Here is a 57,671-nt window from a genome sequence, read left to right as displayed (position 1 = left end):
TACTTCATACTCGAATCCCAGTAATTCAAACCTCTGCTGTGCATCATTATCCTGGGAAGGCAGAGCGAGGTTATCCTTGTACCGGAAAAAGAGTTTGTTTAAGCGGTGACTCTCCGCCTCCTGGAAAAATGCTTTCGATTTAGACGCGATGCTATCTGCATTGTTCCGGGTCACTTCTATGTAATTCTCATCAGACGGCTCTCGGGATGAATCGATTCCTCTATAAATGGACATAGGCACCTCTTCAATATCTATGCCGAAGTGTTTCTTGACCAGTTGCGGGTAATACTTCATCTGTGCTGTTTCCTTATAATCCTCATTGAGCTGTCTCCGTAGGGGAAGGCCGCCATCGATAGTGCCGTTTGAACGGCTCACCGTAAACACGAGATTATGGTCATTGGCGGGTGCCGCTTTTAACACCTGGAAGCCGTCCTCATTGGTGCCTTCCTCCGATACGATGATAAATTTGGACTGGTAGGATGATTCTAAGGCTCTAAGGATACCTTTTTGATAGAGGGTTCCGCTCCTGGAGAAGAATACTCCCCAGATCAGTACGGCGATTGCGGCAATGAGGACCAGTCCCAAGACTGTAAAAATAATTGGTTTGCGGGTACGCCGCTTTAGAACAGGCTGCAATGGTTGATGCTTCCCCTTTCTGGAATTCTGATGTGTTAATTTCCCAGTTTAGGTATATTACCCAAATCGTTATGCAATGAAAATGATGAGTCTGTGTAATTAAAAATAGTCTTGATATACAAATTCTATTGATTGTCCTCACAAAAAATAATATATTTAGAGAAAAAACCAAGGAAGAATTTGTAATGGCAGACAAGAATATAATGGCTAGACGAAAGTTTCTTCATATGGCATTGAAGGCGAACTATAAAGTTCGTGTTCATTTATCAGAACATCTACTTAATACTCCGAGAACAAATCATCTAATACCGATCAATATATCTGATTTGGGCCTGAGCACATTTGGTGAATGTTTCGCAACGATGACTCATATAGTTACTATTGAAAGTTACACATTATCAAATGCCGATATCCGTCCACCTTATTACCAAATAAAAACCGTTTTTCACGAATTTTATCATGCTAGAATGCATAATTTAGTATATGATGGGCATTCTAATTACAACAGATGGTTAGCTATGGAAGAAACAGCAGCCGAAACAGCAGCTCACGCAATGTATCGACTAATTGGATTAAAACAGGAACTCAATCCTGCATATGGACATTACTTGGTTCAGCTTTTACCTCGTTTGAAGAGGTTGGAGAAAAGCGAATTTAAAAACTGCTTACATATTCATCAATTCGGATTAAAATTCTTAAAGTATAGATTTTCCGAAAATACAGCTTCATGGATGAGCTTAATGGAAAGTTGTGTTAAAATAAAACTAGATATTATTGATTATGCATTTGTGAATTATCGGGATTACGTTTATGCGAATACTCAGGAAATAGCATCAATTATTTGGGAATCGGAAAATGATCCTGACAAATTTGCGGATAAAAATGCTTATATTCAATATATTGCTGATGATATTATTTATGGATGGGAAAATAAAGAAATAACCTACCCAGGTATGTACAATAGTTTATGCATTGCAATGAACCGAATAGGGGTGAAGTAAATGTACAGATACTTGAGAATGATACAAAACCCTGAAAATCGAATTATAGTTGCTAAATTGCTAAACGATATCGTAGGTACAGACTCCTTGGTGTCTAAGGAAATTATTGAGCATCGTATTAGGAACCTGGAGAAGTTGAGGGAATTAGGGGAAATTCAGTTATATCAAGTTATAAAACAGGAATTAATGCAAAGAGCAATTTATAAGGATTTTTTTAACATGTTGGAAGTCGAGTTAGAATCAAAAATGTATTTTCATTAATCCCAGTACGCAAGCAGATGTCCAAGAGTGCGTACATCCGATGTAATTAAATTAAAAGTATATTAGGCCTTACTCAGACGAGTAGGCCTTTTTAATTGTTCAAAAGTTGTTTAATGGATAATAAAGGAGAATGTGTTATATTACCAGACGATGTATATTCTAGTGGGGATGGATTGAGCTAATCAAAAAGGGGCGCGATATGCACCTCCACTTTAACTTCAAAAGATTTGCTCCACCCGATGTTATTCAACTCATATTTGCTTCTTCCCAGTGAGCTGCTGAAGTTTTCGATATCGCCATCTTTAAAGGTAGGAAAAGTGATTGCAATATCATACTCTTTTGCCATCTATACTAGATTCATCTACCCTTTTAACTCTATAATTTTGGGACAGGTGGAACAAGGGAGATGTATATCCGAATAAACGGTGAACACGTGGGTATAGATAAAAAACTATGGTAAAGTGGATATTATATACAGAAGGGGGGTTTCCTCTTGAACCTTGAAGATGCATTAGGTTTGATTCTTATTGCGTCCGTTTTAGTTATTTCACTGATTATAAAATATGTGAAGTATAGAAAGAAAATGGACTATTTCAGGAGTGAGCTTAGACGAAATCAGTTTCTGGTCTCTGATACATTTATCTATAAAAATTCATTAGTAGCGGTAGACGAAAAGAAAGAGAAAGTTATATACATGAAGGAACTGGGAAGAACCATTCAATATGATATTGGAGTGGATTTATTAATTAAAACCCCCTCTAATAAAGAAATCATTATAATAGATGAGGTTGCATCGCGTATCATTTTATTTTTTCAACAAGAGTGGACAAGCAAAGTGTTTTTATTAAATGAGATCAGGAAAATCGTTGACTATGAGGAGATGAATTATGAATCAGGTAATAAAAATAAAGTTAAGGCTCTTGGATTAAAGTTCTACTTTTCTGATGTTGAGCAACCAATAGTACATATTAACTTCATAAGTTATCCAATAGATCCTAACAGCGAGAGATACTTAACGATGTGTAAAGAAATTGAGGACATAACGGAGACAATAAAAGTCATATTAGAAAAAAAGATAAAGGAACAAAAAATAAAGGGGGGAAATAAAATGACAGAAAGTATTTCATATAATTTTGGTAATGTGTATGGCTCTATGATAGGTCAACAAGTGAATCCATCCATTAATAATATAAGCGACATTCAGGAGTTAGATCATCTGATTAGCACAAGAGGCGGAGACGATGCAGAAACATTAAGAATAATGATCAGTGAGATTCGTGAAATGCTTGAAAGTAACAGAGATATTAATAAAAGTTCTTTTCTAAAGTATTCCCACATATTCGAAAAGCATAGCTGGATTACAGGAGCCATTGCACAGCTTGTACTAAACTGGTTAGTTAAGTCTTAGAGGAAAGTAAATAAAATATAGATTACCTCAAAGCCATCAACCGGCAAGCCGGCAGGTGGCTTTTGTTTATGTTTTAACTAAGAATTAACAAAGGTCAACCCCGATTCGAAAGATTACACAAATTGTTTACGATGGTTGATATCTCTGCCATATAATCATTAGCTCAGAATACGGCAGTTTTCCTGGAAATATGAGTAAATGATTGTTTCGGAACTATACAGGCACTGCTAATCTGAGGGTGCCTCAATTGAAAATTTTGGGTTTTTGCAAAAATACTGGGGGGATCGCGGGGAGCTCTATTCTTATTATGACAGCAACATTCGGACAAACCCAGCTGTGTAAGGCCGTGCAGCAGAATCCGGAAGGAGGGGGAGGGGTGCTTTAGTTTTTTAAAACTTTGCAAGCGGTTTCACATAAGTTAGAAATTATAATGGGGAGGATATGAAATGAGCAAAAGAACAACCAATTTATCCAAAATTACCGGCATCGTCCTGCTGTTGTCACTGACATTATCTTTAATCGCCGGCGGATGGGCCAATTCAACAGTACATGCTGCAGGGCTGGCGATTACCGGAAGCGGGGGCTGGAATGAAACAGCTTATGTCAAATGGTCGCCTGAAAGCAATGCCACAGGGTATAACGTATATGTGAAGCCGGCAAGCAGCGCTGACTCCCAGTACCAGCAGATTGACAGCCAGTTAATCCGCAAATATCCGTCTTATTGGAGAGCGGATGCGGTGGGACTTGCCGCCGGAAGCTATGTCATGAAGGTGGAAGCCGTACTGTCCGGAGGCTCCAAGGTAAGTGCCGTGACGGGTGCGCTGAGCGTAGCGGCTCATGACCGGTCCGGGTTTGCTTTTTCACCGAATTCCCAATATGGTACCGGCTCCGGGGCTTACAATAATAACGGCACGCTTAAGAGCGGGGCACAGGTAGTGTACATTACCTCCCAGAATGCGCAGACGGTAACGCTTCCTGTCAAAATCAACAGCTCCGGCTCGACGCAAACTGCTGTAGGTCTGGGTGAAATCCTGAATCTTAGACAAAAGGGGTATGATACTACTCCGCTGGCTATCCGTTTCATCGGCAAAATTACGGCCTCCGATCTGAGCGGGCAGCTGAACAGCAGCGGATACCTGCAGGTTAAAGGCAAAAGCAACTATGCCGAAATGAACATTACCCTGGAAGGAATCGGGGATGATGCCTACGCTTATGGCTGGGGTATGCTGCTGCGTTATGTCGGCAATGTGGAGGTGCGCAACCTCGGACTGATGCTGTTCCCCGACGATGGTGTGTCCATGGACTCGGGCAATGTGAATGTGTGGGTGCATAATAATGATATTTTCTACGGATCGGCCGGCAGTGATGCGGACCAGGTGAAGGGTGACGGCTCCACTGACCTGAAGAACGGTTCTTCCTATATTACAATCTCTTACAACCACTATTGGGATTCCGGAAAAGCCTCTCTGGTAGGCTTAACCGAATCGTCCGAGTTCTTCGCCACCTTCCATCATAACTGGTTTGACCATTCGGACTCCCGCCATCCGCGCATCCGTGTGGCCTCGGTCCACATCTATAATAACTTCTATGACGGCGTCTCCAAATATGGCGTCGGCATGACGAGCGGGGGTTCGGCGTTTGTCGAGTCCAATGTGTTCAGACATACGAAGTACCCGATGATGATCTCGCTGCAAGGTACGGACGCTTTGGGTGAAGGCACATTCTCCGGTGAAAATGGCGGGGTGATCAAGGCCTTCAACAATATCGTTACCGAAGCCGACAGTCTGATTTATGCCAACTCCGGCACGGGTACGGCTGCGGCGAATGCCACCTCTTTTGACGCGTACCTGGCCTCTTCGCGAACGGAAACCGTACCAAGCACATATAAGGCGCTGGTTGGCGGCACGGCGTATAATAACTTCGATACGAAGGTAAATACTGGTGTAAGCGCGGCAGCCGTGGACAATGTAACTGCGGTGGAGCAGAATGTTACGGCCAAAGCGGGACGACTCAGCGGCGGGGATTTCGCCTGGACGTTCAATGATTCCGTGGATGACGCTTCCTATGCCGTGAACACAGCGCTGATGTCCGCTATCCGGGCCTACACTACACAGCTGGTATCGGTAGGCGGCAACTCCAGCCCGGCGACACCGACGCCGACTCCGTCCGCAACGGCTACACCTGCGCCGACGGCGACACCAGTGCCGACGGCAACTCCGGTGCCAACCACGACCCCGGTACCTACGGTAGCGCCAACCTCGACACCTGCAGCGGGAGAAAAGGTGCATAACTTCACTACGGACGGTACCACCAGCAGCTTCTTCACCATCTCGGGGAACCTGTCCACCAGCAAAGGAACTGTGGTGTATAACGGTCTGACACTTACCCAGTGCCTGAAGATCGAGAGCGCAACCAGTATCAAGTTCACCACCACGCAAGCCTCGACATTAACGCTGGTGTTCAATTCAGAAGGTACGAAGATCAAGGTCGACGGCACAAGCTATCCGATCACGAATGGTATTGCTACGGTGTCCCTTGGTGCCGGTGCACATACGATTACGAAGGATACAACGACGAACCTGTATTATATGAAGGTGAATTAGAGGTATGAGTATGACAAAAGCGGCCCACTGGGCCGCTTTTCTATATCTCGCCCGAATATTACCCTCTAACCAGCTTCGCCCGGATCTTATTCGAGAAGAACTCGATCATGAGGATCAGCACGACCAGTCCGATGAGGATGGACCCGACCTGATCCCATTTATAGCTCCGCATGGCGAAGATCAGCGGGGCCCCGATGCCGCCGGCGCCGACCAGGCCCAGAATCGAGGCCTCGCGCATGTTCATGTCAAAGCGGTAGATCATGACCGACAGGAAGGTCGACATGAGCTGCGGGATGATGCCGAAGCGGATCTTCTCAAAGGTAGTGCAGCCTACCGAGGTCATTGACTCCAGAACACGGGTATCCAGCTCCTCGATGGCATCCACGTACAGCTTGGCCAGCATCCCGATCGAGGTTATTCCCACCGTCAATACTCCGGCAAAAGCCCCCGGCCCGGTTACCCGGATCAGCATCAGACCGTATACCAGCGCCGGCACTGTACGGATGATGATCAGCAATAGCCGCGTAAGCCAGGACAACGGCTTCGGCACGATGTTCGATGCCGCCAGAAAGGCGAGGGGTACGGCCAATACGGCGCCGACAACCGTTCCCAGGAAGGCGATGGCCACGGTCTCCAGAAGCAGATACAATACGCTCTGCTTCGATACGTTGAACAGCAGCTCCGTATCCGGATGGGTCAGGCCGTGTACGATATTTTTGGCGATTTTCAGGCTGTTCTGATCGATCTGATTAAAGCTGACCGCCGTCATGGACCACACGAATAACGCGGCGAGAATGATCGCAATAGTCCCCAGGTACAGCTGATTGCGTGGGGCGGCCGCCAGTTGTTTGTCAATGCTATTCATGAATGCAACGTCTCCCTTAAATAAGCTTCTTGCGGAAATGCTCGCTGACCCTTTCGATCGCATAGACCGTGACAATCAGAACCAGAATGATCATTCCCACAGCAGGGTAATCCCGCCAGCCGAGCCCTTCGTTAATGAGCAGACCGATGCCTCCGGCACCGACCAAGCCCAGAATCGCCGCGTACCGCACATTTCCCTCGAAACAGTAAAGGGAGGTGGAGATATAACCCGGAAGCACCTGCGGCAGGACCGCGAAGCGGAAGGCCTCAAGCCGGGTCATGCCCAGCGATTCCATCGCTTCAAAAGCCCCCATATCCACATTCTCAATCTGCTCGTACAGCAGTTTACCGACGTAAGAGATCGTGAAGAGCATAATCGCCACCGTTCCTGCCATCGATCCCAGACCGAACACGAAGGTGGCAATAAGAGCAGAGACGAGTGTCGGCAGCGTGCGGAGCAGGCTGAGCAACGCTTTGCTGATGATTATCACAATTCTAGACTGCACAATATTGGAGGAGGCCGCCACGGCGACCGGAAGAGCAATCCATGCACCGATGATGGAGCCCAGGAGCGACATCTTGATGGTATCCAGCAGCGGGGACCAGATGCCCGATAGGCTTCCCCAGTCCGGCGGAATCATTTTATTAATAATGGTAAAGAATTCATGTATCCGGTCAAAAAGCACCGGGAAGCTGAAGTTTGTAAACTGTGCCGACAGCACCGTGCAAACCGCCAGGATAAGGACGACGAGCGGCGTGCGGGAGCGTTTCTGCAGCACGATTTTTCCGCCAGGCAGCATCATTTTTTTAGGGGGAAAAAGCTTATCAAACATAGGCCGCCTGCTCCTCCATCTCCGCTTTCTCCGCTTCCCACTTCCCGCCGTAAATCTCCTGCAGAATCTCCTGCGTCACCTGGGAGGCTTCGCCGTCGAACACAACTTCACCCTTGCGGATGCCGATTACGCGGTCTGCATATTCGAGCGCGATCTCCACATGGTGGATATTCATGATGACGGAGATATCCATCTCCTTATTGATTCTCTGGAAGTCATCCATGACGATGCGGGCGGTAACCGGGTCGAGTGAGGCAATCGGCTCATCCGCCAGAATGATATCCGGGTTCTGGGCGAGTGTGCGGGCCAGCGCAACGCGCTGCTGCTGCCCGCCGGACAACTGGTCGACGCGGACGAAGGCTTTGTCCAGAATGCCGACTTTATCGAGGGCCTCCAGCGCTTTGATCTTATGCTCCTTGTGGAAGATGCCCGTCAGCTTCCGCCACAGGGGAAGACCCGGCACGAAGGATACCAGCACATTGTTAATCACCGTCGTACGGGTCACCAGGTTAAAAGACTGAAAAATCATGCCGATTCTGCGGCGGAATTTGCGGATATGCCGTCCTTTAAGTTTGGCGACATCGACCTCGTCAACCAGGAGGGTGCCGCTGGAAATATCATGTATACGGTTAATGCAACGGATTAACGTTGACTTCCCGGCTCCGGAGAGGCCGATGACGGCAACGAATTCACCTTGCTTGATTGTCAAATTAATATTGCTCAGGGCCTTGGTGCCGTTTGTATACGTCTTGGTTACATTCATAAACTGAATCATGGGGCATTCAATCCTTTAGTAGATTTGGAAGTAGCAAAATGAGAACATCATGATCTCATGATGCTCTCATTCAAGTTTCATGCGAACTGTGCAGTTGGCCGGCTTATTTCATGCTGCGGATCAATTCCTGCGCATCCCGTTCACCGTCGTAGTCGGCAGATTGCGCTAATTTATAGCCCTCGTGAGAGTAGATAGAGATAACTTCCTTGCCTTCATCCGTGCCCGCAATCGCGATGAATGCATCCTGCAGGGCTTTCTTCAGCTCATCGTTCATGATCGGGGAGTTCTTGCTTACACTGACCGTGTCATTGTAGATCGGCTGCGTTACACCGATCACATTGGTTTGATCCCAGATCGAGCCGGTACCGCCGTATTCGCTGGTCCATTTCTCTTCGTTGTCGCGGCGTGCGTCGGCAAAGGCCACAACGATGTCAGCTTGTCCCACGGCGAGACGGGCAAAGGAGCTGCCATAGGAATCGGATTGCGTTACTTTGGACAGGTCGGTCAGGCTCTTGCCATATTTCTCTTGCAGCCACAGGGTCGGGTAGATGTAACCTGCGGAAGAAGAAGTCGACATTACAGCCCAGTTGGCGCTGTCGAGGTCTTCCCAGGTCAGCTCTTCGCCGTTGTTGACCTTAGCGGCAAGCTCTTGTCCCTTGGCGGAAGGTCCGGTGATGAGCAGGGAGCGGTAATAGGAAGCCTGCTGATCGTCAAGACCTGTAGTCGGCTTGTTGTCGTTCCAGTCTTTAGGATTATCGGAATCATTGGAAAGCGCCTTGCGTGTAGCTGTCAGAATAACCTCGGCTCCGTCATCATACAGCGTGTACGTACCGCCCGGAATCAGGCCGACATCTGTAGTTCCCGCGCTGAGCGCTTCACCGACTGCTTCATATGTTGTGCCCACATCGATTTGCACATCGCCCACCGTGTAGCCTTGAGTACCCAGTTGTTGTTTCAGCAGCTCCTTCAGCGGCTCGGTTGCCGTAATGATCTGATCCGGGTCCTTGGAAGGAACAAAGCTTACCTTCAGCACGTCAATTTCTGTATTTGCAGGTTGCGTTGCTTCCGCTGCCGCTGCCGCTCCATTGTTTGTTGCTGCTGCATTATTAGCAGCTTCTCCGTTGTTACCCGCATTATTGTTTGCGCTGCAACCCGCCAACAAACCGATCGCCAGTACACCTGCAAATAAGTGCTTGATTCTTTTCTTCACTTGGAGACCTCCACTTTTTTGTCTTGTACAAGACTATTTTTTTGTGTGCTTAACCACTATATAATTCATTTGTTAAATTTCAGGCCGTTTATTGTCATCGTGATGATAAACCTCACCTAGAGCCTGTAAGCCCGGGAAATTGTGTGATAGAATAAGCCGATCTTTTTAGAATATGCTATCGCCAAAGGAGTGCAACGATGTCATTCGAGCAATGTGAAGTGGTTCTGCTGGAAACCAGTGATCTGCACGGATTTATACTGCCGCGAAGCTATGCCACCCGGAAAGAGGTGCAGCACGGCTTGGCCTGCATTGCCAGCAGGATCAAGGCCGAGCGGCAACAGCATCCCCATACGCTGCTGCTGGATAACGGGGACTGCCTGCAAGGTACCCCGCTGACGTATTATCATGCCAGGGTAAACAGCGGGCTGCCGAATCCCGTAATCGCCTGCTTAAATGAGCTGGGTTATGATGCCGCTGTACCGGGCAATCATGAATTCAATTACGGACTGCCGTACCTGCGGAGTGCCGTGGAGGCTTCAAGTTTTCCGTGGTTATCGGCTAACATTGAGGATGCTTCCACCGGTCAGCCTGCCTTCGGTGCACCTTATCTGATACGAGAACTGGACAACGGTGTGCGGATCGGGATTCTCGGCCTGACCACTTCCTACATCCCTGTCTGGGAGCAGCCGCAGCATATCGCGGGCCTGCGGTTCGCCGACCCGGTGGAAGCGGCCCGGAAGTGGATTCCGGTCATGCGTGCGGAGGAGCGGGCCGATGTCATCGTCGTGTCCTATCACGGCGGCTTCGAGCGCGATCTTGAAACGGGCCAGCCGACGGAGCCATTAACCGGGGAGAATGCCGGTTACGCACTCTGCGAAGAGGTGGAAGGAATCGACGTGCTGCTGACAGGCCATCAGCACCGGGCGATTGCAGACTGCAGCATCAATGGCGTCTGTGTAGTGCAGCCCGCCAATGAAGGCCGGTTCCTGGGCAAAGTAACGCTGCAGATGGAGAAGCATCCGGAAGGATGGAGGATCACTGACCGGAGATCAGAGCTGGTCTCCGCAGAGGAAGCTGAGCCGGACCCAAGCATTGAAGAGCTTATCCATGAGATCGAAGCGTTAACGCAGGAGTGGCTGGATCAGCCGTCCGGCTATGTGGATGGGAATATGACGGTGCACTCGCACTTTGAGGCCCGGGTTCGCGAGCATCCGCTGATGGAGTTCATTAACCGCGTGCAAATGGATGCCTCGGGAGCAAGCATCTCGTGTGCAGCCTTATTCGATAACGTCTCTCCCGGGTTCGGTGAGCGGATTACGATGCGTGAGATCGTGTCCAATTATATTTACCCGAATACGCTGAAGGTTCTGCGTGTGACCGGAAACGACATTAGGGCGGCACTGGAGAAATCGGCCGAATACTTTGAAGTGAACGCCGAGGGAGACTTGGCCGTCAGCCCGTCTTACCTGGCACCGAAGCCGCAGCATTATAACTATGACATGTGGGAAGGGATCGACTATACTTTGGACATCTCGCAGCCTATAGGCCAGCGGGTGACCCGGCTGGAGCGAAACGGAGAGCCTCTTATAGCAGAAGCGCAGTACGACGTGGTGATGAACAATTACCGGGCCAGCGGCGGCGGGGATTTCGCGATGTTCCAGGACAAGCCGGTCGTGAGAGATATCTCGACCGACATGGTTGAGCTGCTGGCCGATTATATCCGCGGGCGGGGCCGCCTCACGGTCTCAGTCAATCATAACTGGAGCGTAGTGAACGGGGCGGCAGAGAGCTGAGGGGGAACGGCGGGTACGAATAAAGAGGGAGAGTTGCGGGCGACTGAAGCAGGCCCGGGCACTTGAGACAAATCTTCGTTTCGATCGTTCCTCTGTTCTGCAATTTATAAAGGAGCATGAAGAAGAGCTTGGGAGGATAGCCAAAGTGCTTAACTTGCAACTCTGCATGACATTAAGCGGTATGTAGCTTTGATTCTACAAGGAGAGAGCACCACAGAGCTGCGGCTTGACATGATGACCAGGCACAAGCAGGCGGTGCTGGACGAGATTGCGTCGATGACGGATGCCCTGAAGGGTATCGATGTGAAGATTAACCGCTACACAGAGCGTTTACAGAAATACAAACAGAAAAGAGGAGCACATATGAAACTCTCAGGAAACACGATACTGATTACCGGCGGAGGTGCCGGGATCGGGCTGGCTTTTGCCGAACGGTTTATGAAAGCGGGAAATCAGGTGATCGTCTGCGGACGGCGTGAAGAGGTGCTCAAGCAGGCGCAGGACAAGCTTCCCGGCTTGATCACCCGTGTCTGTGATTTGAATGCCGAGCCCGATAGACTGGCTTTGTTCGAGTGGGTCACCGCAAACTATCCGGAAACTAATGTGCTGGTGAACAATGCCGGGATCCAGCAGCGGTTCAATTTGCTTAAGGCGGATGCCAGGCAGAACTGGAGTTACTACAATCAGGAGATTACCACGAATATCGAAGCGGCGTTCCATCTCGCGATGCTGTTCACCCCGTTTTTTGCCGAAAAAGAAGATGCCGCGATCATCAACGTAACCTCCGGACTCGCCTTTACGCCGTTTGCGGTTGCTCCGATCTATTCCGCAACCAAGGCGGCGCTGCATTCGTTCACGGTGAGCCTGAGACACCAGCTGTCCGAGACCCCGGTCGAGGTCATTGAGGTTGCACCTCCGGCGGTGAATACGGATTTGGGCGGTGCGGGACTGCATACGCATGGCGAGCCGCTGGATGCTTTTGCCGACGGGATATTTAAAGGTCTGGCTGAGGGAAAGCAGGAGATTGGCTACGGCACCTCCGAAGCCCGCCTGCGGATGTCCCGGGATGAAGTGGATGCGTACACGGCCAGTATGTATCAGGCCTCGAAAGGCATGATCGAGTAATGTGATGGGCAGACGGCGAATCCCCCAGCATGTGGAGGATTGCTGTTCTGCTCTTTTTTGGTCCTATGAACGTTGGAAGCCGCGGAAGCCCTGGAGGTCCCGGATTCTTCGGTTTCCGCAGGCTGCTTTACCGGTTATATGCAGCTACGTAATCGTCATTCCACAGCTGAACTTCGATGTATTTGTTCTGCTGATTGAGTTCCTCAAGGAAAGCGTTGATATCAGCGGAGGTTTCGGTAATGAAGTGCAGCAGCGATTCCAGGTTAAAGAGCTCCATACGGTCAGGGGAATCCAGCTTTGACATGCTGTCGCCATAGGTGAAGCTGATATGAGCAGGGTCAATATCGCTTAGGGGGATCCGTGTGGTTAAGCCATTTTCAAACCAGGCCTTCAGATAGGTACTCTCCCCCAGGACAAAATAGAGCGGGTGCGCATGCCGGGGTTGCCCGCCTAATTGAATAAAAGAGCTGTAAAGCCACTCCTCGGTGCGCAGTCTTTTCTGATAGTAACCGTCAAAGTCTCCGCTGCTAAACCGGCTGAATGAGGTGAAGGAAGGGCCGGCAAATTGCGAGAGCCTCTTAGCCAGGGAGTAAGCCTCTTCCGTGGAAAGACGGGTGAGGCTATCCAAAGGGGAGCATCGTCTATCGCGGTAATTGGTAATGTATAACGGGTTCATTCCGGCAGTCTCCTTACCTATGGTTATATCCGAAGTATACCTGCTGCTTCAATACATTGGACATCCGCCTGTATGACAACTGGATTTGAGTTCACATTTATATGAATCCGGATAGAGTTTCGTACGGCGCTCATTGCAAACCGGGAATACCTTTGCTACCGTTACAGTTATATAGCGGAGAAGGAAGGTTTACATATGGCGGAGACGATGCAAGTGTTCAAGGCAACAGGGCAATATGTCAAAATGATCGGACGCACTCATTACTATAACGGCGCGTTATGGCTGGCTTTGTCCGGCAGCGGGGTGGAGTTCTCTTTTACCGGGAAAAAGGCGGTTATTACTATTAAAGGCGATCAGATCGCCGAAGGAGCTACGAACCAGGCCCGCATCGGCATCGAAGTGAATGGGGTGCGGGTGGTCGAGGAGCAGATCATGCAACCGGTGAAGGCCTATACCGTGTTCGAGAGCGGCACTGAGCAGCAGGTTACAGTAAGAGTGCTGAAGCTGTCCGAGGCAGCGATGTCCACGGCGGCGATTCAGGAGATTGCCGTCGATGCGGAGGAGGGAATTCAGCCCACGCCGGGTAACGTACACCGGATAGAGTTCATCGGCGATTCGATCACCTGCGGCTACGGGGTGGACGACGAGCATGAGCTGCATCCCTTCGCCACTGCTACGGAAGATGTCACAAAAGCCTATGCCTACCTGACTGCGCAGGCTCTGGAGGCCGACTACAGCATGGTATCGTACAGCGGATACGGCATTATCTCCGGGTATACGGACAACGATCAGAAGCTGACTACGCATCTTTTGACGGATTACTATGAGAAGCTGGCCAAGTCGGAGGGGAGATTGGACGGTACGCTGGACCCGCTTAAGGTAAGCTGGGATTTCAGCAGGTTCGTGCCTGAGCTCATTGTGATCAACCTGGGTACCAACGATGATTCGTACACCAAGGATGATGCCGCCAGACAAGCGGAGTATGCGGAGCAATATGCCGAATTTCTGAAAAAGGTTAGACGAAACAATGAGGGGGCTACCATACTTTGCACACTCGGCATCATGGGAGACCGGCTGTTCCCTTGGCTGGAGCAAGCGGTGGACAGCTATACCGAGACAACGGGCGATACGAATATCGCCACGATGAAGTTCGATGTGCAGCTCGCCGCCGACGGTTACGCCGCAGACTTTCATCCATCCCAGGCGACGCACCGCAAAGCCGCGCAGAGGCTGGCTGCCCATATCAAAGGACTGATGAACTGGGATTAATATCAATTGGAACCGCCGCAGTTCAAAAACAAGGCCCTGGAGATGCTTCAGGGCCTCTTTTTTCACCTCTTTTTTTACCGTACCGCTGCTTTAAAAATATCACATTTCCTCATACTCCGCCGGGTTCTGATCCCATAAGCGGCCGTCTTTCCGGTTAAAGCGTGCGAACACCTGCATTTCCGCTTCCGACAGCTCGAAATCGAAGATACCGAGGTTCTCCTTCTGGTGCTCAAGCGAGCTGGCCCGCGGAATCGGAACCGCACCAAGCTGGATATGCCAGCGCAGAATAACCTGGGTCGGTGTCTTGCCATGGGCGGCGGCGATGCCGGCGATTGTCTCGTCCCTCAGCATATCGTGGCCGCGGCCCAGCGGACTCCAGGACTCCGTAACAATCCCGTGTTCGGCATCCTTGGCACGCTGCTCCTCCTGATGGAAATAAGGATGAAGCTCGATCTGATTGACGCTTGGCGCGACGCCGGTTTCTTGAATAATACGGTCGAGATGCTCCGGCAGGAAGTTGCTGACGCCGATGGAGCGGACATAACCGCGTTTCTTCGCCTCAATCATCGCCTGCCAGGCTTCGAGGTAGCGGTCCGTTTTTGGATTCGGCCAGTGGATCAGATACAGGTCGTAGTAATCGAGCCCGGCTCTGAATAAGGACTCCTCAATCGTTTCCAGCGCTTCCTTATAGGCATGGTGACGGCCGGGAAGCTTCGAAGAAATCCGCAGTTCTTCTCTCGGTACCGAGCTCTGACGGACAGCTTGTCCGACGACCCCCTCATTCTCATAGTTGAACGCCGAATCAATCAGACGGTATCCGGCATCAATTGCGTTATTAAGCACCTGTACGCCTGCGGCCCCTTTTATAAAGGCAGTCCCGAACCCGATGGCAGGGATCTTCGTGCCGTCATTCAACACTTTTTCCGGAATCATGTTGCTCATCCTGAGAGCCTCCTCTTCGAAGTTAATGTTCACGATAACACTTCTTACCCGCACAAGCAAAAAAGGGAACAGGCTGATGCCCGTTGGTAACAGATTTAACTGTTTTTTGTTCTGGAATTCATGAATCTTTTTAATATCAACAAATTGTTAAACCTTTTTAAATTATTTAATTGTTGACGACAAAATAAGCCTTACTTCGACACGACATTAAGACTACTATTAGCTTTAGAAAAAGGGAGAAATTACTATACTGCTAATAGAAATGGGAATCTAAACGGGAGGGGTGAATAGGAGAGGAATAAATAATCAGGCAGCAGAGTGACGGTACTCTACCTGCCGGCTTGAAATAACCATTAAGTTGTAAGCGGTTAATTTTAGGAAAGAGACGAAAGGGGACAATGGGTCCGATATGAAGATCATCCATAAAATGAGGAGCAGCAAGCTGGCAATTTTAGCTTTTGTATGCGCTTTAATACTGGGGGTTGTCGGTAGCGGCAGCGTCTACGGGGCGGCCAGTTCATCAACTACCTCGAACACCACGAGAGTGTCTGTGCATGACCCTTCCATCACGTACGATGCTTCTACGGGCAAGTATTATATTTTTGGCTCGCATCTGGCCCAAGCCTCCAGCACGGATCTGCGCAACTGGTCGAATCTGGGGACCCAGGGCTACACGAATTCCAGTCTGTACGCGCCATCTACTTATGAGGGCTACTATTATATCAAGAACAAGAACAGCGGGTTATATCTGGATGTCGTAAATGGTTCGGCGGCCGATGGGACCAACATTCAGCAATGGACCTACAACGGCTCGGATGCACAGAAATTCCGGATTATGTACTCCGGGAACGGAGACTACTATCTTCTGACCGGAAGCTCGGCTTACAAAAGCGGCATTGATGTCTTTGAAGGCTCTTCCGCGAACGGGGCTAACATCGATCAGTGGAACTACTGGGGCGGCAATATGCAGCTGTTTAAAATCCAGCAGAATGCAGACGGCACCGTCGCGTTCCTGTCGAAAGCGTCGAATTACACAGCCGCCATTGATGTGGCTGACGGAAGTACGGCTGCCGGTGCCAACATCCAGCAATGGAATTACTGGGGCGGCGACATGCAGAAGTGGGAGTTGGTGAAAGCCGGCCCTACAGGCAATTCAGCGAGAAGTGCAGGTGCAGCGCTAAGCTCGGCGTTGGCGGTGCCTTTTGCCTGGGCCGGATATAACGATCAGGACAGCTCGGGCGGGCAGTCCGTATGGGCGCCGGGTCCGGTGTACAATCCGTCTTATGTATGGGCTGACGGATCGACAGGGGCGTATATGCTGTACTATTGCACTTCCTCGACCTATATCCGTTCGGCGATCGCCTACAGTGTCTCGAAGTCGGTGTCCGGGCCGTACGAATATGTCGATACCATCGTCTATTCCGGGTTCACCAGCGGCAGCAATCCGATTACAACCACCTCGGCGCTCGGTACCAAGACCGTAGATACCTGGTACAAGTACACCAATATTCCGGAGCTGATCGACAGCGGCACTTTATCGGGAACACGCAGCGGCTGGTTCAACAGCGGCGGCGGATTCAACAACACCTCTTTCCCGAACGCGATCGACCCGGCACTCGTATATGACGGCAGCGGCAAGCTATGGATGAGCTACGGTTCCTGGTCGGGTGGCATTTATCTTTTGCAGATTAATCCGGCTACCGGCAAGCCCTACTACCCTGGATCCGATAACGGGAATACCGACCGCTATTTCGGCAAGCGGATTGCCGGAGGGTACGGGAAGACAGGTGAAGCTCCTTATATCGTATATGATTCCGCTTCTGGCTATTATTATCTCTATGTGACTTATGGCGGCTTGGCCAACGCGGGCGGATATCATATCCGGCTGTACCGCTCGGCCACCATCGACGGAACCTACACCGATGCCGCCGGCAATTCGGCTGTGTATGCCTCCGCTTCTGTGGACCAGTCGGGGTACGGGATCAAGCTATTCGGAAATTATAATCTGTCCGGTATTAATCTCGGCTATAAATCGGGCGGCCATAATTCTGCACTGATCGATACGGACGGCAGAAGATATCTGGTGTACCACACCCGGTTCAACAACAACACTGAAGGACATGAAGTTCGCGTGCATCAGCAGTTCATGAATCAGGACAAGTGGCCTGTAACAGCGGTATATGAATTTCTGGGCAGCAGCATCACCTCGTCAGGGTACAGCGCAAGCGATATGGCGGGGACTTATCAGTTCATTGACATGGGGCTGGATGCTGCGACGTCCAACGTGGGCATGCTGACCACGCAGAGCGTAACCTTGAACAGCAACGGAACCATCAGCGGAGCGGTGACCGGCACCTGGTCCAATACCTCCGGAACGTACTACTGCACGATGGTTATCGGCGGCGTTACGTATAAGGGCGTGTTCTTCAAGCAGCGCAACGAGCTGTCCAGTCACAATGAAGTGATGACCTTCTCCTTAATCGGCTCGAACAACCGATCGATTTGGGGTTCGAAGTAAACCGTACGTAGCAGTACAAGCAAAAGACACCCCGCGGGGTGTCTTTTGCTGTTAACAGGAGCTCTGTTTCAAAGGAAGATCAAAAGTCACTGTGATGTATATCACCGAAAATAATATTTAAATTTTTAATAATAACAATAACAGACAAAATGCTTGAAGAGTAATTAGCGGCAGGAGGTCAAAAGCGTGGCTAACATTCATAAATCAGTAAGGGAAGATGTAATTATCGAGCGGGTACAGGAGCTGTTTCAGTGCAGAACGCTATGGTCGGAAGGGCGTCCATGTCTGGAATATGACACTGAGGAAGAGCTGAGCCGGATTGCTGAATATGTAAAAGCGATTTTTGAGTTGGATCTGCTGGACGTGTTCTTTACCGTCATTGAAAGTCTTCCGGCGGAGTAGCCGCCGGAATTCAGTCCTCTCCGCCCTCCAGCTTCGCTACCGCTTTCCCCGGAGTTAGTCTGCCGGTCTTCGCACTGGTTCCTTCCTTCATCTCCGGCAGGTGCTTCCAGTATTTCTTCGGCATCAGCGAGGAGCGCAGGCGGTCGTTGCGGCGCTGCTTGATGCCGATGGCATCGTAGAAGCTGCTCCACAGGCGGCGGTAGTGCTCTTCGTCCTCGTCCGGCTCGGGCGGGGTCCATTCCTCCAGGGTAACGATGGCTTCCCGGCCGGGCTCGTGAATTAGGGCCGCCCGGTGAGTCTTGTCATAAATCATAAAGCTCTCGCCATGAAACCGGTCGCAGAAATGGTCCTGAATGACCGGCAGGATGTAGTGCTGCGGTTCAATCACCGCGGCCATTACCGGGCCGTACACGGAGAACCGCAGGAAGCCGAGATAATGATGGCCTTCGCGCCGGACCAGCTGGACAGCCTTATTCAAGGCATTGACGGTATCGTCGGCCAGCATGTTCATCACCTTCCTGCCGTGCGCAAAGCCTAGTTGCAGGAACTGGAGCAGGAGCAGCTCCTTGTCCGGCGTATTGCTATAGAAGCCAAGGCGGACCAACTCCTCCGCCTGCGGGCTGATGCGCTTCGGAATGGAACTCAGGACGCGCTCCGCCTTGGCCGGGTCGGTCTCAATCCATTTGGATTCCAAGAGCAGGCCCACCTCCGCCGTATCCGAGTGAATGGCCAGAGGGGTCTCCTTCCAGGTATAGCTCTCGAATACGCAGCACAGCATTCCTTCGAAGCTGCCGTCATAGGTGTAGGCCAGGTCGGCTGTCTTAAACATCGAAGGCCGCTCCTTCCGCTGTGATGGCCGTCTCCAGGGCAGCCGCAGGCAGTGCTGCGGCTGCCGGCAAGGGGCTGAGCTCGGCATCATCGAACAAGCTGAGCTGTTCGACCTGCGGGCCCTGGAACTGGGCCAGCTCTGGACCGGACATGAGCGAGCGCAGCAGCGTATGCTCGCCGACCTTCAGCCCTTCCAGCATCCGGCCTCTGCAGGTGATGAAGAATTGGGCGCGTTTCAGTACGACGCCAAGCTTCTTAAGCGCCTGGAAGTCGAGGCTTCCGGCCCGGCGGGCCTTCACGATCCGCTGCGCGCTTCTTACACCGATACCCGGTACCCGCAGCAGCATTTCGTACGGCGCGCGGTTAATCTCCACCGGGAACTGCTCCCGGTGATTAACGGCCCAGCTGCATTTCGGGTCGAGCAGCGGATTGAAATTCGGCGCTTTCTCATCCAGCAGCTCGCTGGCCTGAAAGCCGTAGAAGCGCAGCAGCCAGTCCGCCTGGTAGAGCCGGTGCTCGCGCAGCAGCGGCGGCTTCGTATCCAGGGCCGGCAGCAGGGAGTGTTCCACCACCGGTGTATAGGCGGAGAAGAAGACGCGCTTCAGTCCGTATTTCTTGTAGAGGCCCTCGGTGAGGGTAATGATCCGCTGATCGGTATCGGGCGTCGCCCCGACAATCATCTGGGTGCTCTGCCCGGCGGGGGCGAAGCGGGGCGCGTGATTGTATTTCACGACATCGTAGCGGTTCTCGTTAATTCTCTCCTTGATCAGGCCCATCGGCTGAAGGATGGACTGCTTGCTCTTATCCGGGGCAAGCTTCTCCAGACTGCCCTGGGAGGGCAGCTCAATGTTGACGCTCATGCGGTCGGCCAGCAGGCCGAGCCGGGAGAGCAGCGCATCATCTGCTCCGGGAATCGCCTTGACATGGATGTAGCCGCCGAACTTATAATCATTGCGCAGCAGCTCCAGGGCGGCTATCAGCTGCTCGGTGGTGTAATCGGGATTGCGCATAATGCCGGAGCTGAGAAACAGGCCTTCTATATAATTGCGGCGGTAGAACTGCATCGTAATATCGGCAATTTCCTGCGGGGTAAAGGCCGCCCGCCGGGTAGGATTCGACTTGCGATTGACGCAGTAAGCGCAGTCATATACACAGCCGTTGGTCATAAGCACCTTCAACAGGGAGATGCAGCGGCCGTCTGAAGCGAAGCTGTGGCAGATGCCCATGCTGACTGTATTGCCCATGCCTCCTGGCTGCCCCGACCGGCTTGAACCGCTAGAAGTGCAGGCTACATCGTACTTGGCCGATTCCGTCAAAATCTCAAGTTTCTCCATCAAGTTCACGTTCGTATCCCCCTCATATCCAAAGTATATTACGAACGTTTGTTCTTGTCAAAGCGCGGATTCTTGTGCTGTGAGGTGCTTAGCGAGTGGTTAATTAGCATCGCGGCAGGGTGATGTTGTAGTGTGATTTTGGGGATTAATGTGCGGTTATCATCGGGGAGACAAGGGGGAGAGTAAATGGATGAAAAGGGCCATTGCGATTCTGCTCTCTTCTACCCGGTATCTCTTTGGACATACTATTCTTACATTTACCCGGGTCCCTCAGGTTATGCATTGGAGAATCGTTGGTGGTGCGAAGCGCTTGCGGACTCAGCAGGCGTTATTTCCCGTTTTTGCTTTGGGCAAATAAGTCGCTAAGGTCCGTTAGCATTGGGGCTAACAATAGCAATACACAACTTGCAGACCCGCCTGCAGCTGCGGCCGGTGAATAATGTATGCGCATTCTTATTGTGCTATAATAACATTTAATAGTTTGCAAGAATATTTTCTAGAGCTATCAATATATCAATCAGGAGTGTTGCGGAAGAATGAGGTATAATATCTGGCGTCCGGTGATGCTGATTGCAGTTGTGTTCCTGACAAGGTCTCTGGTGATGAATTTGTCCCTGATCCTGGGGGCTACGGAGGGTACGGCCGACAGTCTGGCGATGCTGGCTGCGGTGATTGCGGCGTTTGTGATGTATTACCGGTTTACGAACGGCAGACGGCGTAAGAAGTAACGGTTACAGCAGGTGTACGCTAGTCGGGTAACTTCATAGGCACAAGTAAAAAGACACCTGACCGGGTGTTTTTTTGTGTCTTCTGTTTTATTTCTTTTATGAAACCCCGACCGGAGATGAGTTAAAACATTCATCCAACCACCAATTGAAGTATAATGTTATGGACACCAAGAAGAGAGGAACTGAGATGTAATGAGTAAGTTCATATCGGGAGTATTGCTTTTCATCGCTATTTTTTTCAGCTTGCCCGGCCAGGCATTTATGGAGCCGTCCTTGGAAGTGAGCTTTCAGGATGAGCAGCTGGAGCAGGCAATCAGGCAAATATTACATAAGAGCGATAATGAAGCCGTCACGCAGCAGGATATGAAATCCTTAACGGTTGCGGATCTTTCAGGCCGGGGGATTAAAAATCTGCAGGGCTTGGAATATGCTCTGAATATAACGGAGCTTGATGTGTCCCGGAACGAGATTGAAGATATTGGACCGCTTAAACCATTGACTAACATGGACCATCTTGATATCGGGAGCAACCGGATATCGGATCTCCGCGGACTTGAGGGGATGACCCGGCTGATATCTCTGGAGGCGGGAGCCAATCAGATCAAAGATCTTGCTCCTTTAAAAACGCTGACCAACCTGAGTTTCTTGGATCTCAAGTACAATTTGATTTATGACCTGGGGCCTTTGAAATTCCTTAAGTACCTTTCTTACTTAGATCTGACTGACAACCGTGTATGGAACCTGGACCCTATTCGCAGCCTTAAGTTCGATAAATACTATGACACGGGAGCACTGATATACACACTGCAATTAAACTATAACTATTTGGATTTGAGAAGCACGAGCAAGAACTATCAGCTTCTCGACGAGCTTAACGGGGAAGGCTATCATTCTACTCAGCGAAAAGTCGAGCGGTTAGTGATCGGCAGCACCACCGCCTATGTCTGGAACAGTGCCATTAAACTTAGCGAGGCACCATTTATTTCATCAAGCCGCACCTATGTCCCCATCCGGTTTGTGTCCAAGTGGCTGGGCGCGGAAGTAAGCTGGAATCAGAGCAGCAAAGAGGTGACCATCCGCAAAGGAAGCACGACGATTCGCTTAAAGGTGAACGAGAAGAAAGCCAATGTAAACGGAGAAACAGTATCCATTGATGCACCGTTGTTATTGAAGAATAATAGTACATTCGTACCGGTACGCTTTGTATCCGACTTATTGGAATCCTCGGTAGAATACATGGCAAATCCTAAAACAGTGCTCATCTTCGAGAAAAAATAGACAGGATTTCCGGTGAAAATACAGCAAAAAGCCCGGCCTTCAGGGGCCAGGCTTTTTGCTGTATCACAGCGCTTATGAAGCAGCGCCTATTTCAGTTCCTTCCAAACCCAGCTTTCCACTTCCGGCAGGTCGAAGCCTTCCTCGCGGATAAAAGCATGGTGCTTCTGCACCATTGCGTCCATTTCGGCTGCGATCGCGGCGTAGTTGGCTGCATCCGGCAGGCTCAGCACCGCTTCCTTGACCAGATCGAAGCGGTCCATCTGGTTCAGGACACGCATGTCGAACGGAGTGGTGATGTCGCCGTTCTCACGGTAGCCGTGCACATGCAGGTTATGGTTGCTGCGGTCGAAGAACAGGTCTTTAATCAGGCCTTCGTAGCCGTGGAATGCGAAGATCACCGGTTTATCTTTGGTGAAGAAGCCTTCGAATTCTGCGTCGGACAGGCCGCGCGGATCGAGCTTCTGGCTTCTCAGCTTCAGCAGGTCAACAACGTTGACGTAGCGGATCTTCAGCTCAGGCAATTTCTCATGCAGAATGGAGATGGCTGCAAGAGCTTCCATCGTCGGCTCGGTGCCGGCGGAGGCGAAGACGACATCCGGCTCGCCGCCCTTGTCGGTGCTGGCCCAATCGATAATCTTGAGACCCTTCTCCACCAGCTCCTGCGCTTCGTCGGCGGAGAACCACTGCGGACGCGGATGCTTGGAGGAGACGATCAGGTTGATCTTCTGACGGTCGTTCAGAATCGTATCGAATACAGCCAGCAGGGTGTTGGCATCGGCCGGCAGGTATTCACGGATGAATTCCGGCTTCTTGTCGGCCAGATGGCCAAGCAGACCCGGGTCCTGATGGGTATAGCCGTTATGGTCCTGCTGGAACACGGTGGACGTAGCCACTACGTTCAGCGATGGAATGTCTTCACGCCAGCTTTGGTCGGTTGCTTTGCGCAGCCATTTGAAGTGCTGGGTAATCATCGAGTCCACGACGCGCAGGAATGCTTCATAGCTGTGGAAGAAGCCGTGGCGGCCGGTCAGCACATAGCCTTCCAGCAGGCCTTCCGCCTGATGCTCGGACAGCTGGGAGTCGATCACCCGGCCGTACGCAGCCATGAATTCGTCATTCGGCTCGATAATGCGGTCCAGCCATTGGCGTTTGGTCACTTCGAAGACAGGTCCCAGACGGTTGGACATCGTTTCGTCCGGTCCGAAGATCCGGAAGTTGCGGTTTTCTTCATTCAGCAGCAGCAGCTCTTTCATATATTGGCCGAGCACGGCCATATCCTGGGCAATGATTTTGCCCGGAGCGGAGTTATCCAGTGCATAATCGCGGAAATCCGGCAGACGCAGGTCCTTGATCAGGCGGCCGGCGTTGGTTACCGGGTTCATGCCCATACGGCGGTTGCCGGTCGGCAGAATGGCGGCGATCTCGGCGTTCAGGCGGCCGTTCTCATCGAACAGCTCTTCCGGTCTGTAGCTGTTCATCCATTCCAGCAGGGCCGGAGCATGCTTCATGTTCTTCTGATCTACAGGAATCGGCACCTGGTGAGCGCGGAACGAGTTGGTGTTCGGTACGCCGTCCCATTCCTTCGGACCGGTCCAGCCCTTCGGAGAGCGGAAGACCAGCATCGGCCACAGCGGACGGGCAGTGTCGTTGTTCTCGCGGGCATTCTTTTGAATGGCTTGAATGCGCTCAACAATGGTATCCAGCACCTTCGCCATTTCCGGATGCATCAGCTCGGCATCGTCGCCTTCCACGAAGAACGGCTCCCAGCCCATGCCGGTGAAGTAAGCGGTCATTTCTTCCCGTGTCTGGCGGGAGAGGATCGTCGGATTGCTGATCTTGAAGCCGTTCAAATGCAGAATCGGCAATACGGCACCGTCCGTGATCGGGTTGATGAAGCGGTTGGAGAACCAGGAAGCAGCCAGCGGGCCGGTCTCGGCTTCGCCGTCGCCTACCACTACAGCGGAGATCAGGTTCGGGTTGTCGAGGATGGCGCCTGCGCCGTGGGACAGGGAGTAGCCGAGCTCGCCGCCTTCATGAATCGATCCCGGAGTTTCCGGAGCCGCATGGGAAGCTACGCCGCCGGGGAAGGAGAACTGTTTGAACAGCTTCTTCAGGCCAGGGATATCCTGCGTAATTTCCGGATAAATTTCGGTGTAAGTGCCGTCGAGATAGGAGTTCGATACCATGACCTGGCCGCCGTGGCCGGGACCCTCGATGTAGAACATATCCAGATCATATTTGGTAATGACACGGTTCAGGTGGGCATAAATAAAGTTCTGGCCCGGAATCGTTCCCCAGTGTCCGATCGGTTTTACTTTCACATCCGCATCCTTCAGCGGTTCTCTTAACAACGGATTGTCCTTCAAATACAGCTGGCCTACCGAGATATAGTTCGTAGCCCGCCAGTAAGCGTCCAGCAAATCCAGATACGTTTTCGAAGAATAATCAACACTCGCAGTCGATAATCCCATGTTCTCCACTCCCTAATCCATTTTTCTATACATGCTTCCTAAAACAAACCGTCAAGTTCTTTTTTTCACAAACTAATCATACCGCTTCGCCGAATTAATTCAACCTTTTTTATAATTGATACGGTCCAATTTTGTGAAATATTGAACATAGTATGAAATTATGTGGAAATCCACTGATCTGATTTCGCTGTTTATGGTATATCTGCAAAAAAAGAGGGATTATTTCTAATAAAAACGTTCCTTGCGGATAGGTTTCGCCAAAAGCAAAAAAATAAGACCGGAACCGGAGTTCCAGTCTTATCCTATTGTCCTGATCTTTTATTGCACGGAGACAAAGGTATTAAATTTCAGGTACTTATAATGGAACCGCATATGGGAAAACTCAAAGGGGGTACCGTTGTCCAGGAAGAAGATGCCCTCCATAATTCCCACGGGTTCATGCCCGGCCAGATGCAGCAGATCCTGGTCATTCGCTTCCGACGGCTCGGCGAAGATCGACAGGAAGGACTTCGTGACGTTGAGGTTGCGGGAATCCTCCAGATAGTTAAAGATCGAGCCTTCGATAATGCTCTGATTGAGATCCTGCACGATTTTGATCGGAATATAGCCGGTTTCAATCATAAAAGGCTCTTCATCGAACAGCCGCAGCCGGACGATCTTATAGACAAAATCATGTGGTCCGAGGAACAGGTCGCGCTGCAGCTCTTCGGTCGGCGGAATCACTTCAAACTTCAATACTTTAATCAGCGGCTTCTTGCCGTGCATCTGAAAGTTGTCCGTGACCCCGAGGTTGGAGCCTTCGTAGTTAAAGATCGACTCGTTCTTTATGTAAAGCGGATTGATGAAGGTGCCGGAGCCGCGCTTCTTGAAAATAATGCCGTTGTTCTCCATCTTGGTAAGCGCCCGCTTAATGGAGCTGCGGCTGACCCCGTAGGTTTCACTGAGCGAGCGTTCGTCCGGCAGCCGCATATCGGCAAATTTCCCGGCAAAAATTTTATCTTTGAGATCATCGATAATTTGCTTATAGACGAATTGGGTCATGGGGGACTCCTTATTTAAGTTCTATATTAACTATATCATAATCCCAACTGCGGTTACACCGCCGAGTCCCGTTTAACTGTAAGGTTTTCTGCAATTTAGGGGGGCTGTATATTTATAATTTGAGGGGTTGTATATTTACATTGAAGTTGATTAAATAGGGATAGACTCAGGATGGGAGAGAAGTGCGCATTGAATACTGACAAAATTGGAATTCCACTTGAAGGCTTTGCCGAATTTAGCCGTAAAGTTGCCGCGGAAGGTGCGGTATTGCTGAAAAATGACGGACAGGTGCTTCCGCTCCGCAATCACGAAAGCGTTGCAATTTTTGGCCGGACACAGGTGAATTACTACCGTAGCGGAACCGGTTCCGGCGGCAGTGTGCATGTAGCCTATACGACGAACCTGCTGGACGGCTTGCGCAGCAAGGCGAATATCGCCGTCAATGAAGAATTGGCAGCGGTTTACGAAGAGTGGATTAAAGATAATCCGTTCGATAACGGAGGCGGAGGCTGGGCAGCCGAGCCGTGGCATCAGAAGGAGATGCCGCTAACGGACGAGCTGGTAGCTAAGGCCCGGAGCAAGTCGGCCAAAGCGATTGTGGTCATCGGCCGTACGGCCGGCGAAGACCAGGACAATGCCAATGAGCCGGGCAGCTATCAGCTGACGGATGATGAGCTGGCAATGCTGAAGCAGGTGACCGCCCATTTCGAACAGACCGTCGTGGTGCTGAACGTTTCCAATATTATTGATATGAGCTGGCTGAACGATGACAGCTATGTGCACCCGATTGCTGCGGTCATCTATGCGTGGCACGGCGGGATGGAAGGCGGCAATGCGATTGCCGACGTACTCGCCGGCGATGTAACGCCAAGCGGCAAATTAACCGATACGATTGCCTATACGCTGGAGGATTATCCTTCGACCCGGAATTACGGCAACGAGCTCAAGAACCTGTATCAGGAAGATATTTATGTCGGATACCGTTATTTCGAGACGTTCGCACCGGAGCGGGTGCAGTTCGAGTTCGGCTATGGCATCTCTTATACGCAATTTGACGTTAAGCCGGGCGCAGCCCAGGCTGTGGGAACGCAGGGAGAGCAGACGATCGAAATCCCTGTAACCGTGTCCAATACCGGAACCGATTTCGCCGGCAAGGAAACGGTACAGGTCTACTACTCGGCGCCGCAGGGTGAGCTCGGACAACCGGCGAAGGTGCTGGCCGCATTCGCCAAGACGCGCGAGCTGCAGCCCGGCGAATCGCAGGAGCTCACGCTGAGCTTTCCGGTGTCCGCAATGGCCTCGTATGACGACGGCGGCGTAACCGGACACCGTTCCGCTTACGTGCTTGAAGCCGGAACGTATACTATCTATGCAGGGAACAGCGTGAAGAAGGCGGCCGCTGTGACTGTGGAGGGACAAGCGGGCTACACGGTTGAGTCTCTGCAAGTGGTGCGCCAGCTGGAAGAGGCGCTGGCACCGACCGAAAGCTTCAGCCGGCTGAAGCCGGGTGCGCTTAAGGAAGACGGCTCTTATGAGCTGACTTATACCGAGGTGCCGGTACAGCAGATTTCATTGGCCGAGCGGATTGAGAGCAGACTGCCGCAGACGCTGCCGCAGACCGGGGATCAGGGCTACAAGCTGCAGGATGTGCGGGACGGCAAGATCAGCCTGGAAGCCTTCATCGCCCAGCTCGGCGACGAGGACCTGGCCGCCATCGTGCGCGGCGAAGGAATGGTCAGCCCGCTGGTTACGCCGGGGACGGCCTCCGCTTTCGGCGGCGTCACGGATAGCCTGTTCAGCTACGGCATTCCGGTCGGCTGCACGGCCGACGGCCCGTCCGGCATCCGCATGGACAGCGGACACAAGGCAACCCAGGTCGCCATCGGCACTCTGCTGGCGGCTACCTGGAACGCGGAGCTGGTAGAGGAGCTGTACGTCCTGGAAGGCCAGGAGCTGCTGCGCAATGGCATCGATGCGCTGCTCGGACCGGGCATCAACATCCGGCGCAGCCCGCTGAACGGACGCAACTTCGAGTACTTCTCCGAGGACCCGCTCGTTACGGGTATCTTCGCGGTAGCCTGTGTGCGCGGTATTATGAAGGGCGGCTCCAATGCTACGCTGAAGCATTTCGCCTGCAACAACCAGGAGAAATACCGCAGCAAGGTCGATGCGGTAGTCTCCGAGCGCGCGCTGCGCGAGATTTACCTGAAGGGCTTCGAGATTGCCGTTACGGAAGGCGGCGCCAACTCGATCATGACCTCCTACAACCCGGTCAACGGGCATTGGGCGGCGTCGAACTATGATCTCAACACGACGATTCTCCGCGGCGAATGGAACTTCAAGGGCATTGTGATGACCGACTGGTGGGCGGTTATGAACGATGTGGCCTATGGCGGTCCGGCCGACCGCAAGAACACGAACATGATGGTCCGGGCACAAAATGACCTGTACATGGTCGTTACCAACTATGGTGCAGAGACAAATGCCTATGGCGACAATACGATTGAATCGCTTGCAAACGGTACGCTGACGCGCGGCGAACTGCAGCGCTCGGCGATCAACATCTGCGAATTCCTGATGCAGGCGCCGGTGTCCGCCAGAGAGCTGCGGACGGCCGAGACGCTGGAAGCTTTTGCGGCCGATGCAGCGCTGCAGGCAGACGGCGCTCAGGCAGTAACTGACGGCAGCACAGTGAAGCTGGCGGCAGACGGAGCCACGCTCATCAACGTGGAGCAGGCCGGCGTCTACCGGGTATTCGCCAATGTCATGTCGGAGGAGCCGGAGCTGGCCCAGAGCGCTGCCAACGTCAGTTTGAACGGGCAAGTGGCGTTGACGGTGCAGACCAACGGCACCGGCGGCAGCTGGATCAAGCTGAAGCAGGTCAAGGTGCAGCTGGAAGCCGGTCTTTACAAGCTGGACATCGAGCATGTGAAGCCGGGCATGGAGCTGGCTTCGCTGGAGTTCAAGCTGGTGTAACAACCGGCGGGAAATTGCATAGAAAATAAGCAGAGCAGCGATTTTCCGGTTGGCGGAGGATCGCTGCTTTTTTGATGTGCGCCTATGCTTTCTTGTTTACCGGCACATAGATATCCATCACCGTATCCGGCCGGAAATGGCACCGCTCGTCGTAGAACTCGAAATCCAGCTTTGATTCATCATACACGTAGCCGCTCTCCGGAAACCATTCCTCGAAAATATATTTCCAGGTCGCTCTGATCGCATTCGGGAAGTCCTGTTGATTGGCCTCCCCGTCTCTGCCTCCTGCCGTAACGTCCACAGGCGGTGTGGTGAATACGGCATAGGTGGCTTCAGGAACCTCCAGAGTAATCATGTCGGGCGTCACCTTGCTGAAATCCTCGACGATGACCCCCAGTAAATAGACCAGATGGTCGCTGTCTTTGGATTCGGGGACACAGATGCCGACTTCGCCGTGCCTAGGCGGATTAAGCTGGTCGTACATCTTCGTCTCCCAGCCGTTCGTGTCGTAGCTGTTCCAGAAAGCGGCGATATCCTTAGTAAAGCTGCCGTCTGCAATGTGGGTGGTAATGCCGTAGCCCGCCACTTTAAAGGACGGTTTCGTAATAAACGTTGGAATCATACTATAGCCTCCATAATCAGATCGTATTGTTGGTTGCACAAGATTATTTCCGGCCCGTGCCATCCGGAGTGCATATTGCCCGGGGCTGTACCCGAATTCCTTGCGGAACGCTTTGGTGAACCCGCCCTGGGTCTCAAAGCCGAATGCCATCGCGATATCCAGAATCCGCTTGCCCTCATGAAGCTCCTTTGCAGCCAGTGCCAGCCGTCTTTTCCTGACATATTCCATGACCGGTACACCCATGCATACCTGAAACACTCTGCAGAAGTGGTACAAGGAGTATCCTGCATGGCGTGCGACCATCTGGATGGTCAGGTCTTCTTTGATATGGGTTGCGATATACTCGATGCTGCGCTTGATGTCTTTGCTGTAGTTCAAGGCGTCACCTCTTTTTCTTCCCGTACGGTTAATTGTATTGTAGCAAGTTGTGGCGGAGCCGGTTGTTCCTGGATTGCTGTTTGTTTAAATCCATTTTAAAACCACGGATCATTCTTTAGTTTGGAGTAAGACAATCCATTTGGCCGGATGGTAGAATCTGTGACGAGAAGGGAGGGAGGATCGAATTATGGTAAGCGGACGGAATTCCGCGTGTGGATTTAAGATGCCAATCAGTCTACCGCCAAGTATGCGACTCCGGTCATTGACAGAGCGGTGGGCACGGCTTGGAGCGGAGCGGCTGAGATGGCGGTGAACCGCTATCAAATGGCCTGGCAGAGTGCTGGCGGCACGGCCGAGGCGCTGCGGGACGATGAGAATTTGTATGTGAAGATTCAGGCGAACGACGCTCAGCTTGATAAATCCAGCCCCAACGTGTGGGAGCAGGACTCGGTCGAGATCTTCCTGGATGAGAACAACGGCAAGACGGTATTCTATCAGGATGACGACGGACAATACCGGGTGAATTTTGACAATGAGACCTCATTCAATCCGGAAAGCATCGCTGAAGGCTTTGAGTCGGCCGTCAAGGTGTCAGGCACAAGCTATACGGTGGAAACAACGGAAATAATAACGGTAATAACGGAGGCACCCCTGCCTCGTCCGGCACAACCGGCGGCAGCGTTGAGGCCAAGGACGGCAAGGTAACCATCAAGCCTGAATTGAAGGTGACCGGCGGCAGTGCGGTGGGAGCTATTACCACGGAGCATGTGAAGAAGGCACTGGAGCAGGCCGAGAAGAAGAGGTGTCGCCCGGGCCCGAAGGCTTGCGGCAACACCTCTTTATTGGCTTATCGGGTAGTGCCTGCTCCCGATACCCCAAGGCCCCCTATAACCATCTGCCGGGGGTTCTCTGAAGTTCCTGGCCGCCCCAGCCGCCCTGGGCGCCCTGAGCATCGGGGCTGTCCTCAGCCTGGCCGCCTTGACCGGCTCCGTTGCCCATCAGTCCTTTCAGCCCGTTCATAAACGGGCGGATCTGCTTGACGAGGCCGTAGCCCATCTTCATGACCGGGTAGGCCCGCTGGATCATGCCGAAGAAGCGCAGCCCGCCGCCAAGCGCAGCACCGGCGCCGGAACCGCCGAGGAAAGAACCGAGCAGCGGCATGAAGGCTTTGACTTCGGCTTTGGTATGGGTCTTGGTTGTTGCACGGGCCTTGGCTCCAGAAGAGCGTCCGGCTGCCGGTTTGTGCTTTCCCTTACGGTTACGCTTCACTGGCTCCTTGGTCAGAATGAGCGCTTCCTTCTCCAAGTCCGTTATCCATCCTACATAGGTCCGTCCATTGTGCAGGGTAACAACCACCTTTTGCCCCTTATACCGTTTGGCTTGTGTACGGACCCGGGTCGTATTTGCCATTATGGATTCACCTCGCTCCATGGAAGAGTTACTTTATAGTACACAAAACCATACATAATGCTTGTGCTGGTTCACTGTACCGCAGACATTTTTCCGAATGTGAGAAGACACCACCTGGCAGTGGCCGGTTTAGAAGCTTCTGTACAGCGGCGGCAGAAATAACAGTTGTGAACTGACCTTCATTTGGAGTAGTATAGCAATATGGTATTTATTATTGTGAATTAATTCATGTATATATTAAACAAACGAATGGAGAGTTCTGAGAATGAGCAATTTCCGCGACCAAATCATTGCAAGGTATACATTTGAGGATGCAGCAAATGCGGGCAAGGACAGCTCCGGCCATGGACGGGACGGCAAGGCTGCCGGCCGGATCACGCCGGTAATCTCCGAGGTAGGCGGCAGAATGGCTGTAACATTACCGGGAGGGCCCTCGGGCACTTCTTATATCGAGCTTCCATCTGATCTGCTGGGCGAAGTAGGCGATGATTCCGGAATCACGGTTTCCGCCTGGGTCAACTTCGGCAAAGGCAGCAGCGTATGGGAGCGTATCGTTGATTTCGGTACGGAATCCGGACCGATGCTGTTCCTGACCCGTTATTTACGGGCAACCTTGTCGGCAGGCGGCGACCTGCTGGCGGATCCGGGCAAGGGCTTTGCGAGCGGGGAGTGGATGCATATTGCTCTGTCTGTAACCGGTACCAAGGGCGGCACACTGAGCAGCGCAGGTCCTGTGGTATACGTGAACGGCGAGGTGGCGGCCGACGGCTCCATCAGCCAGACCTCCAGCGGTAATTACGCGAAGCTGCGCAAATGGTTTGCAGCGTTTGAGGACAAAGCCAACTTCAGCGGCAACTATATCGGGCATTCGCAGTATCCGGCCGACAGTGATTTCTCCGGCTCCATCTCTGATCTGCAGATTTATAAAGCACCTTTGTCCGCAGATGAGATCATCGAAGTGATGTGCGAATCGCTGACAGACGTAGAAATCGTAAAGCTGGTCAAGGATAAATATGTGTCGCTGCCGACGACCATTGTCACGCAGGATCTGGAGCTCCCGGCTTCGCTGATGGGCGGGAAGGTACAGCTATCCTGGCAGTCGGACCGGCCGGAAGTGCTGGACCACAATGGAAAGGTTCAGAGCATCGTCTCCGCGCAGGCCGTTACGCTTACCGCCGTGCTGACCAAGGGGGAGACTTCCGCCGCGAAAAGCTTCAACCTCTCCGTGCTCCCGCAGGGCGAGCCGCCCTACACGCTGACGATCCATGGCAGCAAGGAGATTCTGGATGTCAGCGAAGTGCTGTACGGATTGTTCTATGAGGATATCAACAATGCGGCCGACGGCGGAATCTATGCCGAGCTGGTACAGAACCGCTCGTTCGAATCGTTCGCCTTCGATACGTATAATCATAACTCCGGCGTCTGCGGCTGCTCTACCGGACGCAACCGTGAGCCGCTGTTTGCCTGGTCCGGCGATACGGACCGGATGACGCCCCGGTTTGAAGGCGGTCTGAACGAATGGTTCGGGCTGGACGACCCGGAGGTCAATTCCTGCTATGTCACAGTGGCAAGCGGAGCGGAGATCCGCAACCGCGGATTTGCCGATACCAACGGGAACTGCGCTATGTCCATCAAGGAAGGGGCGCGGTATGACTTCACGGTCTGGGCCAAGGCCGAAACGGCGGGCACGATTACGCTGCAGCTGCAGGATGCGGAGGGCAAGCCGCTCAGCGGCGCCGTGGCAGTCGGGATTGCCGGCGGCAATGCCTGGAGCAAATACGGCGCTGAATCCCGCATTGAACTGATGGGTTCCGCCACGGCGCTCGGCCAGCTGGTGCTGTCGTTTGACGGCGACATCTCCATCGACATGGTCTCGCTCGTTCCGCAGGAGGTGTGGGGTGCAGGCGAGGAAGCGGGATCGGCCTCTGCGCATGCCAACTACAGCGGCAACCCGAATTACCGGCTGCGCAAGGATCTGGTGCTGGCACTGCAGAACATGCATCCAAAATTCCTGCGTTTTCCCGGCGGCTGTATCTCTGAAGGCTCGTTCATCTGGGAGAATGTCTACGACTGGAAGGATTCCGTCGGACCGGTGGAGCTGCGCAAGGAGAATTACAATGTCTGGGGCTACATGATGACGATGGGCCTGGGCTACATGGAATATTTCCAGCTGGCCGAAGACCTCAATGCCACACCGCTGCCGGTAATGGCTTGCGGGGTGCTCTGTCAGGCCCGTTCGGATTACGCCCACCCGGCGGGAGGCGCGCTGCGCGACTATTACATTAAGAGCTTTACCGATCTGATCGATTTTGCCATCAACACCGACTTTGCCGGTAATGAATGGGCTGCGCTGCGTAAAAATATGGGCCATGCGGCGCCGTTTGATCTGCGCTACCTGGGCGTGGGCAACGAGAACTGGGGCAATGAGTTCTACGCGAATTTTGAGGTCTTCAAGACCTCCATTGATGCCTATATGGAAGAGCATTATCCGGGATATGAGCTGCACATTATTTCTACGGTAGGCGCGCAGGCCGACGATGATGCTTACCAGCTGGGCTGGAAGTTTCTGAGCGGCGGGATGGAGGGCTCGGCGGAGGTTGCTTTTGCAGACGGTCATAACATTATTGAAGAGACTGTAACCTGGTATGAGAACCAGCCGAATTATATGGATACGATTGCCGATGAGCATTATTACCGTTCGAACGATTACCTGCTGAACAATGCGGACCGCTACAATTACTACTACAGAGCCTACAATGCGGATGGAAGCATCGACAGAAAGCAGACCTCCAAGGTATTTGTCGGCGAGTATGCCTCGACGGACAAGAATACGCTGGCGGGGGCGGTTGCTGAAGCAGCGGTGATGACCGGGTTTGAAAATAATGCCGATGTCGTGCTGCTGGCCGCGTATGCGCCGCTCTTCAACAAAGTACTGACCGACGGCACCTACCGCTGGACGCCGGACTGCATCTGGTTCGACGACGAGACGGTCTGGTACACCCCGAACTACTATGTGCAGCAGCTGTATGCCAAATACCTCGGCAGCAAGGTGCTCGCCACCTCCTTCGCCACTTACCGGAACGGCCGGCCGAGTCCGCTGGTTCCGGCAGGGGGGATCGAGATCGCTGCAGGTGAGGCGGAAGTGACCGTGAAACGGGTCAGCGTAGTCTCGAATAAGGACGGGCGCACGCTGCTGGAGCAGGATTTCACGCAAGGGCAGGAGCTGAGCCCGCTCTGGCAGGCGATCCCCGGTTCCGCCGGTTATGAACTCCGCGCAGGGGAAGGGCTGGTTCTGCAGGCGCAGAAGAACGGCCGTAACGGTCTGTATATTCTGGAGGACAGCTGGAGCGATTACAAGGTGGAGGTTGTAGCTTCGCGCGCTGCGGGCCAGGACGGCTTCTATGTGGGCGTAGGACTCACGGACATCTCACCTGAGACGAAGGATGTGCTCGAATACGCCATCGGCTACGGCGGCAGCGCCACCGGCCTGAAGGTGTTCAAGCGGGGCGTGGAGGCGTATACGCTGGGCGACTATTCCTCCAGCACCGCGGCGGGCAATCTGCGGGCGGCGGCTTACGAACCGCTGGAGGAGAACACCGACTATACAATCACCGTGAACTACGGCGGTGAAACGGGAGACCGGCTGGTGTGCTCCTATACGGACGGACAGAAGCAGAGCAAGGTGCTGGATTATAAGCTGGAGGCCTATAATCATGAGGTGTTCCATTCCGTAACCAAGGATGCGGAGCATGTCTATGTGAAGCTGGTTAACCCCGGCAGCGTGGAGAAGGCGACCCGCCTGGGGCTGCAGGAGCTGAGCGTGCAGACTCAGGCGCAGTGGATTACCCTGACGGGAGACGCTTCGCTAGTGAATGTGCCGAATGTAAACAAGAAGAACGATGAGAAGATCGTACCGCAGGAGCGCGAAGTTTCCGTGGACGGCGACTCTTTGGTGCTTTATCTGCCTGCCAACTCGGTAAATATCCTGGTGCTGAAGCTTCAGGCTTAAACAGCTTATCCGCAAAAAGACGGCGTCGCCCCATTTCAGGGCGGCGCCGCCTTTTATTTAATTGGGTTTTATTTGGCGTAGGGATCGATGGTTTGAATCGTACCGTCTTCATCGTACGTCAGCTCGGTGTATTTCACGCAGCGCTTATTATCGGCACCGCCGGAGAGAGAGCTGTCATGGTAGAACAAATACCATTTCTCTTTAAACTGGACGATGGAGTGATGTGTTGTCCAGCCTACCACCGGAGTCAGGATCGTGCCTTGATAAACGAACGGCCCCATGGGGTGATCGCCGATGGCGTACACAATCTTATGGGTGGTACCGGTGGAGTAGGAGAGATAATAGCGGCCGTTGTACTTGTGCACCCAAGGACCTTCAAAATATCTCCGCTCCTCGTCACCGGCGGTCAGGGGATGGCCCTCCGCATCGACAATAGAGATTTCCTGCGGTTCACCTTCGAAGCTCAGCATATCTTCGCTGAGTAACGCCACCCGGGGGCCCAGCGCCGGTTCTGTGCCGGACGGTCCTTCGGCATCCTCTATAAACGCGCCGGTCTGCCATTTCTCCAGCTGGCCGCCCCAGAGGCCGCCGAAGTAGATGTATGCCTTGCCGTCGTCATCGGTGAGAACGGCGGGATCAATGCTGAAGCTGCCGGGAATATACGCCGGTTCAGGCTTGAACGGTCCGGCAGGCGAGGAAGAGGAGGCTACGCCGAGCCGGAAGATGCCGTCATGATCCCGCGCCGGGAAATAGAGATAATAGGTGTTGTTCTTGTAGGCGGCATCGGGCGCCCACATCTGCTGCTTGGCCCAGGGTACATCCTTTACATGCAGCGCTTCGCCGTGATCAACACAGGGTGCGCCTTCTCCTTCAAGGGAGAGAATATGATAATCCTCCATATCGTACTGGTCGCCGTTGTCATTGGAGTCCATCTCGTGATCGAGATCATGAGAAGGGTAGATGTAGATTTTGTCTTCGAATACATGCGCGGAAGGGTCCGCAGTATAAATATGGGTTACGAGCGGCTCACGGGGCTCAGCGGGCTTGGTCACATCGGTTCCTCCTGTAAAAGTTAATCGCTTACAAAGTGATCGTATCAGAAATAGAGATACCGGTGAATCAGCAAAGTATAGTTTCTACCCCACAAACTTTACATGTTGCGGCGGCCTGAATAATTTTTTTTGAAAAAGTATTGCGCTCCTCAGAAATTCATGATATATTATTTCTTGTCCTGCAAAACATGCAGAACTGAAAGATACGCGGTCGTGGCGGAATTGGCAGACGCGCACGGTTCAGGTCCGTGTGGGCTAACCCCCCGTGGAGGTTCGAGTCCTCTCGACCGCATCCTAATGAAGAAAGCTTCTGAAATGCTCATCCGGGCAGCTCAGGAGCTTTTTTTAGTATATCCCCGTTCGCCAAAGGGTCACGATCACCCTGTCGCCGTCTCTGGTCCGCGGAGAAATCCGGTAAATATCGTGAACTTCCTTGACTTCTGCACCTCATGTGTTAGAATAGCGGGGCCCTAAATTCTACTATAAAGAAGTGAACTTATGCTAGAGCCCAAGGTGAACGTGAAGCAAGGACGCCTGCTCCTGGACAAATATTTTTCCGGACAGACGATGGATTACCGCCAGATGATTGCGCTGTTTATTCCGCTGCTGGTGGATCAGGCTTTTGTAGTCGGCCTTAATCTCGTGAACACGGCAATGATCAGCTCGTCCGGCGTGGCGGCGGTCAGTGCGGTGAATATGATTGATTCGCTGAATATTTTTCTGATCAGCGTGTTTATTGCAATTTCAACCGGCGGCACGGTAGTGGTCGCCCAATATAAAGGCAGCGGCAACGATCTGATGGTCTCCAAGGCCACCGCAGGTGCCGTCTCTTCGGTCTCCTTAATTGCCGCTGCCATTGGTTTGTTCGGCATCGTCCTGCACGGGCCGCTGCTTAACCTGCTGTTCGGCGCGGCGTCGCCGGAGGTCATGGATTATGCCCGGACGTATCTGATCGGCAGCAGCTTTTCTTTTCTCGGCATCGCTGTAGTGGAGGCCGTCTGCGGCGCGCTGCGCGGCATCGGGAGAACCCGGGTGTCCCTCATCCTCTCGCTGATTATGAATCTGGTCTATGTCCTGCTGAATTTCGTCTTTATCAACGGACTGGACATGAGTGTGTTCGGCATGACGCTATCGGTCAATATTTCACGCTATCTGGCGGCCGCCTGTGCACTGATCTACCTGTTCCGGATGGACAGCAGCCTTCAAGTGAAGCTGCGCGATCTGCTGGCCCTCAACTGGAGCATGCTCAAGCGGATATTGTCGATAGGCCTGCCTTTTGCGGCGGAGCAAATGTTCTTTAACGGCGGCAAAATTCTGACGCAGATCTTTATCGTCAGTCTCGGCACCTATGCCATCGCCACGAACGCCATTTGCTCATCGCTTGCCGGCGTGATGCAGATCCCCGCCAACGCCTTGTCCCTGACGCTGATTACTGTCGTCGGCCAGTGTATGGGCAGCGGAAATGTGCAGGATGCGCGCAAGTTCGTCAAATCGTATATATGGCTGTCGAGCCTGTCCTTTGTAGTCATGGCGGTGCTCATTCTGCCGCTGTTCCATCCGCTCGTCTCCCTGTTCCACCCGCCGAATGAGATCATCAAGGATATCTTCATCGTCTTCCTGATCAATACCATTGCCCAAATTCCGCTGTGGTCAGTCAGCTTCATTACGCCGTCGGCGCTGCGGGCGGCCGGGGATTCCAAATACACCTCGATGGTCTCCATGCTGTCGATGTGGCTGTTCCGGGTGGTGCTCGGCTATCTGCTGGGGATTCAATTCGGTATGGGCATTGTCGGGGTATGGCTGGCGATGAACTGTGAATGGGGCGTGCGCGGATTCATCTTCCTGCGGCGTTTCCTTGGAGAGAAATGGACACTGCATAAAGTAATCTAGGCATTATGCAGAGCCGGATGTTATGTTTATGTGCTCCTTTCCCGCTTTATTGGGGTAAACTTTTTAGCTGTAGCAGGGCCGCTTTCGGCAGAAGGCGGTCTTTTTGCGTTCCATTTTTCCAGATTATCGGAATAACTTCTGTCCGGCGAATGCGCCAAATGGCTTTGGCGGAGGATATTTCCTTTTCTTCAAAGGTTTGATCCGTCCAATTACCCCAATTTACAGCGAAAACCCTTCAGATTATAGTAAGTAAAAAAATTGGCCCAAGCATTAGGCAGCCATTCATTTTATTAATCAATTTATTTAATGGAGGAATCTGATGAAGCTCAGAACAATGAACCGCTTTTTTTCCGGCACCGTCGCAAGCGGGCTCCTGGTGTCCTCGCTGCTGGCTCCCGCCGTATACGCGGCTCCGTCCGCAGCCGGCACCGTCTCGGCCGCAGAGGCCGAAGCCATCCTGGCAGGGTTGACCCCCGCACAAAGACAGGCTCTGGAGCAGCTTAGCGCCAGTACGGGGCCGGTCATCTCGCCTGATGTCAACACAAGCAGCGGCGAACTCGTCGATGTGATCATCCAGTTTAAGCCTGAACCGGCCGCAGTAGCGGCACTGAAGAACACATCTTCTTTGCGGACGTTCTCCCTGGTCTCTGCAGAAGAGCAGGTGGAGCAGTCCCACCGGGATTTCAAAGCTTTTGTAAACAAGCTGGGGATGAATCGCAGCGTATCGGCCTATGATGCGTCGCAAATTTCGATTACGCGGGAATACCGCGAGGCTTTTAACGGCGTGGCCGTCACCCTTCCGGGGACAGCCGTGCAGACTCTCGCCCAGTCGGGTCTGGTCAAGAAGATCTGGAATGATACCAAGGTAGAACTCCCGCACGATACCATTGTGCCGACTGATCTTACCGCTGACAGTGAAGTGCCCGATGAGACTGCCGGGGAGGAAGCTGCCGGCTTCCAGCCGTTCATGATGGACAGTGTACCGTTTATCGGAGTGGACAAGCTGCAGGCAGAAGGCATTACCGGTGAAGGAATCAAGGTAGGGGTGCTGGACACGGGGATTGATTACAATCATCCCGACTTAACCGGCGTCTACAAGGGATACCGTGAGACCGAGGGCGAAGACCCGGCAGCGGTTGATCCGGCTACCGTCAAGGGCTGGGATTTCATCGACAACGATGCCGATCCGATGGAAACTACATATGACGATTGGGTTGCAGCCGGCAGTCCGGTATCGGAATCGGAATATTTCACTGCCCACGGCACGCATGTATCCGGCACGATTGCCGGCCAGCACGCCAATAATGTGGATTATGCCGTCAAAGGGGTAGCGCCCGGCGTAGAGCTGTACTCCTACCGCGTGCTCGGCCCTTACGGCTCGGGAGCGAACAGCGGAATTATTGCCGCGATCGACAAGGCGGTAGAGGATGGAATGGATGTGATCAACCTGTCGCTGGGCTCGCAGCTGAATGATCCGCTGGATCCGACCTCCATCGCCATCAACAACGCGATGCTGGCCGGCGTCGTCAGCGTCATTGCCGCCGGCAATGACGGTCCGAAGGCAGGGACGCTCGGCACGCCGGGCGCCAGCGCGCTTGGAATTACCATCGGCGCTTCCAGTGTGCCGATCGAGATTCCTTCGGTGACGGCTGCGGTATACGATGCGGCCGCCGCTCCGGTGGCTGCAGCGGCAGAGCCCGCAGCCGAGAAGACAGCGACCGTGACGGATACGGTCTACCATCCGCTGACGATGAAGCTGTTCGGCGAAGAGTTCAATTATGAGCCCAGCAGCCTGGTTGGCGCAGAGATGGAAATCGTCTATGCGGGACTCGGCAAGGCCGACGATTTCAAGAAGCTTAATGTTGCCGGCAAGGTCGCGCTCATCGAGCGCGGGGAGATCGGCCTCAACGTCAAGATCAAGAATGCCGCCAAAGCGGGTGCGGCAGCTGCAATCATCTATAACAATACCACCGGTTATATTGATAATTATTTGGGCGAGGCTGCCGGATTCATTCCGACCTTCCAGATCCAGCAGGCGGACGGAAAGCTGCTGCGGCAGCTGGCGAAGCCGTATATCAGCTTCAAGACCGTAGAGGATGAGCTGTCCGCCGGCGATACGCTGGCCGACTTTAGCTCGCGCGGACCGGTCTCCGGTACCGACGACATCAAGCCTGACCTTGTGGCTCCCGGTGTGGCAGTGTTCTCTACCTATCCGGTTTATATGAACGATCCTAAGAACCAGAGCAATTATGATATCGCCTATACACGTATGTCGGGGACTTCGATGGCGACTCCGCATGTAGCCGGCATCGCCGCACTGATCCTGCAGGCCCATCCGGAATATACGCCGTTCGATGTCAAGGCTGCGCTGATGAATACAAGCGTCGACTTGACCCAGAATTATTCCATCTATGAGGTCGGTGCCGGACGGGTCGATGCCTACCGCGCAGTCTACGCGGACACGGCCGTTAAGGTACTGGATACCACGCTCAGCGTGGCCGACAATGAATATGTGGAGATCGGCAACATTACCGGCTCCCTGAATTACGGAAGCGTATATACAGAGGAAGGGGAAATCGCATCCGCCAGCAAAACGCTTGAGCTCGATAACCGCAGCGACAGCGACAATACTTACCATCTGGAGCTGGAATTCCTTCAGGACGCTCCGATTACGTTAAGCGTTAATGAGGTAACTGTATCTGCTAATTCCAGTGCAACAGTCGATGCCGAGCTGCTGGTGAGCGATCAGGTGCCGAACGGAACCTATGAAGGCTATATCCATGTGACCAATACGGCAGATGCTGCAGACCGTTACCAGCTGCCGCTGCTGATCCGGGTCACGGACCAGGGGATCGGTTACTTTGAAATGGACCCTCCGGCCATCTCGAATAACTATGTGATGCATTCGTATTCCAACTGGGTGACAACCGCCTTCTTCTCCCTGAAGAGCCCGATGGAGACCATGGATTTCTATCTCAAAGACTATAAAACAGGAGAAGTGCTCGGTTACCTGGGGGCAATGAATGCCTCGGGCATTACGCCAGGCAAGGAGATGTATCTGTTCAATATCTTTAAAGGATATGTCTATCCGTTTACGGAGGATGGGGGCATCTCCAGTGTGACCCGCTTCGTGAAAGAAGGCGCCTATACGATTGAGGTGCTGAGCAGAGATTCGGAGGGTCTTCTCTACCATCAGAGCTCTCCGATGACGCTGGTAGACAATACATCGCCTGAGCTTTCGCTGACGACCAAGAATGCTGCCGGTGAGTCCTCTCCGGTTACGTCTTCGATCATTGAAGTGGACGACTCGCTCTTCACAACGGAAACGTTTGAAGGCAAAGAGGTATCCGCGATTTGGGTACACGGCAACATCAACGATAATAGTATTGAGAAGCTGCAACAAGCCGGTTACTCCTATGACCAGGGTGACAATACCATAGCTTATTATGAATATGGCAGCCCGTTCATGGCGGGTTACCTTGAAGCCGATGCCGACGGGAATTTCCTTTACGGCATTACGAAAGAAGAATATGCAGCAGAGCCTTATGAGCTGCGTCTCTTCGGCTGGGATATGGCCACGGTAGGAACAACTTGGCTGGACAATAAATTTGCCTATGTGAAGCCGGACACCACCTATGCGGTTACTGAACTGGACAAGGCGTCGGTGAAGGTAGGCGACACCTTCACGGCTACAATTACCATGAACAACCTTAAGGCATTTACCGGAGCCGAATTTATGCTTCAGGATATTACCGGTGTCTTCAAGCTTGAATCCATTGCCGCTGCGGACGAACTCCAGGCACTGGCGAAGGAGCAGGGAGCCACGGTAGCTGTGAATCGTGAGGAAATCAATGAGGCTTTCAGCACGGTGAAGGTAAATCTGGAAGGGGAAGACCTGGCAGGGATCGACGGCGATGTACCGTTCCTTACATTGAAATACAAGGTGGACAGCGATGCCTACTATAATAAGGTTGCCAATGTTCAGGTGTTAGATCTCTTTGTAACCCAGGCGGGATCGGAGGAGCCGGTATATACTCCGGCATATAATTTCGATTATATGGATTTTGGCTCCCAGACATCACGGTTCTATGGATATGTAGGTCCGGAGGCTTTCATGGTTAACGGAGAATTCCTGGAGTTCGGCAAGGATTACAGCAAAATGAATTTCAAAGTATATGCCGAGACGGAATCCGGAAAGAAATATGAGGCAGCTATTGACAAGAACGCCCAATATAACCTCAAATCAATTCCTGTTACAGATGAGTTATTTAAACTGACCTTCAAGGCACCGGGTCACACCTCCCTCAGTGTATCCAGCTATGCTTACAAGGTGGAGAACGGCAAGCTGATCGGCATGCAGCAGCTGTTGTCCATGAACGGCGCGCTGGCCGGTGATGTCAACGGTGATGAAATCATTGATATCAACGACCTGAAGCAGGCGGGACTGGCTTATCAGACCAGCGATTCCAAGTCTGATATTAATCAGGACGGAGTTGTCGATGATACGGATATCGGATTCATCGTGAAGAACTTCCTGGCGCTGGGCCAGAACGCCGCTGTAGATGCGGTTGCCCAGGACAACATCGCCGGCGTTGGACTGGATGAGATGCTGGAGCAGATCAAGAACGGCACATTGAACGGCGGCACTGATAACGGTAGCGGCACCGACAATGGCACCGATAATGGCACCGACAATGGCAATAGCGGCAACACAGGCAGCACAGGAAATACGGGCAGCGGAGTAACCGGCGGCACAGCTGCAGCTGCCGAACAGACGGTATCGGCTGCAGAGCTGGCCACTGCCGTTAACGGTACAGTGACGCTTGACGGCAAGGCAGGCGTTCCGCTGAAGCTGCCGGCCAATGCCGGAGAACTGCTCAAGGGCAATGCCCTTGCTGTTCGGGCAGACGGTGCAGCGGTAACCCTTCCGGCGGAAGTACTGCAGGCTCTTGCCGCACAGGCCAATGATCAGAACCAGGGCAATATCTACCTGAACATTGCTGCCAAAGCAGCAACACCTAAATCGGGAGAAATGGGTGTGGCCCTGACGGCAGGCGGCGTGTATGATTTCAAGCTGTCCTACAAGAAGGCGGACGGTCAAGAAACGCAGCTTGCGAAATTCCCGGCTGATGTGCAGATTACGTTGTCCTACAGCGGGGAGCTGAACGCCGGACTGCTGGGCGTATACTACCTGAACGAGCAAACCTCTGCCTGGGAGTATGCAGGCGGTAAGGTGAACGAAGCACAGCATACCGTAACCGCGGGCGTCGGCCATTTCAGCACTTACGGTGTACTGGCCTACGACAAGAGCTTTACGGATCTGGCGGCATCGCATTGGGCTTCAGACGCTGTAAAATCATTGTCCGCGAAGCACATCGTCACCGGCCAATCGGAAACGCAGTTTGCCCCGAATGCCAAAACGACGCGTGCGGAATTCGTAACAATGATTGTACGGGCGCTGGGACTGGATACAGCCGCACAGACGGCCGCTCCATTTGCTGATGTACCGGCAAACGCCTGGTATGCAGATGAAGTAGCTGCGGCACATGCAGCCGGACTGGTGAACGGAATTACAGCGGCAGCCTTTGCGCCGAACCAGAGCATTACGCGCGAAGAGATGGCTGTAATCGCGGTGAAGGCTTATGAGTATGCCACGGCCAAGCAAGCCGCTGCACCGGTCAATGGCCAGGAGTACAAGGACCAGACGTCCATCTCTTCCTGGGCGGCGGAAAGTATCGGCGAGGCGGCAGGCCTTGGCCTCATGTCCGGGCATGCGAGCGGCCTGTTCGCTCCGCAGGCGGCGGCAAGCCGCGCTGAAACGGCGCAGACTATCTACAATCTGCTGACTGTGGCAGGCCGATAGTTTGGCGGGAAACCAATAGAATTGCATAAGGCATAAGCCGGGAGGATATCCGCTGTAGGGGCGGGTATCTCCCGGTTTTTTAATAAGCTGAGGTGCTGTAAAGAATTATTCCACTAACTGACTCTTGGATCATTTAAACTCCGTTGTATAATAAAGAGAGCTAACCGCTTGATTTCAATGGAAAAGAGGCCGGGAGAATGACTGAGGGGAAGATCATCAAACACTACCGGGAGAAACAACAGCTAACCCAACGGGAGCTCGGTCAGGGCATTTGCTCCGTAACTCATTTAAGCAAAATAGAGCGGGGCATCACGGAGTACTCGCCGGAAATTACCGATTTATTGTGCGAGCGGCTTCAGATTAATATGACAACAGAAGTAGAACGCTTCCGTGAGACCCAGCGCCTGCTTAACGAATGGCATAACGCTATGGTCATGCAGCGGACGCAGGAAGCGGAGAGCCTTAAACGGCAAATCGAGCAGGAAGCGCTCAGGGATCTGCCGGATTATAAAATTCCGTTCTCATTGCTGCTGATCCGCCATCACCTCTATAATAATGACCTGAAACCTGCTTACAAGCTGCTCAAAGAATTTCAGAAGGAGGATTACGCTTCCCTGTATGTGCGCAATTATTACCGGCATCTGGAGGGAATTTATTATTTTCTGTCAGGGATGTTCCTGGATTGTATCCGTGTACTGACTGACATTGACGAGTCCGAATATACGGAGCAGGAATACTTTTATCATCTGGCCCTGGCCTATCACTCGATCCATTCCAATATGATTTCTTATTATTATGCCGAAAAAGCGCTGCAATACTTCCATAGAACACTTAATCTGATCCGGGTGATCGATACCGAGACGCTGATGCTGATCCAGCTTAGCGTCAATGAACCGCATTATTTTGCCATTGCCAAGCAATCCTATGAGAATCTGATCAAAGCCTGCGATCTTTGCGGATCCATGGACCGTAAGTATAAGCTGCTGCATAATCTGGCCTATGAGCATATGCGCCGCGGGCTGTACGGTGAAGCGGCCGGTCTTTTCGGGCAGGTGATGGAGCTGGTGAACGGGCCGGATCATCCGTTTTACCTGACTGTACTGGATTGCTACATTACATCCTGTGCCAAGGCCGGAACGCTGCCGGTATCCGATTTGCTGGCCATGACCTATCAGGGGCTGACCCTTGCACATGAGCGGAAAGATAAGCGGGAGGTGAACTTTAATCTGCTGATGCTGTCGCTGAAGGAGGATTGGAAGCCCTATTACCGCTACATTGAAGAGGAAGCGCTCCCGTATTTCCGCAGCGCCGGGGATACGTATACCATTGAAAGATATGAGCGCAAGCTGCTCAAGCATTATCTGGAGACCGGGGATCAGGGCAAGGCGCTGGAAATCTCGCTCAGCATAATCGGAGGGGTAAGCAGCGGACTGGAGGATTACTGAGCAGCGGGGTGTAGATTGCGGTGCCGCTCCCTGTCAGAACATACTAACCTCTGCACACAGATAAGGCTGCCGATGTCATCGGCAGCCTTATCTGTGCTTAACGGGTATTTCCGTTTCCGTTCCACTGCTGGTCGCCCGACAAATATTTCTCGGTCAGGACGGACAACAGTTCAATGCCGACCTCGTTCTCCCCACCCTCGGGGATAATCAGATCGGCGTATTTCTTCGACGGCTCGATGAACGCTTCGTGCATAGGCTTCACCGTCGTCAGGTATTGCGTGTGGATCGAACGGATCGTCCGGCCGCGCTCCTCGATGTCGCGCAGTACCCGGCGGAGAATCCGCACGTCCGGGTCGGTATCGACAAACACCTTGATGTGCAGCTGACCGCGCAGCTGCTCGTCGGAGAGGACATGCAGCCCCTCGACAATGACAATATTGTTCGGCTTCAGCTCTACCGTCCGGTCTGTGAAGCGGGCATGAACCGTGAAGTCATAGACCGGGGCGAAGGCGGTTTGTCCCGACTTCAGGCATTCGAGATGCTCGATGAGCAGCTCATTGTCGAAGGCCAGCGGATGGTCGTAATTGATCGCACTGCGTTCCTCCATGCTGAGGCTCGAATGATCCTTGTAGTAATTATCCTGCGAAATGAACGTCACCTTGTCGCCCGTTCCCAGACGCTCAATGACGGAGCGTGCTACTGTTGTCTTACCAGAACCGGTCCCGCCGGCTATACCAATTATAAGCATGGCTTTGTTATAAACCTCCCTGAGCAATTGCCTTAGCAATTCCAATATTGTAGCACAGCGTTTCACATATTTCACCTTGCTTCGGCGGAATAAAACGTGAACATTCACAAAAAAGCGCATTTTGTCTAATAATGATATAATTTTTATGTTTCGGCCCGGATATTCGGGCTGTAGAAGGGAGCGGGCGAGCGAATGAGTGAAACGAAGTCATTACAGGAAGCCTTTCAAGAGGCGCCGGTCAAGCTGGCCGGGCACGGACCGCGGAATGCGGCGGTGCTGCAGGCGGCCTTTGCCGCGGTGGACAGCGGTATGGAGAGCGATATGTATGGAGCGGGGGCGGTCATTGAGGACTTCCAGGAGGAAATGGCGGAGCTGCTGGGTACAGAGGCGGCAGTCTTCTTCCCGAGCGGCACGATGGCCCAGCAGATCGCGCTGCGGATCTGGTCCGACCGCATGAATCTGCAGGCGGTCGCGTATCATCCGCTGTGCCATCTGGAGATTCATGAGCAGGACGGCCTGAAGGAGCTGCATCATCTGAAGCCGCTGCTGTTGGCGGATGAGGAGCGGCTGATCACGCTGGAGGATGTCAAGAGCATCGCTGAGCCGATCGCCTGTCTGCTGCTGGAGCTGCCGCAGCGCGAGATCGGCGGCCAGCTGCCGGAGTATGCGGAGCTGGAGGCGATAGCTGCGTACTGCCGCGTGCAGAATATCCGGCTGCATCTCGACGGCGCCAGACTGCTGGAGGTGCTGCCGTACTACGGGAAGACGGCTGCCGAGGTCTGCAGCCTGTTCGACAGCGTGTATATCTCCGTCTACAAAGGGATCGGCGGCATTGCCGGCGCGGTGCTGGCCGGCGGCAGGGACTTCACGGAGGAAGCGAAGATCTGGAAGCGGCGGCACGGCGGCGATCTGATCAGCCTGTATCCGTACATCATCCCTGCACGCTATTATTACCGTCAGCGGGCAGAGAAGATGGGATTGTATTATGAGCAGGCTAAGGATCTGGCGGCCATGTTTAACGGCTGCCATAAGGTATCCACGCTGCCGGAGGCGCCGGTCTCGAATATGTTCCATGTCTATTTCGGAGTGGACCGCGAGCGGCTGGAGCCGCTGCTGGTCCGTTTCTACGAAGAGACCGGCGTTGGCCTGACGGCGCGGCTGAAAGAGCGGAGCGGGGGACGCTGCTCTTATGAGGTGAGCATCGGCGACCTCTACGGTACACTTTCGCAGGCGGAGATTCAAGCGGCGTTCCGGCGGCTGGATGAATTGATGCGGCAGATTGGATAAGGCTGCGGGTCCCGGGAAGACGAAGGGACGGGAAGATGGCAAGACGGCAAGACGGGAAAGACGGAAGATGGAAAGATGCGTAGAAAAGAAGAGACACCTGAGGGGTGTCTTTTTTTGACATGAATATTATGCGGAGTACGGCTGCCAGGTTAGCCATAGCGAAGAATACACTCGCCGCTCGCTAAGATAATTGCCTCCGGTAGCCTTTTGGGAGGAAATAGGTGTACATAGTGCAACTAACGCGGCCGCGGCAAAATAAAATCGGCCCTTTGAGTTGCAAGTGGCCGATGGAGTCTACTCAGAGTAGTACAGGTTACCGGTTCAGCAGCGCCCGGACGAAGGAAACACGCAGCAGCTGTTTTTTCATCAGCTTGGTGCGGAACTGGCGTTTCAGCCGGCTGTAGGCTTGTGGAGAATGCTCACTGGCCCAGCCGTACATAAATTTAAAATCGGCATGATCCTTGGCCGAGTTCATCAGGTAATAGGAGATGGTGTCGTATACATTATGGTTGAACCATTCGTGCATTTCCGCCTTGCTGTAGCCGAAGCGTTCGATGGCCATGTTGCGGATCAGCCGTTTCTCCTCAAGGTTCTCAATCAGGAAGGACTGGCTCAGGTTAAATGTAATGTTGTTGCCGTGAATCCGGTATACACCGGCAATCGTGTCGATGAATCCGGCATCGCCGATCAGCAGCGCCCGCAGGTAAATCGAAGCGTCGTTGACCATATTCATATTGAGAATATCCATCGCCATCAGCGCTTCGCGCTTAAATACTGTCGTCAGCGTGGAGGCCGGCTTCGGATAGCCTTTCTGTTCGAAGTTGCGGAAGTAATCCTGCTTCGGGATGAGGCCCGGTAGCTCCAGACTGGACGGAGTGAGCCGGCCGGATGCGGAATATTCCATGAAGACATTGGCGGCGACAAAAGAAATCTCCGGATGATGCAGGTGGAAATTCACCGCTTTGCGGAAGTAACTGCGGTCGATCAGGTAATCATCGTCATCGAGAAAAAGAATATATTCCCCGTCGCCATGCGCCGCAAACGCCCGCCGCCGGTTATTTCCGGGACCACTGTTCCGCTCGCTCGGCATGAAGATCACCCTCGGCTCCCCGCCGAATACCTCCTTCATCATGGCTGCTGTACCGTCGCTGGAGCAGTCGTCGATGACCGTGACTTCCGTGTGCGGGTAATCCTGGCGCAGGATGCTGTCGACCGCCTGACGCAGGAACTCTTTGCGGTTGTACGTCGTGATAATGACGCTTACCTTCGGGTAATCGGCAGGGTCGGCGGAGTGAGGCAGCAGGGTGCTGCGGGTCTCCGTGAGGCTCCGCAAGGCAGGCAGCCTCTCCTGCAGACCGGTCATGCTGCCGGGGTCAATTTCGAACTGCTGCGAGAGATAGAACTGGAGGGCATCCGCTGAAGCCCGGCCGTTTATATAGGCGGCGATGACGCCGGTCAGGTTGCCCAGGGCTTCCCGTACGGAGGGGTCCGTTTCGGCGCCGCTCCGTTCCCTGGCCCGGCGCACCAGCTCCTCGCCGGATATACGTCCGGCGGGGGACTGCTCCAGATCGCTGCTCAGCTGCTGCAAAAGCCGGTTCCCGGCTTGGTATAACTCCCCGCGGTCCATAATCAGTCCTCCTTAAAGTTTTGTGAGCATAGGCTTCTTGAGCTATCGTCGTGACAAAACTTGCATCGTAAGCATCGGTTTAGTTTTGTGAGCATAGGCTTCTTGAGCTATCGTCGTGACAAAACTTGCATCGTAAGCATGGGCTTAGTTGTTGAGCAAATGCTTGGCTCATCGCCCTATCCTTCCATCCTCCGCAGACTTTAGTTAGATAATCGCCACTTAATTCTGCCAAAGTCTCGAATACAGGAGGGTTAGTTGGATAACCGCCACCTAATTCTACGTATATGGGGCATCTTGAGCAGAACTCCAAGGATTAGTTGGCGAATATCCACTTAGATCTCCGAAAAGTCTGATAAAACATAAATTAGTTTGCGAATATCCACTTAGCTTCACTGCGGCAGCCACAATTTCTATGGGGAGCAAACGGTGGAGCAGAACTAGTTAGTTTGCGAATATCCACTTAGCTTCACTGCGGCAGCCACAATTTCTATGGGGAGCAAACGGTGGAGCAGAACTAGTTAGTTTGCGAATATCCACTTAGCTTCACTGCGGCAGCCACAATTTCTATGGGTAGCAAACGGTGGAGCAGAACTAATTAGTTGGTGATTATCCACTTAGCTTCACTGCGGCAGCCACAATTTCTATGGGGAGCAAACGGTGGAGCAGAACTAGTTAGTTAGCGAATATCCACTTAGCTTCACTGCGGCAGCCACAATTTCTATGGGGAGCAAACGGTGGAGCAGAACTAGTTAGTTAGCGATTATCCACTAGCAGCCCTGTGGCGGCCCATTTTCCCATGAATCAGACGGGACACCGCCACAGTTACGGCCAGCCGGCCTATACTGCAATTATCCGCCTTGCGTCTGGCTGGCCGACACCTTGCGCCGGCCCGGTCGCAGCTTGTCGCGGAAGCGCCGCGAGTAGTTCCAGGCGTACAGGAACACCTCGCGTTCCATCAGCGAACCGACGGTGTAGTAGATCGGCAGCACGATGATGCCAAGCACGGCCGCCCAGATCAGGACACCCGCGTACGAGCTGATGTGCAGATCCAGCAGGTTCGTCAGCAGCACCACGGCGGTGAAGATGACCACGTTGATCAGCCAGCGCCGGAAGGTCACCCAGGAGCTGCGTCCAAGCAGTTCCTTGTTGGCGTACACGACAATGTCGATGGTCCGGTATAGCAGGGCAGCGATGGAGCCCATCAGCACGCCGTAGATCCCGAAGAAGCTGACGAACAGGATGGAAGCGCCGATGTTGATGACCGATTCCAGTATCGAACGGAACTGCGTATTGCGGAAATGTCCGGCAATCGTAATCAGATTGTTGGAGGACGTCCGTGCGTTGGTCAGCAGCTTGACGATGACGAACAGCAGCGGCAGCCAGTAATCAATGTAGTTCACATCGTTGACCCCGGCGGTGTACAGCTCCATGAACGGCAGGATGACGATATAGACCACGGTCAGAATGGAGAAGATCAGGCCCATGAAGTAAATTTCATACGCATCATAGAACTTCACGAAGGTATTCCTGTCGCCATGGTAGCTCTGTCCCAGCGCCGATTTGACGCTGCCGTTGACCGTCTGGACGATATTGTCCACAATCGTAAAAATCATTTTGTACATCACGAAGATGCTGACCACCTTCAGGTTGGTGAAGATCGTCAGAATCAGCACGTCGGTGTTGCGGAAGACCAGGTAGGAGATTTCATGCACGAGTACCGAATTTTTTTGCGAAATCGCGGCGAAATCCGGCTTCAGACTGAGATCCATCCACTTGTAGTTCCGCTTCATATAAATATAGAACGCCACGATCTGCAGCACCGTCAGCACGAAGAAGGACGCCTGTACGGCAATGATGTCCACCCCCTGCATCAGCAGGTAGATGCGCACCACGTTGTTGAGAATGTTGGCGATGGTGACAATGGTCGTCTCGACATAGCTTTTGCCTTCGGCGATCAGCAGGACCCGGAATTTGCCCTGAAAATAATAGTTGATCGCCCCGCCCATCCCCGTAAAGAGGATGATGACCATGATGCTCAGCTTGTCGATCTCCGAGCTCACGACGAACGGATAGATGACAGCGAGCAGCAGTACGGCGAAGAAGTAGTAGATGCCCGTCTTTTTAAAATAGCTGGAGGTTGCCGCCAGAATCGAGTTGATCTGCCCGCGGTCGTTCGTGGACACCGGCTTGTAGAGCGCCTGCAGCGACGCTGCACCGACCCCCGCCTCCAGCAGGGCCAGATAGCTGATGATCTGCCCGATGGAGGAGATCAGGCCGTTGGCCTCCGAGCCGTAGTTGACCATAATCAGCCGGGGGATGAAGAAGCCGAGGATGATCGTAATGACCTGGCTGACCAGGCCGAAGCCCAGGTTAAGCATGCTCCGCTTAGCTTTCATAGCTGCGTCTCCCTTCCAGCAGCGGTTGCGGCGTCAGATAGGCGTCGAGCTGCTCGAAATGCTTGAGCGCCTGATTGGACTTGCGCGTCACATCGAGGCGGCCCGTTTCCATAGCGGCAAAGACCCGCTCGGGGGTAAGATCGGCCAGACGGGGGAAGTCGGTATAGTCTCCGGCAAAATAAGCGTCCTCCATCACGTTGACCATTTTTTTACTGTAGGCGATAGGGAACACGGGCTTCTCCAGCACCCAGCCCAAGATCATCGCGTGGAAGCGGGAGGCGACGATGAAGCTTGCACCGGCGAGCGAGGAGAGCATTTCGTCGATATTGGTCTTGTACATGATGGCATGCAGCCGTGCCTGAAATTCTCCCGGAATCCGCTCCAGAATCCGGCCAATCGCCTCCTGGTCGCCTTCGTGCTGGCAGAACGAGAGAAAATGCACGTCATAGCCCTGACGGATGAAATGAATTGCAACATCTTTCATTTTTTCATAATACAGATCGTCAAAACCGTTCAGATTCTTGGAGGAGGGCTTAATCACCGAAATGGCGATATAGCGCCCGTTCGCTCCGGGGGAGGCCGCAGCGGCAACCGTATCATCCACCTTCAGCCCGAAAATAATATCCGGCGCCATCCGCACGTTGCCCAGATCCTTGAACAAATCGTAGGAATACTGCTCCCTGAAGGAGACATCGGTATATTCCGGAAAAATCCGCCGGTACGTCTGCGCATACTCCGGGTCGGTGAAGGGGCCGAAGTTGGCACCCATTAAATAATACGGCTTGCTCTTGTTGCGCAGCTCCTCCTGTTCGGCTACGTACGCCTTCCAGTGCTCGCCCTGCATAAAGATGGAACCGCCGATATGCACCGTACCGTCCGACTGCTCACTGAGGAACCGCTGCAGGAAACGGTTATGCAGCTTCAGCTTGCGGAAGATGAGGTTGATGCCCCGGAACCAGACCGCATCGGAGGGGATGACCTTGAGGTTAGGCAGATTCCGGAAGACTGTCCTGTATTCCCGGGGGGCTATGGTGAAGAAGCGGGTCTCCGGGTAGCGCTCGCACAGCACCTTGATAAACAAGTCATCGCCGAGGTTGAATTCGGTATAAGCGTTGATCATCATCTTCTTCATATCTTGAGTTCCTTTCTGGCGATAACGGATTTGAGCCTTTGCTTGGATTGAATCCAGCCGTGGTCGAGCTTAATCAGGCGCTGATAGAGCACAGGCGACAGCAGAAAAGCCTTGATCTGTACGGCGAGCTGCCGGTCCTCCCCCGCATAGTCCTTCATGATTCCCCGCATTTCCTGATTGAGGCCGGGATAAGCCTGGTCGATGTCCTGCAGCAGGTCTTGAATCCGGCCGGTGGAAGCACCGTTCAGGCAGGTCTTCAAATTGTAGAAATAATTCTCCGTCAGCTCCCGCCCGAGCAGCAGCTGCGAAATGGTATCCATTCCGGCAAAAGGATGGGCCCGGAAGTATTCGGCGGTCCGCTTGAAGGCGGCGGCCACGTCGAACTTGGCCACATTGTAAGTGCCGGTAATGGACGAGGTGCGCTGGACATAGAAAGAGAGCACCTCGGGGACAGCGATGACCCGGGACGCCTGGCTGAGCGCTTTATAAATGAACTCCTGATCTTCACCGTTCACACAGCGCTCGGTATAGCGGATGCCGTGCGTGAGCAGGAAGCTGCGGCGGAAGGCGATGCTTCCGGTCCAGATTCTCAGCCGCCGGTGCACGAAGATATCGGCCAGCGCGTCGCTGCCGCTGCCGTCGCCGCCCTCCGGCGCGAAGCTGACAATCGTGCTGCCGTCCTCGCGGACGAGATTATAGCCCCAGCAGAAGATATCGGGCTCCGTTCCCAGGGTATGGGTGATGATGCTTTCCGTCAGCCGCTCCGAGGCGTAATCATCCCCGTCCAGAAACAGCACATAGTCGCCTTCCGCTGCGCTAAGGCCGGTGTTCCGGGCGGCGCTTACCCCGCCGTTCGCCGTACGGATCAGCCTGCCGCGCAAAGCGGGATGCTGTGCCATAAATTCCTGCACCACCTCACCGGTCCGGTCCGCGGAGCCGTCGTCCACGAGCACCACCTCGAACCGCTGGTCGCTTTGGCGCAGGAGTGATTCCAGCAGCGGCGTGATATACCGTTCTAAATTGTACATGGGAACCACAATGCTCAGTTTCATGCGGCCACTCCCTCCTCTCCACGTAATCCCGGCTTAACCGGCGGTTTGTCTGAAGACAAGCTCTTTGAGCCCTTTTTTGTAGCCGTTGATCGCCGCGGTATTCTTCTTCGGCTGCTCGCGGAGCATCAGATACAGCGTCGTCCAGATGAGCGCGAGATACCCGATGGGGCCGGAGCGTTTGTGCTTGAGCAGATGGACGTGGTTCTGGACGCGCATATAAGCGACATTCTCCAGATTGTCCCGGGAAGCCGGCGATTCGTGATGCAGCAGTTTAAGTTCGGGATTGATATAGAGGGGACCGGAACGGCCCGCAATGCGGGACAGGAATAAATCTTCGCCGACGCTGTAGCTCTTCAGCCAGGAGACGGGTTCCAGCCCCGCGATGGCGGCGGTCTTAAACGACATGTTGCAGCCGTGCTGGAATTCCGTCTTGAAGATCTTCTTCGCTTTGTGCCAGTTATACATCGAGCCGGCCTGCCCGCTCAGCGAGAGCCTGCCGTGCGATAAGGATTGCTGGAAGGACAGCAGGCAGCGGATTGTGCCGAGGAAGCTATTGCGCATGCCGATCGCGACGCCGCCGACGCCGGCGCAATCCGGATGGTCATCGTAGGTCTTGACCAGCGTGGACAGATAATGATCGGGAAGCTCGACATCGTCGTCGAGGAAGAGGATCTTGTCCATGGAGGACAGCTCCACCGCCTTGATACGGGACATCCAGAGTCCCCGATCAGTTGTCTTCTTGTAGTAGATGAGGGGGTAGCCGCAGCTGCGCAGCCGTGCATCGAAGCCGGCGAGGTTCCCTTCCGGGAGGTCCCCGTCGTCGACAATAATCACTTCTATAGGATACATCCGGCCGATGCTCTGATTGGTAATCGAATGAATGCACCGTGTCAGGTCCTGTACCCGGTTTCTGGTGCAGATTGCCACTGACAATCCTTGCATATACTCCACACTCCCTATCCAAGTCTCCCGGTCTATCCCTATATATTGCCCTGGGATTATAAGCTAACTTAAGCTTACTCTTGGAAGAGAAAGGTTGTATATACTACTTTAGTTTACTTGTTGCATACCAATTAGTTGAACGAGACGGTTAACCTTGCGGCATGTGAAGCTCCCGGCGCAAGCGTAATAATCCCCTCTTTGTCGTGCAGTTCCCCGGCAAAATCCTCGCCGTCCGCCACACCGTGCCACGGCTCGATGCACACAAACGGGGCGTCCTTCGGCTGCCAGATGCCGAGGTCGGGAAAGCCCTCGAAGGACACGCTCACGCTGCGTTCACTCTGCGCGCTCTTCAGAATGATCCGGCGGGAACGGACATTACGGAAGACAAGGGCACCGGCATAGAACATCTCATGATTCAGCGGCAGTGTGTCTGTGTCCCCAAGCAGCGGCTCGGACTTGCCGGCGATAATCAGGCCCGCATCGGTAAGGAACAGCCGTTCCAGCGGCTCCGCTTCCCCGAATTCCAGCACATAGTCGCTGAAGCTGCCTTGCCCGTCTGGCGGGCAGTTGAAGGCGGGATGCGTGCCAAGCTGGAAATGGATCTCCTGATTGTCGGGATTCTCGACCCGGTAGGCAATTTCCAATGTACTGCCCGTAAGCGTGTAAGTAAGGTATAAACTGAATTTGTATGGATAGGCGGCCAGTGTCTTGTCGTCTTGTGTAAGGCGGAAGACGGCATGGATATCATCGCTTTCTACAAGGGTGAACTCACTGCGTCTGGCGAAGCCGTGGTTCCCGATGGAATAAGCTTGTCCATCCACCTGGATGGCTCCGTTCCGCGCCGCCCCGATGATCGGGAACAGCACCGGCGAACGGCCGGTCCAGTAGGCGGCGTCCCCGCTCCACATATATTCCGTGCCGTTGTCCTTCCGTTTGAAGCTGATGAGCTCCGCTCCAAGCGAGCTGATCTCAGCCTGGGCCACAGCATTGTGCAGTATAGTATTCATATCCTCGTTCTCCCTTCGATTATGGTGGTTCTGCGACATATTGTAGCAGACTTGGTGCCGGAGATTGTAACAGAACGTGAACCGGAGGCAAAAATAATTATTACAGACTGTCAAATGAAAAAATTGCCGGATCGGATGACAATATAAAGATAGCTAAGATCACATGAATGATTGCTGATCATGACATGACTATAACCAAAGCGGAGGGGGAAGTTCAGATGCAGCTGAAGCAGCTTTATGTCAACGGTGAGCGTTTGAAGGCGACCATCGAGACATTTGCGGATTATGGCCGTACGGAGAAGAATGGGGTTACCCGCCTGTCGCTGTCGGAGCAGGATGTGCAGGTACGGAATTATTTCCGTGCCTGCTGTGAAGAGCTGGGCATGAACGTAACGGTGGACGATATGGGCAGCATGTACGCAACGCTGGCCGGAAGCACAGACGGTCCGCCCGTTGTCATCGGCTCGCATCTGGATACGGTCAAGAAGGGCGGCCGGTTCGACGGCGTACTGGGCGTTATTGCCGGGCTTGAGGTTGTGCGGACGCTGGTGGACCATGGAATTACACCCCGTCTCCCGGTGACGGTGATGAACTTCACCAATGAAGAGGGCGCCCGCTTTGAGCCTTCCATGATGGCTTCCGGTGTATTGTCCGGCAGATTCGATAAGACGGAAATGTTGAAGAAGCAGGACCCGGAAGGGATAACCTTCGCCGAAGCGCTGGAAGCCAGCGGCTTTGCCGGGGAGGCCGCGAACCGGATTGCGGAAGCAACGGCCTATCTGGAGCTGCATATCGAGCAGGGACCGGTGCTGGAGAGGGAAGGCGTCGCCATTGGCCTGGTGGATTGCGTCGTGGGCATGGCCTGTTATGAGGTTGAAGTAACCGGTGAGTCGGATCATGCCGGTACGACGCCGATGGATATGCGCAGGGACGCGCTGTTCGCGGCCACCGAGCTGATTGCGGAGCTGCGCCGTAAGCTGGGGGCGCTGGACCCGGAGCTGGTGTATACGATGGGCCGGCTGAACGTGCAGCCGAACATTCACACTGTCATTCCGAACAAAGTCATTTTCACTGTTGAAGCCAGACATAAGGACATGGATATTGTCCGCGAAGTAGAGGCCATTATAACGTCGCTGCCGGAGGAAGTGCTGGACTGTGCGGTGTCCAAGACCAAGCTGTGGGGCCGCGATACGGTGTGGTTTGATCCGCATGTGTGCGGACTGGTTGAACAGGCTGCGGCGGTGCTGGGCTATTCCGGCAAGAAGATGGCCAGCGGCGCGGGGCATGACGCCCAGTTCGTCGCCGGATTCCTTCCGTCGGCCATGATCTTCGTGCCGAGCGTAAACGGCAAGAGCCATTGCGAAGAGGAGCTGACCTCGTACGAAGACTGCGAGAAGGGTGTAAATGTCGTGCTGGAGACAGTGCTGTCACTGTTGTCCGGTTGACCTGTTGTCCTGTTGCAGGGTAAGCAGAATACGTAGAATACGCGATCTACACTATCCCGACACAACCGCCGCTGGTTTTGGGTATCCGGTGGGCGCCGGGGAGTGGAGGAAGCGGGGAGTCGTAACTAGTGCGTTGACCAAGCCAAATCTAAGGAAGGTATACGCCGGCATCCCCATTCTTACTCGCGAGTTAGATGGTGCATAGCCGCAATTTGATGCGGTCAAGGCATTAGTTTGATTTTCGCCACTTAAAAGTGGTGCAGTCCGCCGTATTGAGTTAAGAAAGTGGATTGTAACCACTAGCGTTGCATAAAAGCTGACATTAGCCAAATGGTATAAATTAACTGTCCATAAATAGAAAAAACTCTATTGTAAGAAGGTAGGCACGTTGTCC

Annotated in this window: 40 protein-coding genes and 1 tRNA gene (1 of these 41 running past the window's edge); 19 read left to right on the top strand and 22 right to left on the bottom strand. The window is 53.2% G+C overall.

The window, feature by feature from the left end:
* A protein-coding gene (locus tag F1381_RS25760) for a hypothetical protein (RefSeq protein ID WP_187355573.1) crosses the window boundary here: on the bottom strand, positions 1–585 show its 5' portion. 438 nt of this gene lie to the left of the window's left edge; only the first 585 of its 1,023 coding nucleotides appear in the window; its start codon is at positions 583–585; the stop codon falls past the left edge of the window.
* Between the two features lie 236 nt (positions 586–821).
* Here F1381_RS25760 and F1381_RS25755 point away from each other — a divergent pair, with 236 nt between their 5' ends.
* The gene (locus F1381_RS25755) at positions 822–1,637 is read left to right on the top strand and encodes a hypothetical protein (protein WP_151737699.1); all 816 of its coding nucleotides are present in this window, start codon (positions 822–824) and stop codon (positions 1,635–1,637) included.
* Positions 1,638–2,076: 439 nt separating this feature from the next.
* Here F1381_RS25755 and F1381_RS28510 read toward each other — a convergent pair whose 3' ends face one another.
* Positions 2,077–2,244, bottom strand: a complete 168-nt coding sequence (locus tag F1381_RS28510; protein ID WP_187355572.1) for a hypothetical protein — start codon at positions 2,242–2,244, stop codon at positions 2,077–2,079.
* Between the two features lie 147 nt (positions 2,245–2,391).
* On the opposite strand from F1381_RS28510, the gene F1381_RS25750 reads away from it, so the two are divergent.
* Together F1381_RS25750 and F1381_RS25745 are read left to right on the top strand one after the other, a co-directional pair.
* Positions 2,392–3,306: a hypothetical protein gene (locus tag F1381_RS25750; RefSeq protein ID WP_151737698.1), complete on the top strand. Its 915-nt coding sequence runs from the start codon at positions 2,392–2,394 to the stop codon at positions 3,304–3,306.
* Positions 3,307–3,752: 446 nt separating this feature from the next.
* Positions 3,753–5,909 (top strand): pectate lyase family protein, encoded by a 2,157-nt coding sequence (locus F1381_RS25745; RefSeq protein WP_151737697.1) that lies wholly within the window; start codon positions 3,753–3,755, stop codon positions 5,907–5,909.
* Positions 5,910–5,967: 58 nt separating this feature from the next.
* Here F1381_RS25745 and phnE (F1381_RS25740) read toward each other — a convergent pair whose 3' ends face one another.
* The 4 genes from phnE (F1381_RS25740) to F1381_RS25725 form a co-directional block, all read right to left on the bottom strand.
* Complete coding sequence (gene phnE / locus F1381_RS25740; protein ID WP_151737696.1) at positions 5,968–6,774, bottom strand: phosphonate ABC transporter, permease protein PhnE; 807 nt, start codon at positions 6,772–6,774, stop codon at positions 5,968–5,970.
* Between the two features lie 16 nt (positions 6,775–6,790).
* Positions 6,791–7,606, bottom strand: coding sequence for a phosphonate ABC transporter, permease protein PhnE (gene phnE / locus F1381_RS25735; protein WP_151737695.1), 816 nt, complete (start codon positions 7,604–7,606; stop codon positions 6,791–6,793).
* Complete coding sequence (gene phnC / locus F1381_RS25730) at positions 7,599–8,381, bottom strand: phosphonate ABC transporter ATP-binding protein (protein ID WP_151737694.1); 783 nt, start codon at positions 8,379–8,381, stop codon at positions 7,599–7,601. Before phnC ends, phnE (F1381_RS25735) begins: the two co-directional genes overlap by 8 nt.
* Positions 8,382–8,484: 103 nt before the next feature.
* Positions 8,485–9,591, bottom strand: a complete 1,107-nt coding sequence (locus F1381_RS25725; protein WP_151737693.1) for a phosphate/phosphite/phosphonate ABC transporter substrate-binding protein — start codon at positions 9,589–9,591, stop codon at positions 8,485–8,487.
* Positions 9,592–9,788: 197 nt separating this feature from the next.
* Between F1381_RS25725 and F1381_RS25720 the strand changes: the two genes are divergently transcribed.
* Together F1381_RS25720 and F1381_RS25715 are read left to right on the top strand one after the other, a co-directional pair.
* A complete protein-coding gene (locus tag F1381_RS25720; RefSeq protein WP_151737692.1) occupies positions 9,789–11,384 on the top strand; it encodes a bifunctional metallophosphatase/5'-nucleotidase in 1,596 nt (531 codons plus the stop codon).
* 363 nt (positions 11,385–11,747) lie between these two features.
* Positions 11,748–12,509 carry an SDR family oxidoreductase gene (locus tag F1381_RS25715; RefSeq protein WP_151737751.1) on the top strand — a complete coding sequence of 254 codons (762 nt, stop codon included), beginning with the start codon at positions 11,748–11,750 and terminating at the stop codon, positions 12,507–12,509.
* Positions 12,510–12,636: 127 nt separating this feature from the next.
* On the opposite strand, the gene F1381_RS25710 is transcribed toward F1381_RS25715, so the two are convergent.
* Complete coding sequence (locus tag F1381_RS25710) at positions 12,637–13,185, bottom strand: hypothetical protein (protein ID WP_151737691.1); 549 nt, start codon at positions 13,183–13,185, stop codon at positions 12,637–12,639.
* A gap of 195 nt (positions 13,186–13,380) precedes the next feature.
* Between F1381_RS25710 and F1381_RS25705 the strand changes: the two genes are divergently transcribed.
* Entirely contained in the window at positions 13,381–14,454 is a 1,074-nt protein-coding gene (locus F1381_RS25705) for an SGNH/GDSL hydrolase family protein (RefSeq protein ID WP_151737690.1), read from the top strand.
* 99 nt (positions 14,455–14,553) lie between these two features.
* On the opposite strand, the gene F1381_RS25700 is transcribed toward F1381_RS25705, so the two are convergent.
* On the bottom strand, positions 14,554–15,396 hold the full coding sequence (locus F1381_RS25700; RefSeq protein WP_151737689.1) for an aldo/keto reductase: 843 nt from the start codon (positions 15,394–15,396) through the stop codon (positions 14,554–14,556).
* 409 nt (positions 15,397–15,805) lie between these two features.
* Here F1381_RS25700 and F1381_RS25695 point away from each other — a divergent pair, with 409 nt between their 5' ends.
* Together F1381_RS25695 and F1381_RS25690 are read left to right on the top strand one after the other, a co-directional pair.
* A complete protein-coding gene (locus F1381_RS25695; RefSeq protein ID WP_151737688.1) occupies positions 15,806–17,914 on the top strand; it encodes an RICIN domain-containing protein in 2,109 nt (702 codons plus the stop codon).
* 186 nt (positions 17,915–18,100) lie between these two features.
* Positions 18,101–18,316, top strand: a complete 216-nt coding sequence (locus F1381_RS25690) for a hypothetical protein (RefSeq protein WP_151737687.1) — start codon at positions 18,101–18,103, stop codon at positions 18,314–18,316.
* 10 nt (positions 18,317–18,326) lie between these two features.
* Here F1381_RS25690 and F1381_RS25685 read toward each other — a convergent pair whose 3' ends face one another.
* Entirely contained in the window at positions 18,327–19,145 is an 819-nt protein-coding gene (locus F1381_RS25685; RefSeq protein WP_151737686.1) for a TIGR03915 family putative DNA repair protein, read from the bottom strand.
* A complete protein-coding gene (locus F1381_RS25680; protein ID WP_246188204.1) occupies positions 19,138–20,478 on the bottom strand; it encodes a putative DNA modification/repair radical SAM protein in 1,341 nt (446 codons plus the stop codon). Before F1381_RS25680 ends, F1381_RS25685 begins: the two co-directional genes overlap by 8 nt.
* A gap of 536 nt (positions 20,479–21,014) precedes the next feature.
* On the opposite strand from F1381_RS25680, the gene F1381_RS25675 reads away from it, so the two are divergent.
* Complete coding sequence (locus F1381_RS25675) at positions 21,015–21,206, top strand: hypothetical protein (RefSeq protein WP_151737684.1); 192 nt, start codon at positions 21,015–21,017, stop codon at positions 21,204–21,206.
* A gap of 192 nt (positions 21,207–21,398) precedes the next feature.
* Positions 21,399–22,484: a stalk domain-containing protein gene (locus F1381_RS25670; RefSeq protein ID WP_151737683.1), complete on the top strand. Its 1,086-nt coding sequence runs from the start codon at positions 21,399–21,401 to the stop codon at positions 22,482–22,484.
* An 86-nt stretch (positions 22,485–22,570) separates the two neighbouring features.
* Here F1381_RS25670 and F1381_RS25665 read toward each other — a convergent pair whose 3' ends face one another.
* The gene (locus F1381_RS25665; protein WP_151737682.1) at positions 22,571–24,955 is read right to left on the bottom strand and encodes a phosphoketolase family protein; all 2,385 of its coding nucleotides are present in this window, start codon (positions 24,953–24,955) and stop codon (positions 22,571–22,573) included.
* A 318-nt stretch (positions 24,956–25,273) separates the two neighbouring features.
* Positions 25,274–25,996 carry a GntR family transcriptional regulator gene (locus F1381_RS25660; RefSeq protein WP_151737681.1) on the bottom strand — a complete coding sequence of 241 codons (723 nt, stop codon included), beginning with the start codon at positions 25,994–25,996 and terminating at the stop codon, positions 25,274–25,276.
* Between the two features lie 189 nt (positions 25,997–26,185).
* Between F1381_RS25660 and F1381_RS25655 the strand changes: the two genes are divergently transcribed.
* Positions 26,186–28,972, top strand: a complete 2,787-nt coding sequence (locus F1381_RS25655) for a glycoside hydrolase family 3 C-terminal domain-containing protein (RefSeq protein ID WP_151737680.1) — start codon at positions 26,186–26,188, stop codon at positions 28,970–28,972.
* 82 nt (positions 28,973–29,054) lie between these two features.
* Here F1381_RS25655 and F1381_RS25650 read toward each other — a convergent pair whose 3' ends face one another.
* Positions 29,055–29,972, bottom strand: a complete 918-nt coding sequence (locus F1381_RS25650) for an AraC family transcriptional regulator (RefSeq protein WP_151737679.1) — start codon at positions 29,970–29,972, stop codon at positions 29,055–29,057.
* Between the two features lie 273 nt (positions 29,973–30,245).
* Between F1381_RS25650 and F1381_RS25645 the strand changes: the two genes are divergently transcribed.
* A complete protein-coding gene (locus tag F1381_RS25645) occupies positions 30,246–30,677 on the top strand; it encodes a sugar-binding protein (RefSeq protein ID WP_343043469.1) in 432 nt (143 codons plus the stop codon).
* Between the two features lie 180 nt (positions 30,678–30,857).
* Here F1381_RS25645 and F1381_RS25640 read toward each other — a convergent pair whose 3' ends face one another.
* The gene (locus F1381_RS25640; protein WP_187355571.1) at positions 30,858–31,382 is read right to left on the bottom strand and encodes an LSm family protein; all 525 of its coding nucleotides are present in this window, start codon (positions 31,380–31,382) and stop codon (positions 30,858–30,860) included.
* Positions 31,383–31,647: 265 nt separating this feature from the next.
* Between F1381_RS25640 and F1381_RS25635 the strand changes: the two genes are divergently transcribed.
* Positions 31,648–35,391 (top strand): alpha-L-arabinofuranosidase C-terminal domain-containing protein, encoded by a 3,744-nt coding sequence (locus F1381_RS25635; RefSeq protein WP_151737677.1) that lies wholly within the window; start codon positions 31,648–31,650, stop codon positions 35,389–35,391.
* A gap of 68 nt (positions 35,392–35,459) precedes the next feature.
* On the opposite strand, the gene F1381_RS25630 is transcribed toward F1381_RS25635, so the two are convergent.
* Positions 35,460–36,443, bottom strand: a complete 984-nt coding sequence (locus F1381_RS25630) for a glycoside hydrolase family 43 protein (protein WP_151737676.1) — start codon at positions 36,441–36,443, stop codon at positions 35,460–35,462.
* A gap of 207 nt (positions 36,444–36,650) precedes the next feature.
* Here F1381_RS25630 and F1381_RS25625 point away from each other — a divergent pair.
* The 4 genes from F1381_RS25625 (at position 36,651) to F1381_RS25610 (ending at position 45,641) form a co-directional block, all read left to right on the top strand.
* Positions 36,651–36,735 (top strand) — tRNA-Leu (locus F1381_RS25625).
* 206 nt (positions 36,736–36,941) lie between these two features.
* Positions 36,942–38,333 carry an MATE family efflux transporter gene (locus F1381_RS25620; RefSeq protein ID WP_151737675.1) on the top strand — a complete coding sequence of 464 codons (1,392 nt, stop codon included), beginning with the start codon at positions 36,942–36,944 and terminating at the stop codon, positions 38,331–38,333.
* A gap of 319 nt (positions 38,334–38,652) precedes the next feature.
* Positions 38,653–44,196, top strand: coding sequence for a S8 family serine peptidase (locus tag F1381_RS25615; RefSeq protein ID WP_151737674.1), 5,544 nt, complete (start codon positions 38,653–38,655; stop codon positions 44,194–44,196).
* 197 nt (positions 44,197–44,393) lie between these two features.
* Positions 44,394–45,641: a helix-turn-helix domain-containing protein gene (locus F1381_RS25610; RefSeq protein ID WP_151737673.1), complete on the top strand. Its 1,248-nt coding sequence runs from the start codon at positions 44,394–44,396 to the stop codon at positions 45,639–45,641.
* Between the two features lie 97 nt (positions 45,642–45,738).
* On the opposite strand, the gene udk is transcribed toward F1381_RS25610, so the two are convergent.
* Positions 45,739–46,389 carry a uridine kinase gene (udk, locus tag F1381_RS25605; RefSeq protein WP_151737672.1) on the bottom strand — a complete coding sequence of 217 codons (651 nt, stop codon included), beginning with the start codon at positions 46,387–46,389 and terminating at the stop codon, positions 45,739–45,741.
* A 192-nt stretch (positions 46,390–46,581) separates the two neighbouring features.
* On the opposite strand from udk, the gene F1381_RS25600 reads away from it, so the two are divergent.
* The gene (locus tag F1381_RS25600) at positions 46,582–47,676 is read left to right on the top strand and encodes a threonine aldolase family protein (protein WP_151737671.1); all 1,095 of its coding nucleotides are present in this window, start codon (positions 46,582–46,584) and stop codon (positions 47,674–47,676) included.
* 313 nt (positions 47,677–47,989) lie between these two features.
* Here F1381_RS25600 and F1381_RS25595 read toward each other — a convergent pair whose 3' ends face one another.
* From F1381_RS25595 to F1381_RS25570, 6 genes are all read right to left on the bottom strand, one after another.
* The gene (locus F1381_RS25595) at positions 47,990–49,303 is read right to left on the bottom strand and encodes a glycosyltransferase family 2 protein (protein ID WP_151737670.1); all 1,314 of its coding nucleotides are present in this window, start codon (positions 49,301–49,303) and stop codon (positions 47,990–47,992) included.
* An 848-nt stretch (positions 49,304–50,151) separates the two neighbouring features.
* Entirely contained in the window at positions 50,152–51,699 is a 1,548-nt protein-coding gene (locus F1381_RS25590; protein ID WP_151737669.1) for a lipopolysaccharide biosynthesis protein, read from the bottom strand.
* Complete coding sequence (locus F1381_RS25585) at positions 51,689–52,831, bottom strand: polysaccharide pyruvyl transferase family protein (protein WP_151737668.1); 1,143 nt, start codon at positions 52,829–52,831, stop codon at positions 51,689–51,691. Before F1381_RS25585 ends, F1381_RS25590 begins: the two co-directional genes overlap by 11 nt.
* A complete protein-coding gene (locus F1381_RS25580; RefSeq protein WP_151737667.1) occupies positions 52,828–53,883 on the bottom strand; it encodes a glycosyltransferase family 2 protein in 1,056 nt (351 codons plus the stop codon). The genes F1381_RS25585 and F1381_RS25580 overlap by 4 nt, the downstream gene beginning before the upstream one ends.
* A 33-nt stretch (positions 53,884–53,916) precedes the next feature.
* Entirely contained in the window at positions 53,917–54,825 is a 909-nt protein-coding gene (locus F1381_RS25575; protein WP_151737666.1) for a glycosyltransferase family A protein, read from the bottom strand.
* A gap of 131 nt (positions 54,826–54,956) precedes the next feature.
* Complete coding sequence (locus F1381_RS25570) at positions 54,957–55,832, bottom strand: aldose 1-epimerase family protein (protein WP_151737665.1); 876 nt, start codon at positions 55,830–55,832, stop codon at positions 54,957–54,959.
* A 218-nt stretch (positions 55,833–56,050) separates the two neighbouring features.
* Between F1381_RS25570 and F1381_RS25565 the strand changes: the two genes are divergently transcribed.
* A complete protein-coding gene (locus F1381_RS25565; protein WP_151737664.1) occupies positions 56,051–57,277 on the top strand; it encodes a Zn-dependent hydrolase in 1,227 nt (408 codons plus the stop codon).
* Positions 57,278–57,671 lie beyond the last annotated feature (394 nt).

Source organism: Paenibacillus tengchongensis, assembly GCF_008973665.1.
Classification (GTDB): Bacteria; Bacillota; Bacilli; order Paenibacillales; family Paenibacillaceae; genus Paenibacillus_AQ; species Paenibacillus_AQ tengchongensis.
This window is presented reverse-complemented; position numbering and strand designations above follow the sequence as displayed.

Bases quoted from the DNA above. Each gene is read 5' to 3' on its own strand.
- F1381_RS25755 (WP_151737699.1), top strand. From the start codon at position 822: ATGGCAGACAAGAATATAATGGCTAGACGAAAGTTTCTTCATATGGCA.
- F1381_RS28510 (WP_187355572.1), bottom strand. From the start codon at position 2,244: ATGGCAAAAGAGTATGATATTGCAATCACTTTTCCTACCTTTAAAGAT.
- F1381_RS25745 (WP_151737697.1), top strand. From the start codon at position 3,753: ATGAGCAAAAGAACAACCAATTTATCCAAAATTACCGGCATCGTCCTG.
- phnE (WP_151737696.1), bottom strand. From the start codon at position 6,774: ATGAATAGCATTGACAAACAACTGGCGGCCGCCCCACGCAATCAGCTG.
- phnE (WP_151737695.1), bottom strand. From the start codon at position 7,606: ATGTTTGATAAGCTTTTTCCCCCTAAAAAAATGATGCTGCCTGGCGGA.
- phnC (WP_151737694.1), bottom strand. From the start codon at position 8,381: ATGATTCAGTTTATGAATGTAACCAAGACGTATACAAACGGCACCAAG.
- F1381_RS25720 (WP_151737692.1), top strand. From the start codon at position 9,789: ATGTCATTCGAGCAATGTGAAGTGGTTCTGCTGGAAACCAGTGATCTG.
- F1381_RS25715 (WP_151737751.1), top strand. From the start codon at position 11,748: ATGAAACTCTCAGGAAACACGATACTGATTACCGGCGGAGGTGCCGGG.
- F1381_RS25710 (WP_151737691.1), bottom strand. From the start codon at position 13,185: ATGAACCCGTTATACATTACCAATTACCGCGATAGACGATGCTCCCCT.
- F1381_RS25705 (WP_151737690.1), top strand. From the start codon at position 13,381: ATGGCGGAGACGATGCAAGTGTTCAAGGCAACAGGGCAATATGTCAAA.
- F1381_RS25700 (WP_151737689.1), bottom strand. From the start codon at position 15,396: ATGAGCAACATGATTCCGGAAAAAGTGTTGAATGACGGCACGAAGATC.
- F1381_RS25695 (WP_151737688.1), top strand. From the start codon at position 15,806: ATGAAGATCATCCATAAAATGAGGAGCAGCAAGCTGGCAATTTTAGCT.
- F1381_RS25685 (WP_151737686.1), bottom strand. From the start codon at position 19,145: ATGTTTAAGACAGCCGACCTGGCCTACACCTATGACGGCAGCTTCGAA.
- F1381_RS25680 (WP_246188204.1), bottom strand. From the start codon at position 20,478: ATGGAGAAACTTGAGATTTTGACGGAATCGGCCAAGTACGATGTAGCC.
- F1381_RS25675 (WP_151737684.1), top strand. From the start codon at position 21,015: ATGAGGTATAATATCTGGCGTCCGGTGATGCTGATTGCAGTTGTGTTC.
- F1381_RS25670 (WP_151737683.1), top strand. From the start codon at position 21,399: ATGAGTAAGTTCATATCGGGAGTATTGCTTTTCATCGCTATTTTTTTC.
- F1381_RS25665 (WP_151737682.1), bottom strand. From the start codon at position 24,955: ATGGGATTATCGACTGCGAGTGTTGATTATTCTTCGAAAACGTATCTG.
- F1381_RS25660 (WP_151737681.1), bottom strand. From the start codon at position 25,996: ATGACCCAATTCGTCTATAAGCAAATTATCGATGATCTCAAAGATAAA.
- F1381_RS25640 (WP_187355571.1), bottom strand. From the start codon at position 31,382: ATGGCAAATACGACCCGGGTCCGTACACAAGCCAAACGGTATAAGGGG.
- F1381_RS25635 (WP_151737677.1), top strand. From the start codon at position 31,648: ATGAGCAATTTCCGCGACCAAATCATTGCAAGGTATACATTTGAGGAT.
- F1381_RS25620 (WP_151737675.1), top strand. From the start codon at position 36,942: ATGCTAGAGCCCAAGGTGAACGTGAAGCAAGGACGCCTGCTCCTGGAC.
- F1381_RS25615 (WP_151737674.1), top strand. From the start codon at position 38,653: ATGAAGCTCAGAACAATGAACCGCTTTTTTTCCGGCACCGTCGCAAGC.
- F1381_RS25610 (WP_151737673.1), top strand. From the start codon at position 44,394: ATGACTGAGGGGAAGATCATCAAACACTACCGGGAGAAACAACAGCTA.
- udk (WP_151737672.1), bottom strand. From the start codon at position 46,389: ATGCTTATAATTGGTATAGCCGGCGGGACCGGTTCTGGTAAGACAACA.
- F1381_RS25600 (WP_151737671.1), top strand. From the start codon at position 46,582: ATGAGTGAAACGAAGTCATTACAGGAAGCCTTTCAAGAGGCGCCGGTC.
- F1381_RS25595 (WP_151737670.1), bottom strand. From the start codon at position 49,303: ATGGACCGCGGGGAGTTATACCAAGCCGGGAACCGGCTTTTGCAGCAG.
- F1381_RS25590 (WP_151737669.1), bottom strand. From the start codon at position 51,699: ATGAAAGCTAAGCGGAGCATGCTTAACCTGGGCTTCGGCCTGGTCAGC.
- F1381_RS25585 (WP_151737668.1), bottom strand. From the start codon at position 52,831: ATGAAGAAGATGATGATCAACGCTTATACCGAATTCAACCTCGGCGAT.
- F1381_RS25580 (WP_151737667.1), bottom strand. From the start codon at position 53,883: ATGAAACTGAGCATTGTGGTTCCCATGTACAATTTAGAACGGTATATC.
- F1381_RS25575 (WP_151737666.1), bottom strand. From the start codon at position 54,825: ATGCAAGGATTGTCAGTGGCAATCTGCACCAGAAACCGGGTACAGGAC.
- F1381_RS25570 (WP_151737665.1), bottom strand. From the start codon at position 55,832: ATGAATACTATACTGCACAATGCTGTGGCCCAGGCTGAGATCAGCTCG.
- F1381_RS25565 (WP_151737664.1), top strand. From the start codon at position 56,051: ATGCAGCTGAAGCAGCTTTATGTCAACGGTGAGCGTTTGAAGGCGACC.